Below are 57671 nucleotides of genomic sequence, written 5' to 3' on the forward strand. Positions count from 1 at the left end.
TTTCTTATCGTACTTCTTTTTATTGGCGCTTGCTTTGACATGTGTAGAATCAATAAAGGCAACAGAAGGGTCTACTAACCCTTTATTCATCGCTTCTTCTAAGATACGATAAAAAATCTGTTCAAATAAATCAGTACCTTGAAAGCGACGAACATAATTCTTGCCGAACGTTGAAAAATGAGGAATTTTCTCTGTGAAACCATATCCTAAGAACCATCGATACGCCACGTTGGTTTCAATTTCTTTGATCGTTTGACGCATGGACCGAATACCAAATAAATACTGCACAAAGACCATTTTAATGAGCACAACAGGATCAATACTAGGCCTTCCGTTATCTAGGCAATAGGTATCTTTGACAAGATCGTAAATAAAATCAAAGTCTATGGCTTGTTCAATCTTCCTTACCAAATGATCTTCTGGAACCAATTGATCAAGAGCCACCATTTCCAATTGATTTCGATTATTGACTGTACGCTTCGATAACATCCTAAATTTCCCCCGTTAACCAAGAATTCTATCCCTATTGTACAAAAAAAGCCTGTAGATTTAGCCCCTAGTTAGGGACTTAGTCTACAAGCTGAATCCATATCTTCGGTATGGATTATTGTTTTTATCCAATAAAAAAACCAAGAAAAAAATATCCAAAAAATTACACAGCAAAGATCAAAGAGGCAATAAAGTGAGGAATTAACAAAAAATTTACCGTGTTGAATTAAATATCTTCATACCTATGCTCCCTTATAAATTCGTTAAAAATAAAAACCTATTTTTTGTCATTTATAGAATGATCAACGAATTTTAATGATGTCATATGGAAATTAAATAGACTACGTAAATTAAAGAAATAGCGACAAGGGAAAAAAACATTTAATAGGAACAGAAGCCATTTCATTGTTTTTGAATGGTTTCTTTAGTCTATAAAAGCTATTTGCCATTTAAAAGGCTCTCCTTGTTTAAATTTAACAAAAATACTATGATCAATTTTGACGGGATTGGTGACGGGAAGATTCAGTTTTATTGCCACCCGTTTTTCTATCGGATGGAGATGATTATTAAAGCTGATATAAAAGTTATTTTCACAATTGAATAAGACTCCATCAGGTAAATTAGCAATGTTCATAGATAAATCATCAATTAAGTTGCCACTGGGTATTTGAGTTAATAAGTTGTCACTAACGATCACAATTTTATCCCATTGGAATTTAAAATCTGAAAATGCTTTTTCATTTTTAATAAGATGCTTTTTATTTCTTTGGGTATAATACACCGCAGGGTGATTAGGAGATTTAATAAGCCTTTGATCCGGGAAGAGGGCATAATTTAAAAAAACCTGATTGTCAACGGGTACTCCTTGATTGTATTTAAAAAGAAATGGATCCGGAATTGCTACAATTTTGTCTTCGTCATATTTTAACTTTTCAAAAACTTCCGGGTGTATTTTTCTTCGTTCTTGGTTGTTTATAATATAAATATCAGATGATGGACTTTTCACAAGAGTTCCGTTTGGAATAATTTTAGGCAAATGATTATAAAGTCGTTGAAAGGATTGAGTACCTTTTAATGCAATATCTAAAGTTTTCGGAATAGGATAAAAGGGTTTAAATTTAGTTAAACGATTCCAAAAAGCTGCATCTCCATTAAACCAATAAGCCGGATCATCATCCCAATAGTTTCCATATTCCTTATATATTTTATCTGCTATGCTTCTTGTATGCATAATTGAACAATGATCAACAAGCCCGATAGGATTTTTTAATACTCCATATGTTTTACGGACCGTTTCACGTTTCACTCTTCCATACTCATCAATTGTTCTTACTAATTGCTGGGAATAAACAATTTCTATATTAGGATTTTTGCTCAGAACTCTTGCCATTGTTTCTAATCGATCAGGCAAAAAAATATTGTCGTCTGTTAAATAAGTAATATATTTTCCTTTAGTCTTCGGTATAGCATTATTAATTAATGTTGCGTACCTTGTTGTTTTGTATCTCTCGCTGTCTTGGATGTTGCTGTTAAAATAAAAGATTTTCGGGTGGTTTAAATATCTTTGAATAATTTCAACGGTTCTTTGATTGGAATTATCGTCCATGATAAAAAGCTCCCAGTTATCAAAAAACTGTGCAAGTACACTTTCAATTGCAATATCAATTGTATCCGGCTTATTATAACTTGTTAGAATGATCGAAATTATTGGAGTCACGTCTATCCCCCGTATATAAATCTGTTTTGTTGAAAATTTTTAGATAAAATCTGTATGTTATTTCACTTTAAAGAGAGGAGAAATGACAAAAAATAACTAAATTTCCCCTATTCTATTGCTTTAAAGTTTTAGTTAGTCCTTCAATAAACGATTCAAGTTGTCTATTTTTTTGAAAAAGTATTCCTAACCCATTATTAGTGGGAATTTTGCAAAAACTTAAAGGGACAGAAGAACTTTTTATAAAATCCTCTATCGCTGTTAACACCCCGTTTTTTTCTCCGCCTTCAAACAAAGCGTTATTTAAGTGAGAATTGATCAATTTTTTTCCTAACTCTCTTTTTGGATCTTTCAATTCAGATTGACCTGCTATGATTCCTTTCTTTGCATATGGTTTTCTAAAATTTGACGGGATAGTTTCAGGTAGATAATACATATCTCTCCTAGCATAAGGCCACTCAGTATCATGTAAAAAAACAAGCGGAAACTTTTTATAAATTAAGGAATTTTTTTCAATTATTTTTAGTTCGTTAAATACTGTATACCAATTATGATCCCCGTCAATTAATACGGCATCAAAGTTCTTGATAGTAGGTAAAGCATTTAAGCTTAAATCCTTTATGCATCGAAAGAATTTATATTTTTCTTCCAATAAATTCACATTAATTACTGGTTTTGGATCTATAGAAATTAGCTTTCCCCCATTCATTAAACAGTAATCGATTAATTTGGTCGTATTTTTTCCTTTATCAATCCCAATTTCAATAATTGTCTTTATATTTTCTTTAATAAAGATAGGTTTAATAATATTATTCCAAAATCTATTCATTTTTATCTCCTTTAATTATTAGAATATAGTTAACTAACTGATCTCCACTTGGACAATACCTCAAGTATTAGTGTCTTATGATTAATTGAATTAAAATTTTTCAAAACATCTACATATGCATTTTCGCCGATATTAATACGACATTCTTCATTTTCAATTAAAAATTTTAAATAGTTATACCACTCATAGGTACTAGACGCAGTAAAACCAGTAATGCCTTGTCTTATTACTTTTTGAAATGGTTTTGTAGAACTAGCAACAATTGGTACACAAACTAATGAGGATTCAACATATTTTAATGGACTTTTTGAATTACAAAATAAGTTATTCTCAAGAGGAGCAATACTGATATCCAAATCAGCTAATAATTCAGGTAAAGACATCCAAGGTACATAAGGATGGGTGGTAATTCTATTTGAAAACTCTTTAAGTCCGTTAGGAATTTCAATTCTACCTAATAAATGAATCTCTACATTTAAATATTGACGAAGGATTTTTTTTAAGGCTGGAACTGCTATTTCTAAATCCCGCATATGAGTGTTACTTCCGCTGGGATATCCTATAATAATTTTCTCCCTTTGCTTTTTTATATTTTTTTTCTGTAAATATGCTGCTTTTGATTTTTTTAACAATTTTTCATGAAAAAAATTCGGTATAATTTCTACATTTTCTACACCAATGGAGTGGAGTGACTTTTTTAAATTATCTGTGGTACAAGTAGCATGGTTGAAAAGTTTTATTGTTGAACGAATATTATCAACATAATATTTGCCTTGACTGTAAGTAGCTTTTCCCAATCGTTCAAGAACATTAACAAACTCTTCAGTAAATATTAGATCATCAATATCATAAATAACAAGGATGTCTTTCTTCTTAGCTTTTTGAACAAATTCTTTCAAATGAGTCCCTATTCGATGAAATATAATTACATCGTAATTAGCGTTTAACAAGGAATTCATTCGTCTGTTATCTATTTCCTCTCCTCTAACTTTAGAAACATTAATGTTTCCATTTCGTAAGGCATCCACTGGATTGTCTACACGATAACGGTTTGTATCACCATCTACACCGCTAACATAAAGAATTTTCACACATAACCTTCTCCCTTTACTTCTTAAAATTTCCTTTTATTAAACTGCTTATAAATTTAGTATCATGGTTATCCGCATAATTGTACATTTTTAGCCAATTGTATATTTTTTGAAATGTTTCTGCTGTCCAATCAGGGGCTATTACTGCTATTTCTCTATGTTTTCTAAGCAACCTAGCAAAATTCTTTAATGATAATAAAGGTTTTATTGAATCAGGAATTGACGGAGCATGTGACTTATGGATACTTATAGCTCTTGGAGTAAAATAAATTTTGCCGCCTTTCTTAAAAATCCTAAACCCCATTTCAACATCTTCCCATCCAAAACCGCTCTCTGTGTCATTTTTATATGTGAAGATTTCATCAAACAAAGGTTCATTCATTTTTTTCAAGAAAGCTTTTGTTATTGAAAAATTACGTGTTACACAATTTAAAAAACAAGTCTTTTTTCTGGGGTATTGTAATCTCATCTCCTTATTTATAAGTGCATCATTCTTTATTAATTCTTTCCTCATCTTAAATATGTCACGCCCCCTACTCTCAATACCCATTGGGCCTATACATACATCAAAGTTTTTTTGATGGCCGATAACATGTTCTTCTAAAAAGAATTCATTTACGATACAATCAGCATCAATAACTACAAGTATTTCTCCTTCTGCTTTCTGTATGCCTCTGTTACGACTTGCACAATTTCCAATATTTTTTTCATTTTGTATAAATTTGATTTGAAAATTGTTTTTGTTGTATTTTTTCTGTAAATTTTTGATAATCATTGCACTATTGTCCGTTGATTTATCATCAACAAGAATAACTTCTATATCACCTTTATAGGTTTGTTCTGTCAACGCGAATATATAATCATCTAAAGAATGAGCTTTATTGTATACTGCTGAAATCACGGATATCTTGGGAAGTTTTCTATCCATTAGATCCACTCCTGACTTATTGTGAAATAATTGCATAATAACACCTAGCCATGTGAGCCATTTAGTCTTATTTTGAAATACGAGTCGTTTCTTAAAAAAGGATCTCCCGGCAAAATCCTATATTTCAAATTGTTTTTCCACGCGATATAATTAAAACTTAATTGATCTCTTTTACTGTGATTTAATATTTCTTTCCACCATTCTTCCATAGTTTTTATTACATTCTTGTCATCATGCTTCCTTAGAATTATTGATGCTCTAATTAAACCTTTATTTTTGGGAAATCCCATACTTCTATATTTATTTATTTGATCAATCATAATCTTTTCATCATCTTTTGTTAATTTTAAACATGCCTCCAGTTCATCATAAATACACTGTCTTTCTGGATGTTTGTAAAAAGCTAATACATCATGTGTTAAATATTTATTTATCAACTCTGTAACATCCCCAATGATGTCAACATTGCCATCTATCCAAATACTATATTCGTATTCTTGCAGAAATCTGTGTGGCAAGATTTTATATTGTTTTGCATTTCGATTATGATCATATATAAGATGTTCTATTTTTTTTATGGTCCAGTGCTTTGAATCTAAATTGGAGTTATCTGTAAAACATAAATAGTCACAGTTTTGCAATTTATAAGTGGGTTCTCTTAAAGTATCGTAATTATTAGTGATAGCTGTATAAATAACTATATTGTTCATTTTTGAATTAGAATCTTTGCTCTTTGGCTCAATTAGATTTGAAGAGTACAATAAATTTTTTTCATTTCTATTTAAATCTTTTTGCATATTTTCTCTGATCTGATCTGTAGTTCTAGCACAATTCCATATACGCAGTTGTTTTATCTGCCCAACAAAATTCCCGTATCTTCCTAATCCACCTATTATCCCCGAAGGAAATACATGTTTCTTTATACTCATTAATCCTTTTCTTACAAATTTTCCATTTATATATAGATAAGGAGTTTTCTTTAAAAAAACAATAGCAATATGTGTAAATTCAGTAATATTTATTTTGTAAACTAATGTGGCAGGTAAATAGTTATGTGAATGTTCAAACACGCAAATACCATTCCTACCTACAGATATGCCTGTTCCAGCGATATTAGAATTAATTCCACCATGTGCTGCTCCGATAACCCATTTTTGATCCCTTATTCCTGAAATTCCACTAGTTCTTTCTAATGGTATATTAATTTTTGCAAAAGGTTTTACCCAAAATTCATAAGTAAACGTATCCTTTGCATTTAAAAACAAATTTTTTATAGTAAATTGTTCTTGTCCATTAAAAATTGGCAAGTCTTCATTATTCAAATGATTTCCTCCTTCCTTTTTATTTACTAAAAAATTAGTCTTTCATATAAACTTGTTTTAAGTTAGCGATTTTTTGTTTTCCACTCAAAGCCGATTAATGGATCATCCCAATTAATTCGTTTTTCATCCGGATTTTCCCGATTATAAGACTCTGTAGTAAAATAAATAATTGTAGCAGGCCTTTCCCCAAGCACCCTATATCCATGAGCAACACCTTTGGGAATCAGCAACATGATCGGATTTTCCTCTCCCATATAATAAACATCGGTTTCTCCTTTTGTTGGCGAATCCTCCCTCAGATCATAAAGGACAATCTGAGCATTGCCAGAAGGGAAAAACCACAAATCATCTTGCTTTTCATGATAGTGAAAAGCTTTAATCACACCAGGGTAGCTCATCGACCATGAGGCCTGGCCAAATTTCGATAACAATTCGGGCTCATCATCACGGACGAGCTCTGCAAAAAAGCCGCGGTCATCACAATGTTTTACAAGTTTCTTCACCTTGACTCCTTCTATCATTGACTGGTCTCCTTTCGAATAAAATCCTTTAACGCTTCTTTCCAATACCTAGGTGGTTTAACATTCTCTCTAAGTAAAGCTTTATGTCCCAGAACTGAGTAACGTGGCCTTGGAGCAAGTGCCCCATATTCCTCGGTCGTTGTCGGCAATACGTATTTCGGATTGAATCCTGCTTCTTCGAAAATGGCTTTTGCGAATTCATACCAATTACATGAACCAGAATTGCTTACATGATAAATCCCATTTTTTTTATGGAATAAATGAATGATCGTTTCAGTGAAGTCGTGAGTATAAGTAGGAGTGCCTATCTGATCATTTACTACCTGAATAGTTTGATTTTTTTCGGCCAATGTTAACATTGTCTTTACAAAATTTTTTTCATCATGCCCATAGAGCCATGATGTACGGATAACCGTTCCATTATTAATTTTGAGTACTAACTTTTCACCCAGCCACTTGCTTAGTCCATAAATTGATTGCGGATTTGGTTCATCATTCTCTAGATAAGGAGATTGTTTTCTTCCATCAAATACATAATCAGAGCTAATATAAAACATCCGAGCATCAACTTTATTGGCTGCTTGCGCAACATAGCCAGCTCCAAGACCATTCACTTCAAATGCTTTTTTACGGTCTGTTTCACATTGATCGACTTCAGTAAAAGCAGCAGCATGAATGATCACTTGTGGTTTCATGTCCGAAATGATTTTTTCAACATCTTCTTTTGAAGTAATGTCTAACTCCTGTTTTCCAAGACTAACAACAGAATGCGTAATGCTCAACTGTCTCTCCAGTTCTTTTCCTAATTGGCCATGACCACCGGTAATTAAAATCTTCAAATTCTCACCTTCTCTCATGCTGCATTCGTTTATACCATTCTTTTGTTTTTTGAATGCCTTCTTGAAAAGATACAAGGGGTTTCCATCCCAACTCCCTTGATATTTTCGTTGAATTCATCGCATACCGGCGATCATGTCCTTTTCGGTCTTCTATATGCTTGATTAAATGTTCGTCTTTTCCTAATTGCTTTAAAATAAATCGAATAACTTCAAGATTCGTTTTTTCTTCAGCTCCTCCGATATTATAAACTTCGCCGAGAACTCCCTTCTCAAGCACCATATGGATGGCCCGGCAATGATCCTCTACATAAATCCAATCACGAATATTGAATCCGTCGCCATATAAGGGAATTTCTTTATTGTTTAGTGCATTCGTGATAATTTTCGGGATGAACTTCTCCGGATGCTGCATTGGTCCATAATTATTACTGCATCTTGTGATGATAAGCGGAAGTTGATGTGTTTTATGAAAAGATCTGACGAGTAAATCCGCACTTGCTTTACTGGCAGAATACGGATTATTTGGAGCAAGAGGGGTTTCTTCCGTAAATGGAGGATCTTGCGGCTTGAGAGAGCCATATACTTCGTCTGTTGAGATCTGGATCATCTTACGGGCTTTCCCGGATAATACAGCCTGTAAAAGGTTAAACGTACCAATTATATTTGTATGAATGAACGGGGCGGCATTCATGATACTGCGGTCCACATGTGATTCGGCAGCAAAGTTTATAATCGATTTATATTCTTGATCAAATACAGCTGCTAGCTCTTGTTCTTTCCCAATATCACATTTAAAAAAACGATATCGATTTGATTTTTCAAATGGCTTAATATTTTGATCGTTTCCGGCGTAGGTCAGGGAATCCACATTTGTGATAAAGTAATCTGAGTGATTTAGTAAATGGGATATGAAATTTGCACCGATAAAACCTGCTCCGCCTGTTATAAGGAGGTGTTTACTCACTTCGTATCCTCCTCCATTTTTTCGTAAACACATTGATTCGCCTTATAAAGGGATTCATGTGTTCCTGCATCAATCCACCATCCCTGAAGAATATCATACTGAAGTTGATTGTTTTTAATATATAAATTGTTGACATCTGTGATTTCTAACTCGTTTCGGTTTGATGGTTTGATCGCTTCTATAAATTGAAAAACGTTTTGATCATACAAATAAATTCCCGTCACACAATAAGAAGAAGGAGGAAACTTTGGCTTTTCAATGATGGAGATAATTTTTTTATTGGTTTTATCTAACCGCGGAACTCCATATCGTGTTGGATCTTTCACTTCCTTTAGTAATACTCTTGCGCCGGTGTCCTGTTGTTGAAATGATTGGATGTAAGGAATTAATGAATCTTCAAAAACATTATCGCCCAGTATTACGACAAACCTGTCTCTATTAATAAAATCTTTGGCACTCATGAGGGCGTCGGCAATCCCTCCGCCTTTATTTTTTTGTATTTTATATTGAAGCTTTACTTTTAATTCCTCCCCCAGCCCTAACAGCTCTATGAAGGAACTGAGGTGATGTTGATTTGTAATGATTAAAATCTCATGTATTCCAGCGTCCCTTAATTTTAAAATTGGCCAATAAATCATTGGATATGGTCCTACTGGCAAGAGATGCTTATTTAGAAATTTTGTTAATGGTTTTAAACGAGAACCTGTACCACCTGCAAGAATAACCCCTTTCATGAAATGAAATACCACCTTCACATAGTCATACTCAGAAGTTTTAAAATTATTACCTGAATTTTTACATTTATTTTTCTTTATACTATATGTGTGACTGCCTTTTTCGGAACGAAGTTTATACTAACTGAAACAATTTAATGAATATGCCTTTAGTCATATGTCCGCACTCACTTTTTATCTCAAATCATCACTAACATAAATGTTTCATCAAATGCGTTTAACAAGAGAAATGAACTTAAAAAATTTGGAAACTCATTAGAAGCGATGAATTAATTCAAGTGTTTATTAAATCAAACACCATACGGTCTACGCTCTTGTAGAATTTCTCTCGTTAATAAAAAAAGTCTGCCCATAAGTCAGTTATCTTGACAATTGAGACAGCACTTTCCTTTTCCGAATAGTAAGTCTTTTCCATCAGAGTCTAATCTGGCGAGAAATTTTTTTGATCATTTCAACTTTTTTCTATCAAAGCCTAATAGTTTCCTTTTGCGTGATTTATTATTCTATAATCGTAGTTTGATGCCTTGCTTTTAGTTATAAAATCCCTTACTTCACTAATGAAGTCATTCAGTCTCCGTTGGATATCTGCGATTTCCTTTGTTGTTTTCTCCAGTTCGTTTGAACCAATCTGATTTTCATTCTGTATCCTTGTCAACTCAAGTAAACACTGATTCCAATGTTTTTCGTGCTGTTCCATCGTTAAAGTAATTTGATCCAAAATGTTTTTATGGTCGTTTAGCAATTTTTCAGCCATGTCAATTCTTTGATTATATTGTACTGACCATTCTTCCTTGATTTCTTCCAATTCTTTTTTCATATTTTTATAGAAGTCAAGTAACTTTTTGTGATCAGATAATGACGTTGATAAGATTTCTTTTGCATACTCAACCTTCTCTTTTTCCTGTTGAATCAAAAAGTTCTTTTTTTCAAGGTCGCGATTGGTTTCGAGTAATTCCTCCTTTTCGGCTAGTAGTGAAGTATATTTTTTTTCTAAGGTGATAAAGGATTCTTCCCTCGACTCAAGTTTATCAAATAATTCTTTATTCTCGTTCAATAATTGCTGTTTTTCTTCGCTAACTAATGAAAACTGTTTTTCTAACTCAACAACTTTCACTGTTAACTTATTATTTTCATCCATGGCATTCTCATATTCAGACTTATTTAATTTAAAAGTCGTTTCATATTGTTGTACCTTCTCAGATAGTTCAGCAATTTGTTGCAAAAGGCTATCATTTTCACGTTTTAAATTTTCGTTCATTGTAGCAATAATTATTTTCTCTTGTTCCAGTTCGTCAAACCTTGAAACTTCAACACTGATTTGATTTTCAAGTATTGCTATATAATCAGTTTTTTGTTGGACCAATTCTAAATAAGAGTCCCTCTCTTCTTGAATTTGTTGTAAAAAATCTTCTTCCAACTCATCCAACATCTCATTTCTGTTTCTTTTTTTGTATATTGAGATCTTTTCTTTCTCTTGTTCATTAAATACAACATGCTTAAGTTTCATATACAAGATGCTGTAACTGCTAAATTATAATCAACAGTTTCCGCCAGATAGAAATGAACACTTTTTTACCAATATTTATTTCAGCTAAGCTATGATAGATTCATATCTTTAGTTTAGCTGGAGGGTACGAAAGGTGGAAAAATTACTATTGTTTGTTGAAATTCATCAATTAAAAAAACAAGGATTTAAAGTAGCAGCTATCGCAAGAAAATTAGAGATTTCCAGAAACACAGTTTATAAATATTTGGATATGACTTTAGAGGAGGCTTCGGAGTGGATTTTATCTTTAGGAAGCAGAAGCAAGAAGTTAGATCCCTATCGCGATCGGATTATCAGTTGGTTAAAGGAACATCCTGATCTGTCTTCTGCTCAGGTGGAAGATTGGCTAAAAGAACGATTTCCTGCACTAGATGTTGCAGGAAGTACAGTCCGAGCCTATGTAAGTGAAATAAGAGACATCTATCATATCCCTAAAGTAGTTCGTATACGAACACATGAAGCTGTGGAAGAATTACCAATGGGGCAACAGGTGCAGGTGGATTGGGGAGAAGCCACCGTGAAGAATCTTGAGAATAAAGAAGTCAAATTATATTTCATTACCTTTGTCCTCTCCCACTCTCGTTACAAATATGTGGAATGGTTAGATAGGCCTTTTACAACGAAAGATACAATTCGGTGTCACGAGAAGGCATTTCAATTCTTTGGAGGAATACCCGAGGAAATTGTTTATGACCAGGACCACTTGATCACCGTAAGTGAAAATGCAGGAGATATTATCTTAACTGGGGAATTTCAAGCTTATAAGCAAGACCGTGGATTTCGAATCTACTTATGTAGAAAGGCAGACCCTCAGAGCAAAGGAAAAGTGGAGAATGTAGTGAAATATGTAAAAATGAACTTTGCAAAAAATAGAGTATTTCCAAATTTAGAGGCCTGGAATGAGAAGTGTTTAGCTTGGTTAGAAAGGACGGGAAATTACAATATACATCATACAACTAAAAAGAGACCGGTAGAAGTGCACGCCCTGGAAAAGCAACACTTAAAGCCAGTCTCCACCCTGCTTTCTTTCGAAAGCAACCTTGGCTCTAGTATAACAAGGACTGTTCACAAGGACAATGTTATAAAATATAAATCCAATCGTTATTCCCTTCCAATTGGAACTTATCGTCCAAGGGGAGATAATACGGTATATGTAGAAATTCAAGGAGAAGAGCTCATTATCAGAACAGAACCGCTAGGAGAAGTATTGGCAAAACACCCTTTATGTCATGGGAAAGGAGAATTGATAAAGAATCGCCAACATACAAGAGATCGATCAAAAGGAATTCAAGCCTACAAAGAAACCATTATTCGTCAGTTTAAAGATCAAGAAAAGGCTGAGCAGTTTATACATGAGGTAGGATGCCGTTATCCGAGATATATACGTGACCAGCTTCAAGTCATTCAATACGCCATCAGCCATTTTCGATCAGAAATAGAGGAAGCCCTAGCTGTTTGTATCAAAGATCAGTTATGGAGTGCCAATGACCTTCGGGATATTGCACAACACTTAACTCGATTAAAACAAGCAAAAACCCCTAATTCTCCTTCGATTCAAGAATCAAGAAATGATAACCCCGCTTTAAAAGCCTCAGCAGCAACTAGGGAAATGGATGACTATATAAAAATATTAGGAGGCGTTTCATGATGACAAGCACTGTACATACTCTACAAGATCAATTCCACCATCTTCGGATGGTGGAAACGGCTAATAAGCTGCCAGAATTGCTTCGTAATGCCGAGAGATCATCATGGACCTATCAAGAGTTTTTGCAGGAACTCCTTATGTATGAATTAAAACGACGAGAAGAAAAAAATGTAGAAAAGAGGTTGAAATGGGCCAAGTTCCCTTATCTTAAGACATTAGATGAGTTTCATGTTGAAGAACAGAAATCCCTAAGTACTCGTCAATTAAACCAACTGAGAGAACTTAATTGGCTGGAGCAACAATATAATCTAATTCTATTAGGGCCTCCAGGAGCAGGGAAAACACATATAGGGATTGGACTAGGATTAGAGGCCATTCAAAAGGGTTTTAAAGTTACCTTCTCTACTATGGGTGAACTGGTGCACCTATTAAAAACTGAAGAGTATATTCGAAAGTCACAAATGCAGCTTAAAAGAATAAAAGAATCAGATTTGGTCATTATTGATGATTTAATGTATATGGCAATGGACCAAAGGGAAGCTAATCTGTTCTTTCACCTGATCAACCATTTATATGAAAGAAGTTCAATCATCTTGACTTCTAATAAAGGGCCTGAACAGTGGGGAGAATTGATGGGGGATCAAGGAATTACTACAGCTATTCTAGATCGATTACTTCATAGAGTAGAGGTTATCCAACTAAATGAAAATGACAGCTATAGGATTAAGCATCGAACTACCATTTTCGGAAAAGAAAGTGTTCAAAATTAATTAGCAAAAAGTGTTCAAAACTACTTGACGGTTACAGATGCACCTGCCTCTCTATATAATTACAATTTACCTTTGGGAATATGTTAATCGACTAGATATATATAATTATGTTAGCTTAGGCAATTTTGCTACAATTGTTGTATATGGACAAGCAGTGCGGGTCAGACCCTCAATGGTTTAACGCGTTAAAGCGGTGCGGGCCAGGCCCCGAAAGGAAATCCCATAATGTGCCTTGAATTTATTTAATTTTAATGTTAGTTCCATCAAACTTAGTCAACGAGAATCCTTTAAAATTTTCATTGTATGTTTTTGCGTAATCTTGAAGAATACTGATGGCAACTGCCTCTCCTAGCTTAATTCCTTCTATACCGTCGGATCGCCAATGAACTCCGGCAAAGTCCCGGCCGAGAGAGATATTTGTGGCAAGTTTATTTAATTCTCCCCCTATTGTTAAAGTCGGACCTGAGTATGGAAGTAGAGAGAGACCGTCTGAACTGGTAACGACTGGATTATGGATTGGAAAGGATTCGTTAAAAAACGCTTTTAGAACCGTAACTCCGGCCCCTGCAATGCATGCATGACCAGCAGGATAGGCAGGATGTGTCGGGCAGCCTTCAGGGTAAGCCATAGGCAGCAGGTATGTGCCATACTCCTTAAAGACTTCAGAAACCACTTGAGAATCAAGGAGCTCAGAGTTGATTGGGTAGCATGCGTCACCTGTCATATGATTTTGGAGACGCCCTCCAAATTCCTCTGGTCTAAGTCTGCGATGAACTAAGAATTTATGAAACCAAAAGGCCTCTAATGCTGCTCTCCCTACCATGGCAACCATATCGAGAATATGAGGCGCACCAAATGTAACAAATCGTCCTTGTGTTACTGAATTAATATAAGGGTTATCTGGATCAAGAGCTTCTTTGCCAAAGCTCTGTAGAATCAGACATGCTGAAAGAGGACCTTGATAACTGAAATCATAATGTACATATTCACCCAAATCACGGCCATTACGGATATAGCGTTGGATCTGTAGGATCGTATTTCGGAGAGGCCGGTAATAAACCATTTTGTATGTTCAACCACTCTTCGTACGTAGTCATATAGTCTGAACCTGAAACAGTAGTTCGATATCGTTGAGGAATTATGGTGGATCCATAAGGAATATCTTTCCAAAGAAATTGGGAGATATAAGGGCCTGTGAGGTCACCAGGTGTCCCTCCGCGGAATAAGGTACACGTGTAACGAGTCCATTGTCTTTCGGACCACGGAAATCCGAAAATTTCGATAGATCTGAAGCGGCATCAATTGTCGTTTGATTGGTTTCATACTCTTCAAAAGAGACATCACGCGCCAATGCATGCCAATAAACTTCAGCCATTTCACCAGCTTCCCAAGCGCTGCTAAAGGACGGTGGTTCTGGAATCCCCAATTGATGACAATCAGACCCTGCTATATCAAATACATAGGCTCCTTGAGGATTCGCGAGTTTTACTTTACCGCCGAGAGGAATGCCTTCAAAATCTTCGGGATCGCCCGTTTTAAGTGCCCTAATTAATTGGTTATAGGTATGGAGGTCTACCTCGCCAAGAGAATTATGTGGTAATCCTTTAGAAAAACTTCCTATTTTCGATTTGTATGAATTCTCATCGCTATTACAGGGATAATTAGTTAAAACGAGTTTTTAATTTGGCAATTGCTTCCTTGTAACGAACTTGAAATGCTTTCTCCTTGCGCTCCCGTGCATTTAAAGGTCCAATTACACACCCTTTTTTAATATTTTTTTCTTTTTTTTCATTATTGTTCCCCTCTTCTTTTTAGTTGCCCAATTAATTTCAATCGAGATAAGAAATAATATCTTCATTGAGACAACGATTTACCACAATATATTCATAAACCTTTTATAAGCATGGTTGCTCATCTAATAATAAAAGCCTATTATTTCTATTGCGGTACTCTGGATATAATTTCCTTCTCATTTTCTTGAGAAAGCAAACAATTAATGAAGAGGTGTAAAAAAATCATTCTACAAAGAGAATGTTTCAATTAATTTCGTTTGAACAAGAAAAAAGAATTGAACAAAGTGAATACTCATTAATAGCCGGAGAACTAATTCAAGTGTTTATTGAATCAAAAATAAATGCCCCAATTCAATTTTTCGAAATGAATTGAGGCTTATTTTAAATATTATATATGTTTGTCTCATTTTGACGACTTTTTGAATTGTTTCAATAATCTCTTTCTTTTTTTAAATAAAAGGAAAGATTGTTTTACTTCATCATCTATTAAGTCTTTCTTGTAGTTACCTGATGAGGAAATGAAACAAAAAAGAAGTTTGAACGTAACCGTAAAATAGTTCCCACCTATTAACCTAGATGACACTTTGAGATAATCTCCTCAAATCAATATTTGAGGAGCATTCCTGTAATGAAGAAATTTGAGGTTTGAAACAAAAAGAGCCCTCTTGGTATAGTACAGGGTGTCAATACATTGACCCCGAATTAATAAGTTGCCAAGGAGGACTCAATAATGAATTATACTCAAAATCGAAAAATCTCGCAAATCACACCATCAACATTAATAATCGGCATTGATATTGCCAAAGACAAACACGTGGCACGGGCACAAGACGATCGAGGAATTGAATTTGGAAAACGCTTGATCTTTGAAAATCGCATACATGGTTTCCAAATGCTTTTAGATTGGGTGAATCGACACCAAAAAGAAAATGATAAGAACCATGTGATTTTTGGGGTTGAACCAACCGGGCCTTACTGGTTAAATCTCGCTTATTTTCTTACCGCAAAGGGCTATGACTTTGTGCTAGTCAATCCGATGCATGTAAAGAAAAGCAAAGAGCTTGATGACAACTCTCCAACAAAAAACGATACAAAAGACGCCAGAGTGATTGCACAGCTGATTAAAGACGGCCGATACTCCGTACCAAATCTCTTAGACGGCATTTACGCGGAACTAAGAGAAGGCGTCAAAATAAGAGATCAGCTCACTCAACAGCTTGCCATCACAGAAGGACGTATTCAAAATTTGATTCAACGTTATTTTCCGGAGTTTTTCGATGTTTTCGGGGATTGGGAAGGAAAAGCAGCTCTTTGCACGCTAAAACTGTTTCCATTTCCTTCTCAAATTAAAGAAATGACACCTGAAGAGATTCTCTCAAAGTGGAAGCCATTTGTACAACGAGGAGTTGGAATGAAGCGAGCAACGAAACTAGTGGAAACGGCCAAAAAGAGCATTGGAATTCAAATCGGGATTCAGTTTGCCAAACGTGAAATGGAATATCTGATTGACCAATATGAGCTTTATCAAACGCAGTTGGAAGAGTTGGATCAGGAGCTAGAAGCTCTTGTAGAAACGATCCCAGGTGCTAAGCAAATGATGAATATTTCTGGGTTAGGTGTTACAACAGTCGCTCTATTCTTCGCTGAAGTGGGTGATCTCACAAAGTACAGTCACCCTCAGCAATTAGTTAATCTGGCAGGCCTTTCATTACGTGAGCATAGTTCTGGAAAATTTAAAGGACAAACCAGAATAACGAAACGGGGACGAAGCAGGCTGCGTAAAGCTCTGTACCTAGCGATTCGGCCACTCGTTGCCCATAATCCAACTTTTAAAGCTTTACATCAATACTATACAAAACGATCTGAAAGGCCTTTAAAAAAGCAACAGTCTCTCATCGCTTTGTGTTGTAAGCTATTACGTGTCTTATTTGTCATTGGTCAAAAACAGTGTGAATTTGATGGTTCAAAATTATTGCAAGGCTTGCCTCAAATTACATTACAAGTTGCTTAAACCGATTTATTAACCAATTTGTTAATCAAATTACTATCGAATACTTCAAGTATTTCTAAAGACAAACACCAATAGTGCCGAGTCGGAGTTTATTTTTACCATACGGGCTTATGACCCAGCTGAGGAGCTTATCCGACCTCCACCTCATGGATACGCAGGACGAAGGAATGTATGGATCCCAATCCGGTGATACATGGGAGGGTTAGCGACCGTGAGATGAGTGGAGATTTTGCGCACGGTCATAACTGTTATTACCAAACAATACCAGTTTGGTTGGTAGAATGGCCCCCCATCTGTAAGAAATTTAAATAAATTCAATTTATAACCATGATTTTCGGTGGATCAACTATTAGGTGTTAATGAAATTTAGAGAAAACGTGAGTATTCGGGAGAATTTTAAAGTATATAGAGGGAGGTTTTTTGATGTCAAAAGCAGAATTGCGAAAAGAATGGGAACTTCGGATCGCCGATTTTAGGAATAGTGGACAGACCCAATCCAAATGGTGTGCAGACAATAATGTGAAACTTCATCAATTAAAATATTGGCTTAGAAAAATTGAAAACACGAATCGGATCTCAACACCGTCATCTAAATGGGTTTCAGTCACAATGGATGAACAATATAGCGAATCAAAAAACACCATACAGATTACTATAGGGCAAGCATCCATAGAGGTGAAACCAGGCTTCGACCCATCTTTCCTTGCGGATGTCGTAAGGACGTTGAGGTCGCTATGTTAAACGAAACCATGATCACGAATGTTTATCTCGCTCGAGGGAGCACAGACTTGCGCAAATCCATTGATGGCCTGGCTGCGTTGGTGAAAGAGGGTTTCGATTTAGATCCCTTTTCGCCTAGCTACTTTGTCTTTTGCAATCGCAATCGGGATAAACTGAAAATCCTTCATTGGGAGCACAACGGCTTCTGGCTCTATTATAGACGTTTAGAACAAGGAAAATTTCAATGGCCAACGGAAGAAAGTGATGCACCGCTAAAAATAAGCCGCCGCCAGCTTCGTTGGTTGCTTGATGGGCTTCCGCTTGAACAGCGCCAGGCTCATCCTGAAGTCACCGCAAGGACAGTTATCTAAAAAACATATTCTTTAAAATTTTTTATTTGCACACTCATTTTTAAAAGGAATGAATCATCATTTGTCGAATAGATAAAGTATGAAAAAGACAACGAAAACACTCACCCAACCAACTGAATATTTTCAAAAGCGTTGTGAATCTCTTGAAAAGCAAGTGGCTGAACTTACTGCGAAACTGAAATGGTATGAGGAGCAGTTTCGCCTCAGCCAAAAAAGACGATTTGGCTCTTCAAGTGAAAAAACACATGCCGATCAATTAGAGCTTTCGCTCTTTAATGAAGCAGAGGTAGAAGCAGCCTCCGTTTTAGAGGAGCCTGCTTCTGAAACCATTACCTACCGTCGTCGTAAAAAACGTGGTCAACGTGAATCGATGCTGGAAGACCTGCCTACGGAAACGGTTGAATACCGTCTTTCCGCAGAAGAGCAGGTTTGTTCGTGTTGCGGTGGATCTTTACATGAAATGAGCACGGAAGTGCGTCAAGAAATCAAAGTCATTCCGGCTGAAGTAAAAGTGGTAAAGCATGTCCGTTATGTCTACGCCTGCCGCCGTTGTGAACATGAGGAGATCAATACCCCAATTGTGACAGCGTCTATGCCGGAGCCTGTCTATCCGGGCAGCTTAGCTTCCCCTTCAAGCATGGCGTATGTGATGTGCCAAAAATATGTGGAAGGGCTGCCTCTTTATCGACAAGAAAAGCAGTTTGAACGACTTGGGTTTACTTTATCCCGGCAGACAATGGCGAACTGGATGATCTATGGCGCAGATCAGTGGCTGCGTTTAATTTATGATCGGATGAAGGATCATTTACTCAAACAGGATATTCTCCATGCGGATGAAACCACTTTACAGGTGCTCCATGAACCGGGCCGAAAGGCCACATCCACTTCGTATATGTGGCTTTATCGCACAGGAAGAGAAGGTCCGCCGATTACTCTTTATGATTACCAACAGACACGGGGAAAGGAACATCCTCGCAAGTTTCTGAATGGTTTCAAGGGCTACCTTCATGTGGACGGCTACTCGGGTTATCAAGGGCTTCCTCATGTAACCCTGGTCGGTTGTTGGGCGCATGCAAGGCGCAAGTTTGATGAGGCCTTAAAGGCTCTGCCGGCTTCAAAGCAACCAGCTCCGGTAGCTGCCAAGGAAGGGCTCGATTTTTGTAACCGACTTTTTGCGATAGAGCGTGACTTAAAGGATTCAACCCCTGAAGAACGCTATCAAAGTCGTTTGGAACGCAGCCAGCCAGTGCTGGAGGCTTTTTCAGCATGGCTTAAAACTCAACAACCAAAAGTTCTCCCAAAAAGCGCCCTAGGCCAAGCAATCCAATATTGCCTGAACCAATGGGATAAATTAGTGGGCTTTTTAAAAGATGGCCGTTTAGAAATCGATAATAACCGCAGCGAACGTTCGATCAAGCCATTTGTCATTGGCCGGAAAAATTGGCTGTTTGCCAATACCACCCGAGGCGCTAGGGCCAGTGCGACAATATACAGTTTGATTGAGACAGCTAAAGAGAATAACTTAAATCCATTTACCTATCTCACTTATCTCTTTGAGAAATTACCAAACATGGATACCAAAGATAAAGATGCCTTGGATCAATTAATGCCTTGGTCATCAACCATCCCCTTAGTTTGTCGAGTGTTTAAAAAGAATACCTAAATCATAACGAAATCCCCATCTATTTTTTAGGTGGGGATTATTTGACGCTTACACCGAAACCGGATAAAAAATATATTATTTCAATCCACGCACTCATATAGAGTGCGACGGTTCAAACATGTTTTAAAAGTGCTGCTAGAAAAATTTCAATCCACGCACTCATATAGAGTGCGACACTCTATTCAAATTACAAAGATTAGAAATAAATCAATTTCAATCCACGCACTCATATAGAGTGCGACAGCTAGCTCCGTACCTAACTTCTACTTCTCTGGTAATTTCAATCCACGCACTCATATAGAGTGCGACACCAATAGGAATATGAAAATATAACTATTTAGAAGAATTTCAATCCACGCACTCATATAGAGTGCGACAGCAAAAACGGCAGCAGGCCGAGATCGCCTTACAATTTCAATCCACGCACTCATATAGAGTGCGACTTCACCATTTCAAATGGAATAGCAGCACATCTTGTATTTCAATCCACGCACTCATATAGAGTGCGACGGCCAAATTATCTCTGGAATGTCCAGGGATGATTACATTTCAATCCACGCACTCATATAGAGTGCGACGGGAGACGGTGATCCTGATATTCCTAATCGTGATCCATTTCAATCCACGCACTCATATAGAGTGCGACTGATTCTCCGTTTCAGACTGGTGACTTCGCAGATATTTCAATCCACGCACTCATATAGAGTGCGACTGCGGTGGCGTCACAATTGGAAGTATGGCGGGCTATTTCAATCCACGCACTCATATAGAGTGCGACATCTTGAAAAGGCAAATGAGAGTCTTGTAGAAACATTTCAATCCACGCACTCATATAGAGTGCGACTGCGATCTTTTGGGGGTTGGTCGAGAGCGTTTTAAATTTCAATCCACGCACTCATATAGAGTGCGACTGCGATCTTTTGGGGGTTGGTCGAGAGCGTTTTAAATTTCAATCCACGCACTCATATAGAGTGCGACGTTAGATCAAGATTCAAAGACGCAATAGAAATAAAATTTCAATCCACGCACTCATATAGAGTGCGACGACATCAGCAAATATACAAAGTCATGCGTTATTTGATTTCAATCCACGCACTCATATAGAGTGCGACCTTTATTCAGGACAGTGCAGGTGTATCTATCGATATTTCAATCCACGCACTCATATAGAGTGCGACATTAACTGTTGGCCAGCGTGTTCTGTTTGAGATTGAAATTTCAATCCACGCACTCATATAGAGTGCGACTAATCAGGTGCGCACCGTAATGGTCAGGAAAGGGATTTCAATCCACGCACTCATATAGAGTGCGACCACAATGACAGCGTCATTTATGCTGTGCAATCTTGTATTTCAATCCACGCACTCATATAGAGTGCGACTGAGTGCCACGTTCCTCTAAACAAGCGTAACTGTCTATTTCAATCCACGCACTCATATAGAGTGCGACATATTCTTTGTTTCCATCCTTCTTGACTACCACAAATTTCAATCCACGCACTCATATAGAGTGCGACTATTGTTTTAAAGTTACTTGATTTTTCAATATATATTTCAATCCACGCACTCATATAGAGTGCGACTTATACTCTTCAATACCGTGCAACTCACTTATTAATTTCAATCCACGCACTCATATAGAGTGCGACGCTGCATACCCATTTCAAACTCACTCTCAAATGAATTTCAATCCACGCACTCATATAGAGTGCGACCTTGGGCTTCTTCTACTGCTGCAGCAAGCGTAATTTCAATCCACGCACTCATATAGAGTGCGACATCAAATTGTTGAGGCAAAAATTGAAAGGCATAGATTTCAATCCACGCACTCATATAGAGTGCGACATGTTTATTGGGATAAAATGAATTTTGTAATAGACATTTCAATCCACGCACTCATATAGAGTGCGACACTTGCCATTTTTCCCGACTTGGCTTAACTCTCTATTTCAATCCACGCACTCATATAGAGTGCGACCAACGCTGCCTTTGATGCTCTTAAAGAGCTTAAGATTTCAATCCACGCACTCATATAGAGTGCGACGATTACCCTCGCGATCCTTCTTTACCGGCAGGAATTTCAATCCACGCACTCATATAGAGTGCGACGTTATTTGTGCATGAGTGTTACCTTTGTAATCTTGTATTTCAATCCACGCACTCATATAGAGTGCGACTCGGCTGTAGTAAACTGAAACTCGTAAACTTCTATTTCAATCCACGCACTCATATAGAGTGCGACTCGCGTGCTTAATCTGGTTTTTGCTTCAACCAGTATTTCAATCCACGCACTCATATAGAGTGCGACGATTTACCATTTTGAGGTGGTCGCTATGAGATGGATTTCAATCCACGCACTCATATAGAGTGCGACAAGGTTACTTACAAAATAATGTCTATCAACCTTTATTTCAATCCACGCACTCATATAGAGTGCGACCGGAGTAGACGGGAAAATTCAAACTCGATCTTATATTTCAATCCACGCACTCATATAGAGTGCGACTTACAGAAAGCTATATAGATCAGTTAGAAGAATTATTTCAATCCACGCACTCATATAGAGTGCGACGTCCGATTTTTAATCGGTATTTTATGTTCTTTAAATTTCAATCCACGCACTCATATAGAGTGCGACATGATTGCAGAGCGTGCTGCTCTTGATATCGAAATTTCAATCCACGCACTCATATAGAGTGCGACTTGTGAGCATTTTCTTTTTGGGTTTCCAAGTCTTATTTCAATCCACGCACTCATATAGAGTGCGACTTGACACAGCTACTTGGGGTCTAGCTCTATGGGAATTTCAATCCACGCACTCATATAGAGTGCGACATTTAGTTGCCTATTCTGTTTTTGATTCCGTAAAAATTTCAATCCACGCACTCATATAGAGTGCGACCACAAACAGTACAATGAAACATTTGATCGGTTAATTTCAATCCACGCACTCATATAGAGTGCGACGCCTTCCGTATCAAAATTCTTGAAGCCCATTTTCTTATTTCAATCCACGCACTCATATAGAGTGCGACTGTTTCGCTGATACAAGGTCTACTTCTGTAAACATTTCAATCCACGCACTCATATAGAGTGCGACGACATGCGATAACGCACATGATATAGTTAAATCAAATTTCAATCCACGCACTCATATAGAGTGCGACCCTATCCCGACTAGGATTGTCAAGGGGGAGTCTTATTTCAATCCACGCACTCATATAGAGTGCGACTTGCTGGGTACTTTGCCCATTAATACATATTATTATTTCAATCCACGCACTCATATAGAGTGCGACAGCGGTATTTGACCAAAATAACCGTAAATTCACGTCATTTTGATCAAAAATTCGCTATTTCTTTATTAACATAAAGAATTTTTGTAATTAAATACCAAATATTGTAATAATGAGGTAAAATTCAGGTGCGAATGAATCGGTGATTTTATGTGAGCTTTACATTCGCACTAAAAAATTAAAGGTCCCTCTAAATCAACTGATGGTTTTACACCAATATGTTCCACTTTCGACTTATAATTATTTCCTAACTGATAGAACCTTAGACTATCCTGTTCTTCATCAATAATTTCGGCAAGTTCTATTTTTAAAGCAGCAAATTGAGCGGCATCTACTACACATTCAAATACGGAATTTTGAACTCTCTGTCCATAGTTTTGACACACTTTTGCCACTTTCCTCAGCCTTTTTTGTCCTGAGCTGCCTGAAGTGCTTACATCATACGTAATTAACACTAACAAATATTACACCTACTTCCATAAGAAAGGTGGGTATTCATCCAGGTCATTGCGTAAATGGCGAGCTAAAAGCAATGCTTGTGCATGTGGTATTAATCCCCAAGAAATTTTTTCGCCGAGATACGGATGAGTAATTTTTTCTTGCTTTTTATTTTGCCAAGCCGCTAAAAATTTCTTTCGAGCCTCATCCGTCATGATAACAGCCCCATTTTCCTTTTTCAGAAAATCGTCTTTGTTTATGACTTTTTTATTGATTAATGATAAGACAAATCGATCGGCATAAACTCCCCGCAGCTCTTCCATAACATCCAAAGCTAAAGAAGCTCTACCGGGTCGATCCCGATGCAAAAATCCTACATATGCATCGAGCCCAACACCTTCTAACGCAGATGCCATATCATTGGCTAATAACGTATAAGCAAATGAAAGCATGGCATTCACGTTATCTAACGGAGGTCTCCGCGAACGGGTGTGAAAATAAAAATCATTTTTTTGCTGTAAAATCATCTGATTAAATAATTGATTGTAGCATGTGGCGGCTTGTCCTTCCAATCCTCTTAATCTTTCTAAATCCTCACATTTTCTTACTTCAAAAATAATGGATGATAAAGATTGTGACACTTCTTTAAATTGAGCCACATCAATTCGTAACGGATAATCTCTTGTCATCCTTTCAATCATCCATTTTTGATTGTAAATTTTACCGATAATAAAATTCCGGGCAATTCTTGCGGACATGACTTCATCATCAGAAATCCGATATTGTTTCTTTCTTAGAACGACATTCCCCTTACTTTTACCGATCACTCTTGCAAGAAATCGGCCATTCATTGTGAAAAAGACTAATGAAATATTTCTATCCGCACAATACCCCATTAGAGATGGACTTGCACCTGTATAACCGAAAGAAACGATCGATTCTAAATTATGAAGCGGCAGCCTGCCCAACTTTTGATCATCCTTCAAAAGGACGATATTATCTCCATCTAACGATAAATAAACGTCTGGTTGAGTGATAAATAATGTATTCAGAAGTTTTTTCATTCATTGATCTTTCCTTCAATGTAACTTTTTACAGATCTTTTTACCATTAATTTCGGTAAACATATATTTTGAAGGGAGCAGTTTTTACAAAAAGCACCTGTCTTTACTTTAGGTGTATATCTGCGCTTATAATAATCTTGCATTTCTTCGACAATTGACCTTACCTTGTTTTTATTATTTTCTGTCAGCGGTACTTCCACTCTATGTTTGATTTCGTTGTAAAATACATAACCTTTATCAATTTCACAGAGCAGCATTTCCTCTAAACACATTGCTTGCGCAGTTAATTGTAAAACGTCAGCATCATTTATTTTCGGTTTCCCCCGTTTATATTCAATAGGATAGGCTACATATTTTCCTTCCGCACCGTATATTTCAACACCGTTATCATCTTGAACAAACTCAACGACATCACAAATACCCGTTATTTTCAATTCTGTTGATTTTACAGGCATGGCGCGAACAATCAGTTTATTCCCGCGCTTTTCTCGCTTAAATGACTTGTCCGCATTTCGATGGAGATATTGTCCTTCAATGGTTCTGACGTTTTCTTCCCATTGTTGTTCAATATGGATAAGAGCCCATTGACGTTTACAAAATTGAAAGTGCTGAATACCCGACAGCATCAGATATTCAGTTTCGTCTTCATATCCCATCAATAACATCCACTTTTAAACCTTCCAATTCATCTAAAGTAATCGTATAATCGTTAATTGATTTTGGTTCTTCCACATTTCGTTTAATTTTTAATAATCGGTGTACTTTTGCGGAGGAATATTGACCCAATTTGGAATTATGCTCCCACCAGTAAACCTTATGAACCTCCATGCTTCCTTCAGGTCTGGCTGCCGATGAATCATTTTCGAACAATGTCACGAGTGCCTGTTTAATTTTTTCCGCATCTTCTTTTGTAAATCCCGTTTTTTCAGCCAACTGGGTATTGATGCTGCCGTAAAAAACATAAACCCCAAAGTCTACACGGTGTTTCATCCCCATCGTATCTGACCCTTTATCCTTACCAGGCTCTGAATTCACACTTTTCGTAATTTGCATACTGGTAATATCAATTGGATCCACACTTGTTGCTGTATGGATGGACACCGGTCCTCTTACGCCAGCGGAAACTCCTTTATTTCCTGAACCTTTGAAGGCGAAAACTTGGCCAAAACTGCGCACATCGATCCATTCTTTACAAGCAATTGCTGCAAAATCATCGCTAGATCTATCTTTCGATTTTAATATTTTTTCAAGTTTAGGATTAGCCTCAGCCCTCTCCCTTAAACTATTATATGAATCTATTTTCCTGTCATTGGATTGAACAAAAATAGCTTCCCCCATATCTTGCAAGCGATTTCTTATTTTACGTTTTATTGCTACATCTGAAATTTCACCATGTCCATCATAATTTTGTCTCGGACGATTTCCATTTAAGGGATCCCCATTTGGATTGGCTTTTGTAACCGATAATACAACAGCGAAATCAATTTTATGATCTAAAATGGTCATATTCATTACCCCTTTCTAATTGGAGGCTTCCTCCATCGCATCATTTTTTTCTTTCTTTTGATATAATTCATGACGTTGACTGTAAAAGCCTAACAAATATTTTCCGGATAATGGTTTATTATTGAAATCATCAAATTTTATTTTTGAAGCGACTTCATCTATTAATTTGGACAAAAATAATCCTTTTGTTCCGAGTCTTGCTTGGTAAGGCTGAAGACTAGCTTGAATCGTTTTCCATGTTCTTGCGGGATGTCTAGAAAAAGAATTCATATATCGAATGGCGTTAGTGGATCTTGTTTCATCAGGTCCTAAAGCACGTCTTTCCAACACATCCGCAATGGCCAGCAACCGTCCGAATAAATAATCGCGGTCGTTATTTTCCGTGTCTAATGCCACATCATATCCCTCCTGTTTATTGATTAATGCACAAGCTATGCTCAACGTTTTTTCCCATTCCCACCTTTCCAACGCAACGGGATTGGATGCACGATAAAATGCACTTTTAACAATGTCGAATGGGATTTTTTGTTCATCCACTATGCATGGAAGGATTCGTTCCATCAGTCCTTTTACCACTTTGTCGCTCGCATTCGGTCCGTAAGCGGCGTAAGCAATATCTTTCGTCGCCGGAGCACCAAAAAATGTAACATATTGTTGATTTTCATCTTTGCGGTAACGATGTCTCCAAACACAAGTCGAGTGCCATTTTACGAGTCGATCTAAATAAAGTTCTTTATCCATATTCCGATAGTAAAGGACTGCTAATCGACCTGTAGTGGCCGAATCAAGGATCATAATATTAATCTTTGCATCAGTAGATAAATGGTTCCGATAACCGTCGAGAGCTTTGGAAAATTCATGAGCAAATTCCTGATTGGTATAGGGTTTTCTTTCTATTTTCTCCATGTACGTTTGATCAATTGAAAAAAGATCGTAGGTATCTTCGGTCGGATCAGGGGCTTCTATGCCTTCATTTTCCCAGACAAGGAACACGCGTTGATCCACGATTTTCCCTTGACGATTAATAAGCCACTTCAAGGCATTATGAGCTTTTTGAGATACATCATAGCTAATGCTGGCGACTTCATGACTGTTATGAAATCGTCCTCTAAACGTGAAACCGCTAGTATCATTCGCTGAAATTAATTTTGCCTTATCTGCAGCGTTTCTTATTTTGTTTGCATGTTTATCTGTGAATGGCAATCTTTTTCCCGTCACATAGCAAAGATCTTCATCGCTTAGTAGATTTTTATAATATTGGATAAAAGATTCATATATGTCAGGATCTTTCCATACTTTCGTCAACATTTTGTTCGGTGAATAAACATTAAATCGAACAAATGCGCTTTCTTGGCAGCCATTTATCACCGAAAAAAGTGGCGGTTTATTCCCATACATGTCCTCAGCCTTTTTATCCCATTTGTCTAATAAATGACCGCCAGCATCCAACCATATAATGTTGGCTTCCACTAAATCTTGAATTAATCGTTTTTTTCTTAAATAAGTATAAATACTTTTAACCTTCGCATGGGCATATGGTGATTTTGCCCAATCTTCCAGTTGCTTGATATAATATGTAAACGGTTCTTCATTTTTGATTTTCCCGCCGAATGAGACAAAATCACCTGCCACATAGATTAACTTATCATGAAGAGGATAAGGTGCTATTTTTGAGCTTGTTCGATTGGCCGAATCTTCTGTACATGGAATTAATGTACTGGAGTCATTTTTATCAATGACGGCCGCTGAATGAAATTCACCATCTTCCGTGACATTCACTTCGATGTGAGCAGTTTGCGTTGTATGGGAAATAGGTAAAAGGGTATATTCTTGACCGTTATGCTTTTTTTCAATTTCTCCAACTCGATCAAGGTTAGATTCATAAGTTTCATATAAATTCATTAACCAACTCATTTTTTTCACCCCCCTTTTTCAATTTTACTGAACAGTTCATCTGCGGATTCAACATTGGCACGATCGAAATGTTTCGGTTCCATTTCTTTGATTTTTCGGATTAAGGTGCATTGATCGGGCCGAATGAATTGAATCACACCATTCTTCATCACCGGATTCCATAAACGAACTTCCATTTCATTTCTGCCCGTTTCATCCGGATAATTTATCCCATGAACCATGGTGCCGAAATGAATTTCCTCATATTGGTCATAAAATCCTTCGCCTTCCCCAAATACACACGGTTCTACATAAGCTTGGCATTCTCGGGTGCCCAGAAAAATATCTCTTCTGCCGCCAGCTTTAAGGGAACGTTTAAGAATGTTATGATGCTTATGTTCGTTTCGGTCAAAAGCCAAATCCCGGCGATGAGGGTTAAAAATAAAATGAGCCCTTACTTGGTAACGGACATCTTTTAAATAAGTATAATGAGCAAGGGTATTGCCGCCGCCATACTCAATTGGACGTATTCCTTTTGATTCCATACGGATCGGATTCATCACACGGACTGCGTCCACAATCATAAGCAGTGTGGGTTTCCAGTAAATGGATTCCACAATTCCCTTTAATGCTTGATAAGTAGGCACTTGGTAGGATAATTTTTCCCCGCCCATCTTCGTCAAAGGATCCGTAAATAGAGCATATTTACCGTATACTTCAAATTCAATGGCGTTCCTCATATATAGCACCCCCTTTATTAGAAATTTTTTTACAATTAAATGGTACCTTTTTCCTGTATTTCTTTCAATAGTAAAACTCGCGATTTTATGATTTAAAAATTATCTCAGCTGCTTATATAAATCTTAATTCAATTCTATACTCTCTCTATTAAAAACTCCCTTTTATAGAAAGGTTATTAAAACATATTAAGAGCAAATGGACTGTCATTTTCGAGATTGAGACCAAATTCTTTATCATAGGCACCTTCTTTTAAGGCGAGGATTTTTCCATCTAAATAACTTACTAATCCGTCATGTTTTTCTAATTGTTCTTGTTCATAGGAGTAGAGGTTGATCGTATACTGCTGGGCTTTTCTTAATAGTCTAGTCAAATCATCGATCGACTTGTTGCTATTTAACTCCGCAATAATCTCTTTCCCCTCTTCATATGGCACTATGACAGATGTGGTCATATCTTCGATAACTTGAAAATGTTCAGCTGCTGTATGATAACTGTTCGATAGAAATAGAGGGAGGTTTTTTTTCTTGTTATGACGATATGCCAGATGATATCCGGACTTAGCTTTCATTTCCGTCAATAATTCCGTCATATTCTTTTTTAATGTAGGAATAAAATAATTCAAATCCGCTGAAAATTCCGTATAAAACTCTTTAAAGTATCTTTCCAAAGCTTGTGTGGATAACAGATCACCACCATGATTCGACGGATCCTTCCGAATATCAATCAATATTTTTTTTGACACTTGTTTTCCCACTTTGATTTCTTTTAAATGGTTCAGATTTTCTTCCTCATGATCAATAATATAAACATATTGTTTATCCTTTTCCCCGTGGCGATTGCATCGGCCGGCCGCTTGGGCTATAGAATCCAATCCTGCTAAGGAACGAATGACACAATCAAAACTTACATCCACCCCCGCTTCAATCAATTGAGTGCTGACGCAAATGATTGGTTCACCCTCACGAAGATGTTTCCTTACTTCCTTTAAAATATTGCTCCTATGGGCAGCGCACATCGAAGTGCTTAAATGGTAAATAGGAATGCCATTTTCTTTCTCTTTCAACAATTCATACAATTTTTTGACGACTGATTTCGTATTTAAAATCACTAAAATACTGTGAGCTTCTTTTATTTTTTCTTCAATAAACTGAGCAAGTTTTTCATTGTTAAAAGTAGCGTTTGTTGCCTGATCAATGATTTCCACTCGTTTAAATGCTGTGATCACTTGATTCAAGTTCTCAATCATTTCTGCATCTTTATTGATGTCCAATTTATGCTCCACAAAGTCCAATGCAGGCTGTGTGGCGGTACAAAGAACGATACAGCAATGACAATAGGTTTTTAAAAAGTTGACCGCCAAATTAAATAAAGATACGCATGAAGTGGGAACTTTTTGCACTTCATCAAAAATAATGACCGACTCGCTTAAGTTATGAAGTCTTCTAATATTTCTGCTTCCTTTTGCATAAAATACATTTAAAAACTGGACCATCGTGGTAAAAATAATCGGAGAATCCCAATTATCTTTTGCCAATTTTAATTTTTGCTTTACGTTCATCAAACCATCTTGATTTTCATCATCCTCATTCACATCTTCAATTACGTTTGAATGATGTTCTAATATATGGGCATCATCCTTTAATATTTTTCGGACTTCTTCAGCATTTTGTTCAATAATGGTTGTATACGGTACAACGTAAAAAATTCTTTTTTTGTTATACAGTTTGGCGTGTTTCAGTGCATATCTTAAACTAGCTAAAGTTTTTCCGCCGCCGGTTGGTATCGATAACGTGTATATTCCGGATGGTTTCTCGGCAAATTCTTCGCACTGTTCAGACATTTTGGATCTCAGTAGGTTAATAGGAGAATTAGCGTCTGGCCGTTCTTTAAAAGAACAGATTTTGGACATCAGTCTTTCATAATAAGTATCAAATAGCTCTTTATGATTAAAAGTAGAATCATAGGTTTTATTTTCTTCAAATAATCTTGTATTCGTTCGGTCGGCATCAATCAAAGCGCTGAAGATAAATTTCGTTAAAAACATCAGTTTTTCTGCATAATTTTTTGAATTCTCTTTCGTTAAAAAATCCTTTAGTTCTTCTGCCGCCTTGTCCACATAATCATGGAAGTCTGTTTCGCTTATTACTTTTTCAAAAAAGTTCTGTTTCGCCATTTCAAATTCATCTAAATCCTTATCACGAACTCTATTTAAATATTTTGATTCAAGATTTGGACCTAAAAAATCTTGCAGATACGAATGATGAGAGATAATTGCATTTCCCACAATTTCAGCTACTAATCCTTCATAAGGGTTGGCATTGCCCTCTGTATGGAAAAGTTCATATAACAGTTTTCCCCCAGCAGTGGAATGATCCACGCTCCCTTTTTTCGGCGGAGAGCCAGGATTACTTGCAGCTTCTAAAATATATTCTCTAAACTCATTCGTATATTTCCCTAGATCATGGAGCATTCCGGCAAGACCTGTTAAATGTTTTACACCTATTTTGTCTCCAATATCTTCTGCCAACCTCTTTACCTCTAATAAATGTTCTTCGACCGTTTGTATTTGTTGATCGCTTTCACGGATATGAGCGATATAATTCATTTTATCCCCTTCTATTCAATCATAATGCTGGTTATGATTCGAAGATCCTTTATGAAACTTATTAAACCAAAATTTCTTATCATTACAACGATTACAACGATCACAACTTTTTACTAAATGCAACTTACTAATCCAATGATCCTAAATAGTCTTGTCCTCAAAACCTATACACAGGAAAATTATACCATAATGATATTAGTTCTTTAAAGGTATCAAATAAGAGTAGCAGGATCTATTTGCTACTCTCAAAATAAAACTTAACACAAAAAAGTTATTATTAATCAACTACAAAATTGATAATCCTATCTTATTGAACTAAGCTGTCCTTATAGTTCTAGATTAAGAAAGCTGCTGCCAATATGACAGCTTTGACTTTTTGATAACGTATCCGTTAGTTTATGAAGACTGTCGAAACTTATAGTGGCTGACAATTGCAATCCTTTATTATCTGGGATATATTTAAATATCTTGCAAATTTCAAACTTCCTTCTTCACAAGCCTCAAATTTAATAAAATTTTGTTGTGCCTTTCTTAATGATACTCCGTTAATTATGACTTATTTAAAAACATAATAATTTCAGCTTTTCTTTTACTGTCCTCGATATTTCTTAAATCAAATGCAATTTTTTGCCCTTTCATAGAGGCTATCATCGCTTCTTTTTTGGCTCTATGAAGACTAATTTCATTTTCATTAACAACAATTATTTTATGGTCCATGCAAATCCCCCATTTATATTGAAATGACCCTTGATATCTGCCGTTTCCGACTGTTATTAATTTGATGGATTACTCTGTTTAATTCTCTCGCTTGTTGAAACACCCCAATTAACAACTCTACCGTGTGGTAACATGCTTCGGTATCAAGTGTTTCCGCTGTTGTATGTTCGTTTTGGTATCCAACTGATAGGTTTACACTTTGGATACGATGTGAAGCCCAAATTCTTGTGTCGCTGCTTCCCCCATTTGTGCACTTCCATCCTTCTAAGCCTTGGCTTTTAGCGACTTCTTCAATAAAAGTCCCGAATCTTTCATCGCAAAATGGTTCATATCCGCCGCATGATGTGACGATGTCACCGGTACCACGTCGGTCTACGACAAACGCAGCGTCTACATCCCATAGAAAATAGTCATCTATGTTTCTAGCTCCGACTAAGCCAATTTCCTCTTCCACAATGAAAATAAATTTAACTTTACCGTTAAAATGTAATGTGTGGAGACGCTGGGCAAGTTCTAGCAATATAGCCACACCAGCTCGGTCATCTGCACCTAATATGCCTTTACTGCTTGACCAAATCGATCCCTCTTTTACAATTTCTCTGTCTTCCTCAATGACATCGACTGTATCTAAATGGGCATTTAACAAAATCGTAGGGCCATGGCCAGTTCCACAAACTTTTTGGGCAAGGATATTCCCAGTTCGGTCAACAGATAGGAAATCTACATGGGGACGTAAATTTTCAATCACAAATTGGCGAATACCTTCTTCATTTCCGCTTTCTCCATTAATCGATAAACACTGTTCGAGCTGATGAAGGAATACTTGTTTTCTGATAAAATCTAACTCTTCGTTCAGCCATTCTTTTTGAATCTTGTTAAGCTTTTCGGTGATGTCGAGAAGCTTTTGGCGTGGTACTGACATTCTTACCGCACGATTTCTTGTGTAAAATTTTGATACCCCCGCCGCATGTAAAACTTTACTCACACAATCCATATCTACCCATTCAGCAAAACCGATCGTTGGCTTTTGTCGTTCATGTCCATCGCAGCAGTAAATTGTGTGAAGCCCAAGTCTGTTCAGCTGCCGTACCATTCCTGATATATATGTGTCAAGTTCTTTAACCTTTGGTTCTTCTTTCCCTGGACGAAACCAAAGTCCTTCCCTACCTCTAAATTTAAAATCCAAACAATTTAACCAATTATCTTCTGAGACTACAGGACTTAATATTGTTAATATTCCTTGTTCAAACAAATATGAAATTGAAAGTTTATCCAGGCTTTCTAACAAAAATGTCAAATTCTCTTCTGTTTCCTTCCAACAATTAAATACATTCGGACTTTCCTCTTGCGCCATAAACCCGTGACGAATGAATAAACGATTCCAATTCATCGTATCATCTCCCTTTTGTTTATGGCTTTATTATCTCAAATATGCGATGACACCCCTGTCATCGGATGTTTATGATAAATATTCTATTTCTTCATCTACGCGGTACATCACAATATATGGCATTGTCCGATCAAAGTAATAAGCTGTTTCACCCCTGTAGTTGGTTGTTTGAATGATTGGAGGAATTTCGCAGCTTCTCAATTTATTTCTTAGTCTGCTAATCGCTTTTTTAAAAGTATCTTCATTAACTACTCCCTTAACATGAGAATCGAGGAAAAAATTGTGAAAAGTGATTCGTGTAGCTGGTGAATCAACAGAACTTTTCGTCAGCAAATATCGGAGCATATCCCCTTGATATTGGCTAATGTTTACTTCGTTTTCATTATATATAAGTTTTATATTTCGATCATTAAAGTAAAGAACAATCGTATCCGAAGATCCTTCGGTGATTAGTTTTTCACACTCTTCTTTTGAACATGTTGTCGTCTCTTCTTGAGAAATCTTATAGAATGCATGCATTTCCAAGTATTTTTCATTTTCTGTTAAACTCTGATAAAGTGAGGAAAATTCATAATTCGGTAGTTCCTGATAACTTTTATATGGTAATCCAATCATTCTATCATACGAATTCTTTGCGATGTGCAAGGCACTGTTCGTTAAGTATAGGTGAGCGTTCACTATCTGTTTTTCATTGAGGCGATAATCTGTTTGATCATAAAATTTTTGATGATCTATTGACATCTGAAAATTATGTAAGGCACTCTCATAATCCTTATGTTTGTAGGATAAAAAACCAAGTCTATACGCTGCAATTGGGTTTCTGCTATCATAATTTAAGGCCTTTTTCAGACAATGGATTGCAGTTTCGTCGTCTTTTTCATACTGCATTTTAAGATACGTTCCATAATGGATTAAATTAAAAACAAGCATCTTGGTGACATTTTCAAGATAACTCTTATCCTCTTTTTTCTCTCTTACTAGTTTTCTGAGTCTGTTATACATTTCTTCATAAACTTTTATTTTACGATAGTATAAGGAATAGTCACTTTCCTCTTCCTGATCATGAAGCTCTTGTTCCAGTTCCTCCAGTTCTTCCAATGTCATATTTTTTAAACTCACTTTATGCTCCCCCTCTAGCCGGTCATAAGTGTTCGGCTGCCCTTGATATAATGCGTCATACACCAACTGTATTGCCTCTAGCGGTAGTATTTTCCTTCGACATATTTAGGCTCTATAATATTTGTTGGGGTTTAAACACACTTTCGTTTGCATAAAAAATACACGCAAACATCCAATTCCTTTATACTTGAATTGTCCAGAAACAAGTTTAAAGAATGGAGTTGCGTGTATATGAATCTTATCATGAATATTCCTGGTTTAAAAGAGGTTGTCCTGACCAAAGTGGAACAAGTTGGGGAAGTTGTACAGTTTCATGTGGAGATGGAACGAAAGATGCATCGTTGCCCCCGTTGTAACAGAAGGACAAGCCGTGTTCATGATTACCGGATCCAGAAAATCCAGCATTTGAAATGGTTTGAGCGAAAGACCCAGATTTTTTATAGACGCCGGAGATATGTATGCAGCTGCGGGAAACGTTTCTCTGAGAAAAACTCCATAGTCGAGCGCTACCAACGCACTTCCATTGAGTGGAACCAGGCCGTATCCATCCGGGCCATCAAAGGAAAGACCTTCAAGGAAACCGCTGAGAACTATGGCACTTCTGCGTCGACGGTAGTCCGTCGGTTTGACCGCTTGGCGAGCAGTGAAATCCGTGCGGTTGAGGAATTGCCGAAAATCATTGCCATTGACGAATACAAAGGCGATACGAAGGAAGGCAAATACCAATTAATCATAGCCGACGGGGTGACAAAAAAGCCATTGGATATCCTCCCCAATCGGTATAAAAAAACCATTAAGCAATACCTTCAAAAGCATGGAAGCCAGGTCCAAGTGGTCATTATGGATATGAACCAATCGTTTAAAGCAGCCGTCCAGGCAGCACTAGGCCGTCCGGTTATTATCGCAGATCGATTTCACTTCTGCCGATATATCTACTGGGCGCTTGATGCGGTGAGAAGGCGAGTCCAACAGGATTTTCACGACTATGACCGTAAAAAGTGCAAGCGAATGAAACATGTCTTCCACAAGGCCAGTGACCGCCTTACAGAAGAGGAACGCTGGTATTTAGAGCGTTATCTGGATATGTCCGAGGAGCTCAGGAAGGCATACGAACTCAAAGAGGCCTATCGAGAATGGTTTACACGTGCCAAAGAGATTGGCAGGGATCAAATTGCCGTGGTGAAAGAGGAGTTAAAAGCGTTTTACCGATTGGTTGAAGCTTCGGAAATCCCTGAGATGGAGAAAGCCATAAAGACCTTTCAAAACTGGCAGACAGAAATCCTTAACAGTTTTGTTTATGACTGTTCCAACGGATTTTTGGAAGGGATCAATAATTTAACCAAAGTACTAAAACGGAATGCCTTTGGCTTCAGAAGCTTCGAACGCTTCAGGGCTAAAATTTTATTATTACATCAGTATAAAGGAATTGGGGTTCACATTGGATAAGGGTGAGGACATAAAGTCATCACCCCAACATTTGACGGAGAACCCATATTTAACATAAGACCATCAATAGGCTTAACACCTGACTTCATAGCATAATAACTTCCAAATGATTTAGGAAGTTGAAACACAACGTCCATCCTTAATATTTACTTAGTACATCATTAGACAATATCACCCAGGTAAATGGGAACGGGTTTTTCATTTAGATAGTCTATAATATACCTTATCATCGCTTTTGGATAAAAATTGTATTGCACTAGGTTATTTAACGGAAGCCATTCTACTCCGATTTGTCCTTCATCCGGATTTATTCCGGTTTTTATTTCTTGTTGAGGGTTTTTAATATTACACAAAAATACATATTCAACCTGATGAATCATATTATCATATTGAGCAAAATCATGATTTTTTCCAATATACTCGCGTACAAAGAGCATGTCTCCTACTTCAATTTCTACTCCTAGTTCCTCCAAACATTCACGCTGAACAGTATCCCGAAGATTTTCCCCGTACTCTTGACCCCCACCTGGCAAGAAATAACACTCCCCATAAGGTTCCTTTACTTTAACGACCAATACATTATTATTTTGAATAAGTACAGCTCTTGCAGAGTTTCTAACTAACATTTTCCTCTCCCCTTATTAAGTCTATAAAATCACTGTGATTTAGTTGCATATATTAAAAATCTAGTTTACATAATGTTTCAGAACAGGATATGAAAACTATTGGAGCTGTAGTGGAGTTAATTGGAAAAGAAATTCTTCGAAATGTATGATTAATTCACACTCATTAGATAGTATTAAAGATTTTTCAATTCCCTTGCCAATTTTGAACTTCGAAGTCCTCGTTGACGAATAAAATCTTTTATTTCATCTATGCTTTGATAGGAAAGTCGAATGTGGTAGTAGTTGATATATTCAATTATTGCAAAAACATAAAGAAATACAAACCAATAAAAATCAATTGCATTAATTTTATATTGATATATCATTAACAGCAATCCTATTGCAATTAGGAAAAGGTTGAACCTTTTAAAGAAAACAAAAAGACGAAGTTGTCGATAAGGTAAATAAGAGTAACATTCTCGTTGAACTTGTCTATATTTAAGAAACCAATAAAAACTGCCTTGAAGCAAGATAAATTCCAATAAAACAAACGCATATAAAGACGGAAATGTAGTTAAGTAGGGTTCTGTCCACTCAAAAAGTTGTATATACATAATCCACAACATTGCAAAAGTAACAGCAGCAAATAATTCTCCTGTAAATAAACTTAATAACTTTCTCTTAACCTTTATTTTCATTTAACTGCCCCCCTTTTTTATAGTTTAATAATTAACATTCACAGAGTAGCGAAGAATACTTATTAAATTTCAAAAGCAATAGACTTTATTTAATTGGGGAGATTATTTTGTAATCAAATCGAAAACGCCCATTGGATTAAAGATCAGATAAATACCTAAAAAAGTTATAATAAAAATTAAAATGATTATTACTTTATTTTTCATGAGAGCCTCCGGACGATAACTAATATTTATTCTTCTATTTCTAATTAAATTTCTTTGGGAAAACATGAAATATATTTCCTGCAACTTTAATGTCTAATTAACAAATGTATCCCCTTGAAAATTGCCACCCATACAGGAAATGGTAAATCCAACTTATTATGAATATTAACTTTGTAGTCATATAAACTCAGAAGGGTTTTAAATATCGAGGAGATTTTATGAGCTGTGAATATTATTTCCTCGCCTTTACTCATAGTTATAGTATTAAATGCAAAAGTAGACTTTATATGATAGCTGTTCTGTTCATAAACTAAATTAAGTTCATTAAAAATAGATTCTTTCTTTAGGAGTGAAACATCTTTAACTCGTAATAATTCTTTTCCGTCTTGATTGTACACAATAAAGGCGTTATGAATAAAATTCTCTTTTGTAGATATTGCCTTGTATTTTTGTTTTCCAGAAAAAAATAAATATTTTCCAATCGGAAAACTCCACTTAGGCTGAAGTAATACTTCTTCGTTTGTTTGTGTTTCTCGAATATGAGTTTTAGTCAAATCCATAAATGAATCTTTAAAAATAAATTCATAAGTCATATCGTCTTCCAATCCCCTTAAACCCCATTGTTAATTTCTAATTTACTAGTAATCCGATGATCTGGAAAAAGAATCTTAAATTTCTTCACACTCCGCATTACGGAAGCTGTAACTAATTCTTCGAGCCTACATTCCTTACATATACATTTTCTTCCTTCGATACAGATAGAAAAAGACTTGCATTGAACACCAGTGATTCCTCTTCTTAGTTGGTCATAATTAAATGATGGCAACTGTTGATAAGGAGATTCAGTAATATGTAAGAAAGAAGTTTATCCGCCAGCTTCTTTGCCATATTGAAATTAAATTCCCTTAAGAAAACCAAAAATCCTCCACCGTGGGAGGATTTTTAAGCAGTTATGAGACATTGACCTATGACTCCGAAAGGAAGGGTAAAAAACTGCAGGCGGCAATCATTAAATAGTTTGTTTATGAGATTCGGAATTTGTCTTTCTTATGATAAATCGTCTGTCAATATAGAAAGCTGTCAACACTGCCACTAAACAAAGCAGCAACGGTATACCAAAAGCTTCAAGGGAAAACGGGCTGCCTTCAAGGGTTACATGGTTGGCACGGTACTCAAGTCGTTTTGCTCCATATTTAGCGGTTAGAATGTCCTCTTGTTTGGCTAAATCTTCAAGCGGCGCTTCAAATACAAATCTATCTGACGAATCACTGTGCAAGAACAGAAGCTCTTTCGCCTTGCCCTGCTCGTTCCATTGTTTTATGTCCTCCGCAGCTAAAGTTTTTGCCTGCGTTCCCGGAACGAACATTTTATCAACCTTCGGGGCATTCGACATTTGATATCTGGCGATCAGGTTAAGGTGATGTTTAGTAACAATGGGCTGTTCCGAGCTTGAAATAGTAAAGACCTTTGTCGTTCCGGAAGCAGAATACGTATCAAATATCGAAGCCAATGCCCCCTCCTCAATACCGTTATACAGCAAAACACCTGTATTTTTCTTTTTCCATTGAAATGCTAGATTTGCTATATAAACTGCTTCGCTCCGATCGATATAATAAGGGTCGATCTTTGGATTTTTGACGAAGTGGTAGGAAGGATAATGCATTTCTTTTGCAATTTTTTTTGCCATAGGTTCGCCTAATTTTTGTGAGATCACATAGAGGACGGCATCGATTCCTGATGTTAGGCCAGCCGAAGCCACGATGTTACCGTCATGGACATACCGTAGATCCCTTTTCCAGTCAGTATCAAGATATTTCTTTTTCGTCTTATCGAAATACTGCCAGTGTATGGTTGCAGATTTCCCTTTCAATAAACCGGTGTCGGCAAGATTCGCTGCCCCGCCACAAATACTTAACAAAGTGGTATCTTTATGTTTTTGTATCCATTCCCGAACAGGTTGATATTTCTTTTTGTCAATCATAGGCATGTAAGGGATCACGATAATGTCGGGACTTTTTTCTAATAAACGATCCATTTCTTTAAAGGAGTAGTGCGGTAATAAGTCGAGACCTCCAGTTATTGACTTCACCTTATTGTCCGGAGCAACCGCAAATACATTAAACGCACCTGTCATAGCGAACATTTCGTACGGAACCATAAAATCAAATACTTCCGTGGTTGGATTTGATAACAGGACAGCCACTGTAGGTTTATTCGGGTCATAATCGGGTATTTCCACTTTTTGCAAAGAGGGAACGGGCTGATCGCGAACGGAGAACCAATAATCCCTCTGAGAACGGCCGAATCCGATTAATCCGATTCCCCCTACAAATAAAACTAAAATACCTGCATAAACAACGACACGCAACAATAACCTTTTCATTCTTCATTCCTCCTAAAAAAATTTGTGATTTTCCTTGCCACATGTATACTATAAATCTGCTTTATGAACTCAATATGAACGGAATAGATAATTTAAAAAAATAAAAAAAACCGCCAGTGGCGGAATTTAAGTTCTTTATTTTGCATGCTTCCATCACTTTGGCAGTTTAACAGTAAAAGTTGCACCTTCCCCCAGTCGTCCGGAAACTTGGATAGTGCCATTATGAATTTCTACAATTTTTTTGACGATCGATAAACCGAGTCCATTTCCCTTCACAATACTGTTGCGAGATTTGTCAACTTTATAAAATGGCGTAAAAATATCTTCCTGTTCCTCTTCCGGTATCCCGGGACCATTATCTGTTATGGAAACGACATTCTGATCTTCTTTCACCGCTGCTTCTATATAAATCTTACCGTGCTCCGGAGTGAATTTTATGCTATTACTTAGTAAATTGATCCATACCTGATAGAGCTGGTCTTCATCCGCTTGAATAGTCATTGCCTCAAGCTTAAGGTCAATTTCTATTTCTTTCGCTGCCCATTGAGGCTCCAACGCAATGACAACTTTCCGCAATTGTTCATCCAATCGATAACTGCTAACCTTCAACGGATGTGTCTCTTGTTGTAAAAAGGATAGCCGCAGCAAATTTCCACTTAACCGCGATAACCTCTCGCTCTCTTCCTCAATGATGGTTAAATAATGGAGGCGGCTTTCCTCACTCATTTTTTTCTGTTTTAACGCCTTCGTAAATCCTGAAATGGAGGTTAAAGGTGATTGAATTTCATGAGAGACGTTAGAAACGAAATCTTGCCGCATCCGATCCAGCTTAGCCAGCTCTTTCGCCATCTCGTTAAAGCTAACGGTTAAAAGACCAATTTCATCCTTTCGTTTTGTATGAAGATCAAAATCGAATTTTCCTTTCGCCATACTCTTGGTTGCATCCGTCAATCGAAGAATCGGTTTTACGAAATAGCGTGCAGCAACTAAAATCAGCAAACTGCCGAAAAACAAAATAATGACGTACATGACATGAATGGAGTTCATGATTTCTTCCTCGACACTATTTTTCTCCACCGTAAGAAATAAAGCGTAAGGCTCCCCGTCTACATGAAATGGAAGTCCGACTATAGGAGGGTAAGCCTCCCTTTTATCAATATCTCGAGCGATTTCACCGGAAAGCACGGTCTTTATAGTAATAGGATCAACCTGTATTTCCCCATTCTTATCATCAAGGAGAGGCTTACCATCCTTATCATAAAGTTGGAGAAGGTTACCGGAAAGGCCGGAGAAGTTTTGCATAAACGGTATCAAATTAGCTGAAGGTGGAGACTCATAGGTTTGGATGAATTTTTTACCATTCGAAATTAGAATTTCTTCTACCAAATTTGTAATTCTTTCTTGATACAACAGGGAAGTAAGTATAAATGAAGTGAACAGACTCAACATGACGATGCCAACGAATATTAATACAACACGGGTATATAGTGACTTAATCCCGATACACCTCCAATCGGTAACCGAGGCCGCGGATAGTTACAATCCGGAAGTCAGACTCAAATTCAGCAAACCGTTCTCTAAGCCGTTTGATATGAACATCGACGGTCCTCTCGTCTCCTTCATAATCTATGCCCCATATTTGTTCAATTAGATTGTCCCGGGTAAACAACTGTCCGGCGTAGCTGCCCAGTTTGAAAAGTAATTCGAATTCTTTCATCGGGATCGTGATCGTTTTACCGTCTTTATATACAACCTGATAACTTTTGCGATCTAATGAAATGTCTCCAAGCTTAATCACATTGGAAGCAGCAATTCGATACCGCTTTAGTAAAGCTTTTACCCTTAGAACCAGTTCAACCGGGTCGAACGGCTTCACCAAATAATCATCCGTTCCTAGCTTAAATCCTTTAATTCGATCGCCTGTCTCCCCCTTCGCGGTTATCATTAAAATTGGAATGTCTCCAAGTTCGCGGAGCTTCTTATATAAAACCCAGCCATCCAATTTCGGCATCATAATGTCCAAAATGACGAGATCAACTCTGTCATTCTCCACATAATCCAGCGCATCCGCTCCATTGGATTTCTCGACAACATCCAAACCTTCATCTTCCAAATACAAACGAACCAGCTCACGGATGTGAGCTTCATCATCTACCACTAGTATCTTTGGCAAACTGAATTCTCCCCTTTTACTTATGGTCGAACACAATCTAATTATTACATAACTTTTCCAATACTTTAATCTGATTATTAAAAATATATAATATTAATCTTATATCCTGTGGTTACTATAAATTAGCTTTGTGAACTCAGTATGAATTGAATCGATTTTAAAAAAAGAAAAACCATTAAGAGGAAACAATTATCCGATTGTTCTTGTGTTAATTAAACAATTCTGTCTCGTTACCCAACCAGAAATTCACAATGCTTGAAAATAAGCTGTATACTTATAGAATTTAAATCTTTGTTTATTTTCTTGGTACCCAAAATAAAAAAAGACATGCCATTTTCTTGGACATGTCGTTCAAAGCTTATATAGCCGTTCTAATTGAATTTATTCAATCCAGTGTATGTCATGTTTTTTACACCAATCAATTGCTATTTCTTTGTACCGTCCTTCACGAAAGACATACCACTTTTCTTCAAATCCTAAACGATAAATATGCTCCTTAAACCTTCTAAAGGCACCTCTGCCTTGAATAGCGTTTAATAATATTTTCTTATTTCTCTCATCATTAATTGTAAAGCAAAAATCCACCATCATATCATATTCATTGATATCATATTTTGTGGGGAGTCGTTTGTAATCTTCATAGTTTTCAATGACATCTATAGCAACTTTCATAGCCTCTTGATGCCATTCCGGCAAATGTTCAAAAGAATCATCATCCTCAGCAGCCCGAAGGTCTTCCTCGGATACTGAAACTATTTCTCCAGTCTTTACATTTAAGTATGTATTCATACCGTCGAAATGCATTTCCATGCCATCCATTATTTCTTGTAGTTTAACTTTTTTCGCCATGCTTATTTACCCTTTCTAATTCGCCATTTTAATAAAATTGGTAAGTAAGGCATTCTTCATAAGAAAACACAAATACTTGCCAAGAATAAAGGGGAACCAAAAAAACCTATTATGCCTGGCAGTTGACATAATAGGTCAAATATTTATTATTTGAAAATAGCCTGCCTTTAATCAGGGAACTTGTCCAATCAAACGCAATGCCTTTGGATGCGCTCATATTTGTAAAAATACTTTTTTCGATTGCTTTTTGTGACTGAGTTTAATTCTATACACTTTATTCAACTTTCAAAACCCAGCCAAATGGATCAGGCTGTGTTCCATTTTGTATACCGGTTAATGAATCGTACAATTTTTTAGATAATGGACCAGTTTCACCGTTATTAATGACAAGCTTTTCGTTTCTCCAGAAGAATTCACCAATCGGTGAAATGACGGCAGCTGTTCCTGTCCCAAAGGCTTCCTCTAACAACCCGTCATTATAAGCTTGATGAATTTCATAAATTGATATTTTACGTTCCACAACTGGTACATTCCAATATTTTAAAAGTTGAATGACTGAATTTCTTGTAACACCTTCTAAAATACTTCCATTTAATGCCGGAGTAATGACTTCTCCATTTATTTTAAAGAAGATATTCATACTGCCTACTTCTTCAATGTACGTATTTTCTTTCCCGTCCAACCATAAAACTTGAGAATAACCAGCTTTGCTGGATTCTTCTTGTGCTTTTAGACTGGCAGCATAATTACCGGCCGTTTTGGCATTCCCCGTTCCACCTGCTACGGCACGTACATATTGACTTTCTACAGCAATTTTAACAGGATTCATTCCTTCTTTATAATAAGCACCTACCGGCGATAAAATAATCATGAATTGATATCTCTTTGAGGGTGCAACACCAAGGTATGGTTCGGTTGCAATGATGAACGGACGAATATAAAGGGAAGTGCCCTCTAATGTGGGAATCCAATCCCTGTCAATGGTAATCAATTGTTTTAGAGCATATAAAGCTAAATCTTCATCGATTTGCGGGATACATAACCTGGCATTTGAACGATTTAACCTTTTCATATTTTGATCTGGTCTAAATAATAGAATTTCTTCATCTTTTGTAAGATAAGCTTTTAACCCCTCAAAAACAGTTTGACCATAATGAAAGACCATGGCAGCAGGATCTAAGGTGATTGGTTGATAAGGAACGATCCGGGGGTCATGCCAGCCTTTTCCTTCCGTATAATCCATAATAAACATATGATCTGTAAAATTCTTTCCAAACTCAAGACGGTCAAATGGAGGTATTGGCTTTCTTTTTGTTGTTAGGTTAATTTCAATTTTATAATCTTTCATGATTCTTTCTCCCTGTCTATCAATAATTTTTCTTATAAAATTTATTATCTACCTATAAAAAATAGATAAATCTTTTTAAATATTATAAAAATAAATGATAGACATAACAACCATATTATTCAAAAATAATTAATTTTTATTTTAGTGCGAAAATATATTATACAGTTAGAGTAAAAAATCCCGAAACACGGCAAAGTGTTACGGGATGATAGATTATCTTTTATAATAGGTTAGCCTTATAATTATTCATGAAGACAATCCTTGCATTTTAATATCAAACCGGACATGGAATGAACCAAGTATCCTTGAAATATAAGAAAAAACAAACTGAACTCAAAATATACGTTTGCATATATAAACAATTTATTGTATATTTATAAAAAATATTGGTTACGAGGAGATAATGATGCAAATCTATAATGCAGTTACAAGCGATGTTAAAGATATCCACGATTTAATTCAACTATATTCTAATAAAGGATTAGTTTTACCTCGTTCGTTCTTATCAATATATCAGCATTTACAGTGTATGTATGTTGTAAAAGATCAAAATAAAATCGTTGGAGTTGCTGGATTACATGTTTTGGGCCATGATCTTGCAGAGGTACGTTCATTAGTTGTATCACCGGAACATGTGGGTCGAGGCATTGGTCGCATGCTAGTAAACCATATAATAAATGAAGCATCCAGACTTGGAGTTAAAAGATTAATATCTTTTACTTATCAAGTTAAATTTTTTGAAAAATGTGGATTTGAAATTGTTGAAAAAGAAACTTTACCTGAAAAAGTATGGGTTGATTGTATGCATTGCCCCAAATTTGATTGTTGTGATGAAACCGCAATGGTTAAATATATTGATTAGATCCAGATTATCTTCACTATGCCATAGATAAAAATAAAGAACTCAAGACAAGTAAAAATGCACCATTAAAAGCAAAAAACTTATACTCACTCTAGTAAACATTTTATCCAACACACCCTTTTCTTCTTCGTTACACTCTAAAAGTAGCATAAATTTATTAAACGATTGATAATGGTTTATAAATATTGAGTTAATAAATCTTTTTAAAGAAGTTAAGAAAGCATTTCTAATAAATACCATACTCTAATTAGTTATGCAGTATATTATGTAAACTAAAAACAAAAGAAAACATAACTCTCTTTCTCCCCTCAAGTTCGCATGGCAACACATATCTGGAAGAACTTATTTTCGCAAGTTCCTTATAAAAGTCAGCCGCTAAGAAATAAGAAAGTTATACAAAAGATCAGAGCCGCCTACATCTATCGTAGACAGCTCATTTATTACGGGCCTATTCTGTTATTCAATTGGAAAATCACGTTGGAAATGAACTTTGCCGTTTTCATCACGAATTTCGACTGTCATTTGTTTTCGACCCGGATCAATCTTGATTACACCAAAGTTAAAGAACCCACCTTCAGCATACAGTCGCTCCGGCCCAAATGTAGGATCAAGTGTCGACGGCTGACCCATACCTGCCCCAATCGGTCCGCTTACCAGTTCGCGATAATCAACCGTACCGTTATGGTCAGGATCATACTGGATAATATCAGCAAAATGAACATCAGCAGTGACAAAATTCACGTTCTTAATTTTATTCTCCGTAATGAATGTTGAAATCTTCGCAAATTCATGTTCATACCCTGTTTTATCGATCGGATTGATGTTGTCGCCATTCGCCCATCCATCTCGTGCATTCGGCTTCCCTGTCGGAATGGAAATCGGTACCGAAGAAGCAACAAGTTTCACTTGGGCATCTGAATTCAAAAGTTCTTTTTTCAACCATTCAAGCTGCTTTTGACCAAGCATGGTTTTGTCCTGCCCATCTGGTTTCGTATTTGGATCACGGTAACTACGATTATTTAAAATGAATAAATCAAGTGTTTCGCCCCATGAAAACTTATGATAAAGCTTTCCGGAAGAACTCCGCTCTTTCAACATTGGCCAATAATCCGTAAAAGCTTGAAACCCTGTTGAGGTAAGCGGCTCAAATGGTCCGGAAAAGTCATTCATTACCTCATGGTCATCCCAGATCGCATATATACTTGTCGATTGAAGTAACTTTCTTAAGTCTGGGTCGGTGCGATTTTCTTTATATTTTGCCCAGAAATCTTCAATGGTTTTCGATGGCGGATTTGGTACAGCAGGAGTAGCATTATCAGCGTAAATCGTATCCCCGCTAAATAAGAAGAAATCCGGTTTCAAATCGGCCATCGCAGAAAAAGCTTTGAATGGCGGAATTTTGCCTTGGCCGCCTGTGTCGCCGCCCCAAACAATCGTTAACGGCTTCATTTCATTTTCAGCCGGAGCTGTTTTAAAGCTTCCGTACACCTGATGGGATCCCGGAAGAGCGTGAACACGGTAGTAATAAATCGTATTCGGTTTCAATCCAGTAACTTTTACTTGTGCGGTCAAATCATGTTTGGAAGTTGCTTTTTCGGTTTTCATGATGGCTTTTTTAAACGAAGCATCTTCGGAAACTTCAAATCGTACATTTGCGGACTGGCTTGTCCTGGCCCATAATACAGCGGATGTATCCGTTACTTCGCCGCTGGCCGCCCCGTGAGAAATGTACGGTTTCTTGTTCAACTCTACCAATCGATCAGGATAATTCGTAAACATCCCATCAACACCAAGAGATAATTGCTCGACCATTTCATCCTGTGTATTCACGGTATACGGATGAACGATCATATGACGTTCATGGGCCTCCTGCATAAATGCCGGGGAGACGAGCGATTTATCCGGTCCTACACCTTCCGCATATTCCGCAGCCCGGTTAAAGACATCATCAAGATTTAGACCTTGAATCATCTTTGGAGTATAAAGCTGGATAAGTGAAATATCCTCAGGAACGATGGCCTGCAATTTTCGTAAGCTCGCTTCACTGAATGATTGGAAAATGACTTTGTCTTTTTTCAAGTAACCGTTCTTCTTCAAAATTTCAACAAGTTTTTCTTCCATGCCCGGGTAAACATCAGGTGCCTTCGTTTCTATGTAAAGAGCAGCTTTTTTATCTTTCTTTTTGATAAAATCGATCGCTTCCTGAAGGGTTGGAATTTTCTCTGCGGCATATTGTTTTTTCGCATATTCTGGGTAAGTAGTGTTAAACCAAGAACCGGCATCCAACTTCTTAATTTCGGCAAGAGTGAAGTCTTTTACCCGCCAAGGGGCACTGTCGGGAAATACTTCTTCCACATTCGTCGTTCTTGCAAGCGTGGAATCGTGAATGGCAATTAACTCACCATCTTTTGTCATATGCAAATCCAGTTCGACATAATCTGCTTTCATTTGGATTGCCTTTTCATATGCTGCCAGCGTATGTTCAGGTGCATAACCTGAAGCACCGCGGTGGGCGATGACATCAACATGATCAACAATCGGTTTCAGCATAGATTGCTGTTTAACCTGTTTATCATCTGCCAATGCTTCCGGAGCGAAACTTACGAGTAATCCTAACGAAAGTGAAAGGGATAAACCAATCATTCCTGTCTTTTTCACAGCGATCTCACTCTCCTCCAAATTTTGGTGATTTCTTTCCCCTTCATCGTAAAAAATAGATTTGAAGAGAATATTAAAAATGATTTGAAAATTGGTTAAAAAAAATAGGAAAAATAGAGGATCGCAATTTGTAGGACGATATGAGGAGATGTTAAATTTATCTATTTAGTAGGAAACCGCCAAATCATCATGATTAGGCGGTTTTTCTTGACATTACAAGATATCTTTTATGATTTCCTTTTTCCATTTAAGAACGAAGATTACTGCACTACCTGCTAAAATAAACACTAACATAATGGGCAGAAAATGTTTTGGCAGAAATAGATTGGTTATATCCTGTACCAAATAACTTATTCCTATTCCAAATAGGACAAATGCCAACGGAATTTGCACCCCAATATTGGACATGTAATTTGGCGCTAAGCTTGAAATGAATGCAACAAGGAAAAGTAATGCAATTCCAAGCACATACATGCTGATTACCGTTAAAATGATATATTGCAAAAACGTCAAATCGTACCACGATATAAACTCATTAAATAAGGAGCTAATTTCTATTGGTAAGAATATAGCCGTTTCATTTCCTCGATAAAGGCAGAAAAAACATGCCAACTGAACCGTGATTACGGCTATTACCGCGATAAGAGCTGCGATAAATTTTTTAAAGAAAAGATTTCGCCCGATCTTCGAGCTATATTGTAAAAGAATCATATTGTTTTTGCGGTCTGTCAAATACAAAGGAGTGGCAATGATCATCACACTAAAAACACTAAAATTGCTACACGTCCTGCTAAATTATTATAGTTTTCGTAGACCAGCCAGGGAAGAATAGCCGTTGCAGATCCGCTTTCCAGTAATTCGTTAACACGTTTTAACTCTCCGTCGTATAACGGCCTCATACTAATAGCATGTCCAATTCGCTCGGGATGTTCGTAGTTTTCAATAAAAGTTTCTCTAGCTTGTAATTCCCAAAAAACATCAACTCCATCCTCAAAGATCACTTTACTATGTAGACGATTAAGCTTTTTATCATCCAGATCTGCATTTCGAAACTTTTCATACGTATCCAATCCAGCTTTTACTAAATCCTCATTAGATTGCAAATACGCTGTTGCTTCTACTACTTTTTGATCGTAAGTTTTTTTAAAATGCTCGAATTCTTCTTCATCCAGAAATTTTCCATACTCTTTAATCATCTCTTGTGCAACTAAAAATTCATCATTTGCAGGCCTTCCATTAGGAAAATGCTTAAAATCAAAAATGATGAACAGCTGATAAAAGACAACACTGACAATTAAAAGAAGTACAATGACTTTCAGCGTAAGAATTTTCTTTAATTCGTTCCAGATGATTTTCATTTTATCGCTTCCTAACTATAGATTTTGATGATAAAAACGTTTTATGCAAAGAAATGTAGTCAACATGAAAAGAGGCAGCCATATCCCTAATGTTATGAGTTCATAGTACTGAAAAGTGGTAAATGCACCGCTTTCCATCCACCATTTCTTTGACCCTAACATCAGTACAAATGGAGTAAAATGAGCGTAAAAAATCGTGTTGCTGTCTAATGGCATTTTTCCTGGAAGCAAAATTCCCGCTCCCAATAAGACACCAAAAATAATAAACACAACATAGCTGTTGCGAATCCACATGGAAAGTACAAAAGTTATGAGTGTGAATAAGATTTGGCAAATGAGTAATAACAGACAGCCTAATAAAAAGTATTCAATAAAGGTAAAATTCCACCAGCTAATAAACGGAGCGTTATTTGGCTCTATTAGAAATCCCGTACTAATTGGTACCTTCCACAAGCGCGAATAATCAAAGACGAGAAAATATACAACAAATGTACCAAAGAGTAAGAATGCGGTAACCATAACTGAAGCAAATAAGGATGCAGCTAACTTGTCCCACATCAGCTTTCTTCCCCGTTTGGTGGAGTAGGTTAATAGGTATGTGTGTTGATCATATTCATAGTTCACCAGAAATGCTGTAAACAATACAACGAGAAGCATTGCTTGAAAGATAATATAACGAAATAGTGTTTTGAACAAAAAGGAATGCGTTTCGAACATCTTACCAAGAAAGAAGAGGTGAAGATGCTCCTTATTCTTTTTTATTTCCTCGAGCCGCGGTTCTAATGATTTATATTGCTCTCTCACAGTTTCAGCAGCTTCTCCACTTAGTCCATACATCTTAATTTGGGCTTCTGCAGCTTCCAAAAGGTCCATGTTTTCATACTGCTTTACGATATCCTCAGCAGTTAATAAGTAAGACTCTTTCACCATTAAATCAACGATACGTTCTAGCTCTGCTTCGGTAAAAACACCTGATTCTATTGCAGGATAATAATTTTCCGGCTCAAAAAATTCAGAAGCTGATTCATAAGTTTTGCCTGTTTTCTTTTCTGCAAGCCTGTTCCAGCTTGCCAGCTCCTTCTCATAAGAATTTTTTAAATTCTTTCGCCCCTTCTCATCCATTAAGGTCCCATTATCATCGATAATCCGATTGATGCGGCTCATATCTTCTCTCATTGGGGCATGCTGATAGATAATAAAAATATTAAAAGCTGTAAATAAGATCAATAGAGTTATAACAATGGGAGAAGTAATTATCTTTTTTAACTCTAGTCGCTTTATCATGTTCGCTTACTCCTGTTTTAGTGCTTCATCTTGATAGACATATAGAAAAACATCTTCTAAATTAGGATGAACGGGTCTCCACTCCGGTTTTGCAGCATCTTTCGTTAAGAACCGCACGTGCATCTTCCCGTTTTCTTGCTTCTCAGATAGGGAAAGATAATTTTTTCTAAACGTTGCTGCATCATGAAACTCCACTTCCGTTTCGTATACGAACCCTTCTATCTTTTTACAAATGTTCGAAACTGTATCTTTGTATAGTACTTTTTTGTCTTTAATCATAACAATTTCATTCGCGATGGACTCTACATCTGAGACGATATGGGTGGATAAAATAACGATTCTGTCTCTCGCTAAATCGGATATCAAGTTACGAAAACGAACTCTTTCCTTCGGATCAAGGCCTGCGGTTGGCTCATCTAAAATGAGTATTTTCGGATCATTTAACATTGCTTGAGCGATCCCTACACGCTGAATCATTCCGCCTGAGAATTTTTTCATTTTTTTGTTCGCAACATGCTCTAACCCAACCAGCTTTAACATCTCTTGCACCCTGTCTAGAGCTACTTTTCGGTCCATCCCCTTAAGAGCAGCAAGATATAGTAAATATGAGGTCGGGCTGTAATTTTTGTAGTAGCCGAACTCTTGGGGAAGATAACCTAGAATTTCACGATACTTTTCGTCCAGCTTGATAATATCCATTCCCTCATACAAAATGGTGCCGCTCGTCGGAAACAACAAGGTCGTTAACATCTTAATGAGTGTAGTTTTCCCTGCCCCATTCGGTGCGAGCAATCCATATACACCATGATGAAATTCTAGATTAATGTCTTTAAGCGCAACAAATTTACCATAATTTTTCGTAACATTTTGAACGGTTAACATTTACAGGACTCCTTCTATATTTCGAAATGTAATGAATTTTTTTAAGCGAAATAAATACACAAACAAGCAGCCAAGTGATACTACAACATATAAATAAATGGGAATCTGACTTAATACGAATGTGTAAAACTCTAAGCTATATACAGCTGGAATAAAGTTAATCAACAACCATCCTGCAATCATGACATAGCTTGCAAATCTCGATTTAAACTTTTGCAACACATATAAATAGATAGTTGCAAAAACACTTAAAGAACTAATGGAAATTAATAAAGCTTCAAATAATTTAAAAGAATGAATAATCATGGACAGGAAAATGATCAAACAGATATTTATAAGTACTGACACGATACTAAAAACAAGCATGCGAAAAGCAGCCAATTGGAAAACATGATATTTACACGTCATTTCTACTTCAAAGGTACTTTTTCTGCTTACATTTACTAGAAATAGTGTCGCTATCAGGATGTAAAGGATTGGCGAAAGAATAAAAATAAAAGAATACATTTTACTTACTTGCATCTCATTTTCAATCGCTTGAAACGACCCAAATAGAAAGACACTTACAGCCAGCAGCACTACAAATATCAATTCTGTCGCATCACGAAAAAGATAGCGGAACCCCAGTTGTTGATACATTTCTCTTAAATACTCTGGAAACGACTTCGGTTTTGTCACCCCCTTTGAAATAATCAATTCTATCTGTGATTTAATCGTTTGTTCATCAGGATAGTCGATGGTCAATTTTTCTTTTTTCATCCCATTCCGCCTCCATTTTAAGCTTCAACTTTTTGATTGTGGCATAATACTTCGTTTTCACAGAGGACTCTGGTAAATCCAACGTTTTGGCAATTTCCGAAAACGTATTTTCGGTAAAAAGTTTTAATCGAACGATCTGCTTCTATAACCTCCAACTCTTCTATGGAATCCGAGATTCGGTCATACTTGTAGTATTTGGAGCGATAGTAATCTACCACGCGATAGGTCGCAATTTTATAGAGCCAAGTCTTAAATGATGATTTTTTTCATCAAAATTCTGGATGGATTGCAGCATACTGATGAAAATTTCCTGCGTTAAATCCATCGATAATTCTTTATTTAGGGTTTGTTTATATACAAAGGCGTAAATAGATTGATAGTAAAAGGAAACAAGCTCATTGACTGCCTTTTCGTCTGATTTCTTTTGGATCAACTTGATCCATTTTTTCTCTTTATTCATCTTTTTTGTCCACTTCCAGCCTGGAATCATTGCTTTCATTATTATATTCGTAAGAAAAGGGTGAATAGTTTTAAAAAAAGCAAACTTTTTTTAAATAGAAAAGAGACAAGTTTATTTGCTTTGTCTCTCCTTTGGAAACTGTATAACAAATTTTAAAAATGGTGAACGGGAGTAAAAGAACTTTAAAAGGGAGTAAATGAACATTGAACGAGAGTAAATGTCTTCTGAACGAGAGTAAAGGCAGCTTGAACGGGAGTAAACATCTTCCCTACGGGAGTAAATGAACGTTGATCGGGAGTAAAATTCTTCTAAACGGGAGTAAAGGCAGCTTGAACGGGAGTAAACTCCATCCGAACGAGAGTAAATGAACGTTGAATGAGAGTAAACATCTTCTGAACGAGAGCAAGTGTTATCTGAACATGAGAAAATGCAACTTGAATGAGATCCGAAGAAAAAATAGTCCAATTGGGAACTTATTGGTGTACGCTATAAAATAGAGTTGACATTTGGTTTGATGGTTAACCACAAAAGAGACTCCTTATGAGTCTCTTTTGCGGTTTCTCATGCTTCACATTTATTGTTCTAGTTAGGCTTTTGTGATACACAAATATTTCATTTTGAAAAATCGTTAACTCCTCGGCTTCCACGAGGAAAGATTATGTTAATTCCACTCTTTTTGTTTCTTTTCCCATGAACAAAACTGCTCCTGCTCCGATTAAGATGGATACGCAGAAAATTGTAAAAATCTCATAAATTGAAAAACCTCTGGCGGTAAGATATGGCACCAATAAAGGACCCAGTATTCCGCCTATGCGCCCAAAAGAAGCAGCCATCCCTGCCCCTGTGCTCCGGATTTTTGTAGGATATTGTTCGGGTGTATAGGCATATAAAGCTCCCCATGCTCCGAGGTTAAAAAACGAAAGGAAAGCGCCCGCTGTAACTAGTAGAGCTACTGATTCTGCAGTACCGAAGAAATAAGCACTTAGCGCGGTGCCAATCAGGTAGACAACGAGAACAAATTTTCTTCCGATTTTTTCAATAAGCCATGCGGCGGTAAAATACCCCGGCAATTGGGCAAGTGTCATAATCAGCACATACTCAAAGCTTTTAATTAAGCTAAAGCCTTTTATCATCATGACACTCGGCAGCCAAAGAAAAATTCCATAATAGGAAAAGACGACGCAAAACCAGAGGATCCACAACATCGTGGTTTCTCGGAGATACTCTTTTGACCAGACAGCCGTAATGTTTGATAGCACCGAATTCCTTTCTGTTTGTTTCACGGAAAGGAATTTTGGTGAATCAGGCAAATTCCAACGTAAATAAAGGGCATAAAGAGCTGGAATCGCACTCAATATCAAGGCAACCTGCCAGCCAAATTTAGGGATGATAAAGTAAGAAATGACCGCTGCAATCAACCAGCCGACCGCCCAAAAGCTTTCTAATAACACAACGATTCTGCCGCGTTTTTCTGCCGGCACACTTTCCGATACGAGTGTGGAGGCAACTGGCAGCTCTCCGCCAAGCCCCATTCCGATCAGAAATCTTAACACTAAAAAGGCACTCAAGGAAGTCACAAATGCCGAAGCACCGCTGCCCAGTGAAAATAACAATAATGTAAGAATAAAGACATTTTTCCGGCCTATTCGGTCAGCAAGCAGTCCGAAAAACAAAGCCCCGACGGCCATTCCGATTGAGTTAATGCTGCCAATCCAGCCCATTTGCTTGGCCGATAAGCTCCAATCAATTTTTAATGCAGCAATAATAAATGAAAGCATTCCAACATCCATCGCATCAAACATCCAGCCGATACCGGTAATCCCGAGCAGCTTCCTGTTTGAAATATCATTTTGTCTGTTCATGTATGTCCTCCTGATTTCAAAATCACTGGCATATTTTGCCCCATTCAATTTTTTTTAGTAAAGTAACAGTAAGCCTGCCATATTAAATATTAACACATGTCTTGATACTTAACATACTATTGTCCGTTCAAAAAACGAGCATGAGTATTAAACTCCCAACCCTAACATGGAAATAGCTTTCTTTATAAAACAGAATCAACAAATAAGGCGGTGTGAGCGAAGCAAAGCTCTAAATATTTACAAAGCTAAACTAGTAACTTTCTAAAGATAAATTGCTATTTCTATCTTTGTTAGCTTAGCTCCGCCCCTTTTCCAAAGAAAAAAGAAGGTGAATGTATTCAGTTGTTACATTTACCTTCTTTTCATTTGTATTTTATTGTTTTTTATTCTTAACGATCAAATGGAAGTTTCACTTTATTGCCGACTCTTACATTGACCATATGCAAGATATTAATAAAGGTTATTTTGTAAGTTTCAACTCTCTATTTGAGAATGTATTTAATCCTAAAATACGGTTGCGTATCTGGCTAATCGTAGATGCAAAGATAGGATGATCCCGTTGACGGGGGTAAGGTAAATTAATTGGAAAGTTCATAACAATTTCTCCATCTTCGATCAATATCACTCGATTGGCGAGAGCTACGGCTTCTTCCACATCATGTGTCACCAAAACAGCAGTAAACTGTTTTTCCTTCCATAAATCTTCAATGAGCTGATGCATTTCTATACGTGTCAGCGCATCTAAAGCACCAAGTGGTTCATCTAACAATAAGATATCCGGTTCGTGTACAAGTGCCCTTGCAAGTGCTACTCTTTGCTTCTGTCCCCCGGATAGTACAGATGGCAAATCATCTGCTCGGCCTGCTAATCCAACTTGTTCTAATAATTTATCAACCTGCTTTTCCCGGTCTGCTTTTAATCCTAAGCCTACATTTTGACGAATCTTTTTCCACGGAAGAAGACGGCCATCTTGGAACATGATTTTTGCTAATTGATTCCTTCCCTTCAGTCGTTCGCCCTTAATAAGAATGTTTCCGCCGCTCGCCGGCTCAAGGCCTGCTATCAACCGTAATAACGTACTTTTTCCGCACCCGCTTTTCCCTACAATTGCAATGAATTCTCCTTTATAAACTTTTAAATCAATGTTTTGAAGTACTTTATGAACACCAAAGGATTTATGTACGCCGGAAAGTTCTAATATAGCTTCTTTTTCTTTATTCCAAACCATAGATAACCCTCCTTCCTATTTTTGATAAGTTTGATGCCATTTTAAAAATCTTCTCTCTGCTAATTTTGCTATTATGTCTGACAGTTTTCCAAGAAGTGCATAAAGGATAATACTTAATACAACTACATCCAGTTGCATAAATTCTCTGGCATTCATGGCCATATAACCAATTCCGGAGTTAGATGCAATCGTCTCAGCTACAATAAGCGTAACCCATGTAATACCCAGAGCAAAACGAACTCCGACTAGAATGGAAGGAAGTGCACCTGGTAAAATAATATGCCAAAAGAGAGCAAAACCCTTTAGATCATATACATTTCCCATTTCAATAAGTGCTTTGTCTACAGACCTTATTCCATGGAATGTATTTAAGTAAATGGGAAAAAAAGTACCCAAAGCAACAAGAAACAGCTTTGCTTCTTCTTCAATACCAAACCACAAAATGACGATTGGAATCAAAGCAAGGTGAGGTATGTTTCGAATCATTTGTAAAGTAGTATCCAACAGGTTTTCTGCAATTCTAGAAAGACCGTTTATTAATCCTAACGCAAAACCAATTCCTCCTCCTAGAAGAAATCCGACAAATGCTCGCTTAGTGCTTGCACCAATGTATTCAAAAAGTAGACCTGATCGACTTAACTCAATAGCTGATTTGAGGACATCTACTGGGTTAGGTAAAACCCTGGAAGATAAGATTCCAATTTGAGATAGCAACTGCCAAGATACAAGCAATAAAATAGGTACAATCCAAGGAACAATCTTTTTTTTATTCATATTCATCACCTATTTGCTATTTGGTTTTTAGGGAATTCATTGTTTGCGACAATCTCTCCAAATGGACTTATTAAATTAGTAGAATCCGGAACGGTAAAATCATGTTCTAAAGGAAGATGCGGAAACAATAATTCTGAAACACGATAAGCTTCTTCTAAGTGTGGATATCCAGAAAGAATGAATGTTTCGATTCCAAGGTCAGCATATTCCTTCATTCTTTGAGCTACGGTTTCAGGGTCTCCTACCAAGGCTGTTCCCGCCCCTCCTCTAACAAGACCAATACCGGCCCATAAATTCGGACTGATTTCTAATTGATCCTTCCGTCCATTATGTAATTCCGTCATTCTCCTTTGGCCTACTGAATCAAAACGCGAGAAAATCTTTTGAGATGAAGCAATTAATTCATCATCTACATATTTAATTATATTATCAGCTGCGGCCCAAGCTTCTTGTTCCGTTTCTCTTACAATGACATGTAATCGAATGCCAAAACGAACGGTTCTACCTTTTTCTTTAGCTAATTGTTTCACTTTTGCGATTTTCTCAGCTACTTTTTTAGGTGGTTCGCCCCATGTTAAGTATACATCCACAAGGCTTGCGGCAATTTCCTGCCCAATTTCAGAAGATCCGCCGAAATAAAGTGGCGGATAAGGTTTTTGAATAGGAGGGTATAATAATTTGCCTTTATCTATTTTTAAATATTCTCCGGAAAAGTCTGCTTCCCCCTTAGCTAACAAATCCCGCCAAATCGTGAGAAACTCATGAGTTAGTTTATAACGCTCAGTATGGTTTAAATGCAAACCATCACCGACGAGCTCAACCGGATCTCCTCCCGTTACAACATTGATTAATAAACGTCCATTTGACAGACGATCAAAAGTGGCTGCCATTCGCGCCGCTTGAGATGGTGAAATAAGACCGGGGCGTACAGCGACAAGAAATTTCATCCGGGAAGTCACAGGGATTAAAGATGAGGCCACTACCCACGAATCTTCGCAAGATCTTCCTGTAGGAAGTAAAGCACCTGCAAATCCAAGATGATCGACCGCCTGAGCAATTTGTTTTAAGTAAGGGAAACTAACTGCTCTTCCACCTGTCGTTACTCCTAAATATCGTG

The 57671-nt window shown here is 36.9% G+C and carries 50 protein-coding genes and 1 CRISPR repeat array (2 of these 51 running past the window's edge); of the genes, 8 read left to right on the top strand and 42 right to left on the bottom strand.

Annotated elements, in window-relative coordinates:
• The 11 genes from C0966_RS05340 to C0966_RS05390 all read right to left on the bottom strand — a co-directional run.
• On the bottom strand, positions 1–489 hold the beginning of the coding sequence (locus C0966_RS05340; RefSeq protein WP_274853653.1) for an IS1182 family transposase. Its footprint begins 867 nt before the window's first position; 489 of the gene's 1356 nt are visible here — the first part of the coding sequence; its start codon is at positions 487–489; its stop codon lies off the left edge, out of view.
• A 424-nt stretch (positions 490–913) separates the two neighbouring features.
• Complete coding sequence (locus tag C0966_RS05345) at positions 914–2206, bottom strand: glycosyltransferase family A protein (RefSeq protein WP_274854146.1); 1293 nt, start codon at positions 2204–2206, stop codon at positions 914–916.
• Between the two features lie 112 nt (positions 2207–2318).
• On the bottom strand, positions 2319–3032 hold the full coding sequence (locus C0966_RS05350) for a class I SAM-dependent methyltransferase (RefSeq protein WP_274854147.1): 714 nt from the start codon (positions 3030–3032) through the stop codon (positions 2319–2321).
• A gap of 29 nt (positions 3033–3061) precedes the next feature.
• Positions 3062–4123, bottom strand: coding sequence for a glycosyltransferase (locus C0966_RS05355; protein WP_274854148.1), 1062 nt, complete (start codon positions 4121–4123; stop codon positions 3062–3064).
• 16 nt (positions 4124–4139) lie between these two features.
• On the bottom strand, positions 4140–5051 hold the full coding sequence (locus C0966_RS05360; protein WP_274854149.1) for a glycosyltransferase family 2 protein: 912 nt from the start codon (positions 5049–5051) through the stop codon (positions 4140–4142).
• Positions 5052–5095: 44 nt separating this feature from the next.
• Positions 5096–6373, bottom strand: a complete 1278-nt coding sequence (locus C0966_RS05365; protein ID WP_274854150.1) for a glycosyltransferase domain-containing protein — start codon at positions 6371–6373, stop codon at positions 5096–5098.
• 62 nt (positions 6374–6435) lie between these two features.
• On the bottom strand, positions 6436–6894 hold the full coding sequence (locus tag C0966_RS05370; protein WP_274854151.1) for a dTDP-4-dehydrorhamnose 3,5-epimerase family protein: 459 nt from the start codon (positions 6892–6894) through the stop codon (positions 6436–6438).
• Positions 6891–7733, bottom strand: coding sequence for a dTDP-4-dehydrorhamnose reductase (rfbD, locus tag C0966_RS05375; protein WP_274854152.1), 843 nt, complete (start codon positions 7731–7733; stop codon positions 6891–6893). The genes C0966_RS05370 and rfbD overlap by 4 nt, the downstream gene beginning before the upstream one ends.
• A 4-nt stretch (positions 7734–7737) precedes the next feature.
• On the bottom strand, positions 7738–8697 hold the full coding sequence (rfbB, locus tag C0966_RS05380; RefSeq protein WP_274854153.1) for a dTDP-glucose 4,6-dehydratase: 960 nt from the start codon (positions 8695–8697) through the stop codon (positions 7738–7740).
• Positions 8694–9431 (bottom strand): sugar phosphate nucleotidyltransferase, encoded by a 738-nt coding sequence (locus tag C0966_RS05385; RefSeq protein WP_274854154.1) that lies wholly within the window; start codon positions 9429–9431, stop codon positions 8694–8696. Before C0966_RS05385 ends, rfbB begins: the two co-directional genes overlap by 4 nt.
• A 472-nt stretch (positions 9432–9903) precedes the next feature.
• Positions 9904–10848, bottom strand: coding sequence for a hypothetical protein (locus C0966_RS05390; protein ID WP_274854156.1), 945 nt, complete (start codon positions 10846–10848; stop codon positions 9904–9906).
• 223 nt (positions 10849–11071) lie between these two features.
• On the opposite strand from C0966_RS05390, the gene istA reads away from it, so the two are divergent.
• Entirely contained in the window at positions 11072–12625 is a 1554-nt protein-coding gene (istA, locus tag C0966_RS05395; protein WP_274854157.1) for an IS21 family transposase, read from the top strand.
• The gene (gene istB, locus C0966_RS05400; RefSeq protein ID WP_274855718.1) at positions 12625–13395 is read left to right on the top strand and encodes an IS21-like element helper ATPase IstB; all 771 of its coding nucleotides are present in this window, start codon (positions 12625–12627) and stop codon (positions 13393–13395) included. The genes istA and istB overlap by 1 nt, the downstream gene beginning before the upstream one ends.
• 238 nt (positions 13396–13633) lie before the next feature.
• Here the strand turns inward: istB and C0966_RS05405 are convergent, their stop codons facing one another.
• Positions 13634–14458, bottom strand: coding sequence for a vanadium-dependent haloperoxidase (locus C0966_RS05405; RefSeq protein WP_274854158.1), 825 nt, complete (start codon positions 14456–14458; stop codon positions 13634–13636).
• Positions 14459–14533: 75 nt separating this feature from the next.
• Positions 14534–14770, bottom strand: a complete 237-nt coding sequence (locus C0966_RS05410) for a hypothetical protein (protein ID WP_274854159.1) — start codon at positions 14768–14770, stop codon at positions 14534–14536.
• Positions 14771–15918: 1148 nt separating this feature from the next.
• Here C0966_RS05410 and C0966_RS05415 point away from each other — a divergent pair.
• The 4 genes from C0966_RS05415 (at position 15919) to tnpC (ending at position 19953) form a co-directional block, all read left to right on the top strand.
• Entirely contained in the window at positions 15919–17199 is a 1281-nt protein-coding gene (locus C0966_RS05415; RefSeq protein WP_274854009.1) for an IS110 family transposase, read from the top strand.
• Positions 17200–17622: 423 nt separating this feature from the next.
• On the top strand, positions 17623–17940 hold the full coding sequence (tnpA, locus tag C0966_RS05420; RefSeq protein ID WP_274854035.1) for an IS66 family insertion sequence element accessory protein TnpA: 318 nt from the start codon (positions 17623–17625) through the stop codon (positions 17938–17940).
• Complete coding sequence (tnpB, locus tag C0966_RS05425) at positions 17934–18290, top strand: IS66 family insertion sequence element accessory protein TnpB (protein WP_274854034.1); 357 nt, start codon at positions 17934–17936, stop codon at positions 18288–18290. The genes tnpA and tnpB overlap by 7 nt, the downstream gene beginning before the upstream one ends.
• 79 nt (positions 18291–18369) lie before the next feature.
• A complete protein-coding gene (gene tnpC, locus C0966_RS05430; RefSeq protein WP_274854033.1) occupies positions 18370–19953 on the top strand; it encodes an IS66 family transposase in 1584 nt (527 codons plus the stop codon).
• A 77-nt stretch (positions 19954–20030) separates the two neighbouring features.
• Positions 20031–23251: direct repeats of the CRISPR family, unit length 32 nt; unit sequence ATTTCAATCCACGCACTCATATAGAGTGCGAC.
• 167 nt (positions 23252–23418) lie between these two features.
• On the opposite strand, the gene cas2 is transcribed toward tnpC, so the two are convergent.
• The 10 genes from cas2 to C0966_RS05480 all read right to left on the bottom strand — a co-directional run bounded on the left by cas2 (position 23419) and on the right by C0966_RS05480 (position 34721).
• Positions 23419–23709 carry a CRISPR-associated endonuclease Cas2 gene (cas2, locus tag C0966_RS05435; RefSeq protein WP_274854160.1) on the bottom strand — a complete coding sequence of 97 codons (291 nt, stop codon included), beginning with the start codon at positions 23707–23709 and terminating at the stop codon, positions 23419–23421.
• Positions 23710–23718: 9 nt separating this feature from the next.
• Positions 23719–24750: a type I-C CRISPR-associated endonuclease Cas1c gene (gene cas1c / locus C0966_RS05440; protein WP_274854161.1), complete on the bottom strand. Its 1032-nt coding sequence runs from the start codon at positions 24748–24750 to the stop codon at positions 23719–23721.
• Positions 24747–25406 (bottom strand): CRISPR-associated protein Cas4, encoded by a 660-nt coding sequence (cas4, locus tag C0966_RS05445; protein ID WP_274854162.1) that lies wholly within the window; start codon positions 25404–25406, stop codon positions 24747–24749. The genes cas1c and cas4 overlap by 4 nt, the downstream gene beginning before the upstream one ends.
• Positions 25396–26256: a type I-C CRISPR-associated protein Cas7/Csd2 gene (gene cas7c, locus C0966_RS05450; RefSeq protein ID WP_274854163.1), complete on the bottom strand. Its 861-nt coding sequence runs from the start codon at positions 26254–26256 to the stop codon at positions 25396–25398. The genes cas4 and cas7c overlap by 11 nt, the downstream gene beginning before the upstream one ends.
• A gap of 15 nt (positions 26257–26271) precedes the next feature.
• Complete coding sequence (gene cas8c, locus C0966_RS05455; protein ID WP_274854164.1) at positions 26272–28170, bottom strand: type I-C CRISPR-associated protein Cas8c/Csd1; 1899 nt, start codon at positions 28168–28170, stop codon at positions 26272–26274.
• A 5-nt stretch (positions 28171–28175) separates the two neighbouring features.
• Positions 28176–28889: a type I-C CRISPR-associated protein Cas5c gene (cas5c, locus tag C0966_RS05460; protein ID WP_274854165.1), complete on the bottom strand. Its 714-nt coding sequence runs from the start codon at positions 28887–28889 to the stop codon at positions 28176–28178.
• 176 nt (positions 28890–29065) lie between these two features.
• A complete protein-coding gene (gene cas3 / locus C0966_RS05465; protein WP_274854166.1) occupies positions 29066–31495 on the bottom strand; it encodes a CRISPR-associated helicase Cas3' in 2430 nt (809 codons plus the stop codon).
• A 549-nt stretch (positions 31496–32044) separates the two neighbouring features.
• Positions 32045–32212 carry a hypothetical protein gene (locus C0966_RS05470; protein ID WP_274854168.1) on the bottom strand — a complete coding sequence of 56 codons (168 nt, stop codon included), beginning with the start codon at positions 32210–32212 and terminating at the stop codon, positions 32045–32047.
• A gap of 13 nt (positions 32213–32225) precedes the next feature.
• Positions 32226–33602 (bottom strand): M20/M25/M40 family metallo-hydrolase, encoded by a 1377-nt coding sequence (locus C0966_RS05475; protein ID WP_274854169.1) that lies wholly within the window; start codon positions 33600–33602, stop codon positions 32226–32228.
• Between the two features lie 69 nt (positions 33603–33671).
• Positions 33672–34721 carry a tetratricopeptide repeat protein gene (locus C0966_RS05480; RefSeq protein WP_274854171.1) on the bottom strand — a complete coding sequence of 350 codons (1050 nt, stop codon included), beginning with the start codon at positions 34719–34721 and terminating at the stop codon, positions 33672–33674.
• Between the two features lie 231 nt (positions 34722–34952).
• Between C0966_RS05480 and C0966_RS05485 the strand changes: the two genes are divergently transcribed.
• Entirely contained in the window at positions 34953–36167 is a 1215-nt protein-coding gene (locus C0966_RS05485) for an ISL3 family transposase (RefSeq protein WP_425535919.1), read from the top strand.
• Positions 36168–36328: 161 nt separating this feature from the next.
• Here the strand turns inward: C0966_RS05485 and C0966_RS05490 are convergent, their stop codons facing one another.
• From C0966_RS05490 to C0966_RS05525, 8 genes are all read right to left on the bottom strand, one after another.
• Positions 36329–36793 carry an NUDIX domain-containing protein gene (locus C0966_RS05490; RefSeq protein ID WP_274854173.1) on the bottom strand — a complete coding sequence of 155 codons (465 nt, stop codon included), beginning with the start codon at positions 36791–36793 and terminating at the stop codon, positions 36329–36331.
• Positions 36794–36966: 173 nt separating this feature from the next.
• Positions 36967–37470 carry a hypothetical protein gene (locus C0966_RS05495; RefSeq protein WP_274854175.1) on the bottom strand — a complete coding sequence of 168 codons (504 nt, stop codon included), beginning with the start codon at positions 37468–37470 and terminating at the stop codon, positions 36967–36969.
• A gap of 290 nt (positions 37471–37760) precedes the next feature.
• On the bottom strand, positions 37761–38279 hold the full coding sequence (locus C0966_RS05500) for a hypothetical protein (RefSeq protein ID WP_274854176.1): 519 nt from the start codon (positions 38277–38279) through the stop codon (positions 37761–37763).
• Positions 38280–38683: 404 nt separating this feature from the next.
• Positions 38684–40057: a DJ-1/PfpI family protein gene (locus C0966_RS05505; protein WP_274854177.1), complete on the bottom strand. Its 1374-nt coding sequence runs from the start codon at positions 40055–40057 to the stop codon at positions 38684–38686.
• A gap of 153 nt (positions 40058–40210) precedes the next feature.
• A complete protein-coding gene (locus tag C0966_RS05510) occupies positions 40211–41443 on the bottom strand; it encodes a sensor histidine kinase (protein ID WP_274854178.1) in 1233 nt (410 codons plus the stop codon).
• A gap of 106 nt (positions 41444–41549) precedes the next feature.
• Positions 41550–42230 (bottom strand): response regulator transcription factor, encoded by a 681-nt coding sequence (locus tag C0966_RS05515; RefSeq protein WP_274854179.1) that lies wholly within the window; start codon positions 42228–42230, stop codon positions 41550–41552.
• A 381-nt stretch (positions 42231–42611) separates the two neighbouring features.
• Positions 42612–43079 carry a UPF0158 family protein gene (locus C0966_RS05520; RefSeq protein WP_274854180.1) on the bottom strand — a complete coding sequence of 156 codons (468 nt, stop codon included), beginning with the start codon at positions 43077–43079 and terminating at the stop codon, positions 42612–42614.
• Between the two features lie 274 nt (positions 43080–43353).
• Complete coding sequence (locus tag C0966_RS05525) at positions 43354–44427, bottom strand: branched-chain amino acid aminotransferase (RefSeq protein WP_274854181.1); 1074 nt, start codon at positions 44425–44427, stop codon at positions 43354–43356.
• A 406-nt stretch (positions 44428–44833) separates the two neighbouring features.
• On the opposite strand from C0966_RS05525, the gene C0966_RS05530 reads away from it, so the two are divergent.
• A complete protein-coding gene (locus C0966_RS05530) occupies positions 44834–45289 on the top strand; it encodes an N-acetyltransferase (protein WP_274854183.1) in 456 nt (151 codons plus the stop codon).
• Between the two features lie 456 nt (positions 45290–45745).
• On the opposite strand, the gene C0966_RS05535 is transcribed toward C0966_RS05530, so the two are convergent.
• The 11 genes from C0966_RS05535 to ssuD all read right to left on the bottom strand — a co-directional run.
• A complete protein-coding gene (locus tag C0966_RS05535) occupies positions 45746–47947 on the bottom strand; it encodes an alkaline phosphatase D family protein (protein ID WP_274854184.1) in 2202 nt (733 codons plus the stop codon).
• 213 nt (positions 47948–48160) lie between these two features.
• Positions 48161–48706, bottom strand: a complete 546-nt coding sequence (locus tag C0966_RS05540; RefSeq protein WP_274854185.1) for a hypothetical protein — start codon at positions 48704–48706, stop codon at positions 48161–48163.
• On the bottom strand, positions 48703–49305 hold the full coding sequence (locus tag C0966_RS05545) for a hypothetical protein (RefSeq protein WP_274854186.1): 603 nt from the start codon (positions 49303–49305) through the stop codon (positions 48703–48705). Before C0966_RS05545 ends, C0966_RS05540 begins: the two co-directional genes overlap by 4 nt.
• A gap of 15 nt (positions 49306–49320) precedes the next feature.
• Positions 49321–50589, bottom strand: a complete 1269-nt coding sequence (locus tag C0966_RS05550; RefSeq protein ID WP_274854187.1) for a hypothetical protein — start codon at positions 50587–50589, stop codon at positions 49321–49323.
• 6 nt (positions 50590–50595) lie between these two features.
• Positions 50596–51471 carry an ABC transporter ATP-binding protein gene (locus tag C0966_RS05555; RefSeq protein WP_274854188.1) on the bottom strand — a complete coding sequence of 292 codons (876 nt, stop codon included), beginning with the start codon at positions 51469–51471 and terminating at the stop codon, positions 50596–50598.
• Positions 51472–52230 (bottom strand): hypothetical protein, encoded by a 759-nt coding sequence (locus tag C0966_RS05560; protein WP_274854189.1) that lies wholly within the window; start codon positions 52228–52230, stop codon positions 51472–51474.
• A gap of 211 nt (positions 52231–52441) precedes the next feature.
• A complete protein-coding gene (locus tag C0966_RS05565; protein ID WP_274854191.1) occupies positions 52442–52690 on the bottom strand; it encodes an RNA polymerase sigma factor in 249 nt (82 codons plus the stop codon).
• A gap of 656 nt (positions 52691–53346) precedes the next feature.
• Entirely contained in the window at positions 53347–54552 is a 1206-nt protein-coding gene (locus C0966_RS05570) for an MFS transporter (protein ID WP_274854192.1), read from the bottom strand.
• A gap of 460 nt (positions 54553–55012) precedes the next feature.
• Entirely contained in the window at positions 55013–55780 is a 768-nt protein-coding gene (locus C0966_RS05575) for an ABC transporter ATP-binding protein (protein ID WP_274854193.1), read from the bottom strand.
• A gap of 15 nt (positions 55781–55795) precedes the next feature.
• Positions 55796–56554, bottom strand: coding sequence for an aliphatic sulfonate ABC transporter permease SsuC (ssuC, locus tag C0966_RS05580; RefSeq protein ID WP_274854195.1), 759 nt, complete (start codon positions 56552–56554; stop codon positions 55796–55798).
• A 5-nt stretch (positions 56555–56559) separates the two neighbouring features.
• Positions 56560–57671: the 3' portion of an FMNH2-dependent alkanesulfonate monooxygenase gene (gene ssuD / locus C0966_RS05585; protein WP_274854197.1), read on the bottom strand. Its footprint extends 37 nt past the window's final position; the window shows 1112 of its 1149 coding nt (coding positions 38–1149); its start codon lies beyond the right edge, outside the window; its stop codon occupies positions 56560–56562.

The organism is Bacillus methanolicus (assembly GCF_028888695.1).
Classification (GTDB): domain Bacteria; phylum Bacillota; class Bacilli; order Bacillales; family Cytobacillaceae; genus Bacillus_Z; species Bacillus_Z methanolicus_B.

What these genes read in the sequence shown, in the direction of transcription:
- cas8c (WP_274854164.1), bottom strand. Translation starts at nt 28,170, where the DNA reads ATGAGTTGGTTAATGAATTTATATGAAACTTATGAATCTAACCTTGAT.
- C0966_RS05495 (WP_274854175.1), bottom strand. Translation starts at nt 37,470, where the DNA reads ATGAAAATAAAGGTTAAGAGAAAGTTATTAAGTTTATTTACAGGAGAA.
- C0966_RS05520 (WP_274854180.1), bottom strand. Translation starts at nt 43,079, where the DNA reads ATGGCGAAAAAAGTTAAACTACAAGAAATAATGGATGGCATGGAAATG.
- C0966_RS05575 (WP_274854193.1), bottom strand. Translation starts at nt 55,780, where the DNA reads ATGGTTTGGAATAAAGAAAAAGAAGCTATATTAGAACTTTCCGGCGTA.
- tnpC (WP_274854033.1), top strand. Translation starts at nt 18,370, where the DNA reads ATGAAAAAGACAACGAAAACACTCACCCAACCAACTGAATATTTTCAA.
- tnpB (WP_274854034.1), top strand. Translation starts at nt 17,934, where the DNA reads ATGTTAAACGAAACCATGATCACGAATGTTTATCTCGCTCGAGGGAGC.
- C0966_RS05490 (WP_274854173.1), bottom strand. Translation starts at nt 36,793, where the DNA reads ATGTTAGTTAGAAACTCTGCAAGAGCTGTACTTATTCAAAATAATAAT.
- C0966_RS05555 (WP_274854188.1), bottom strand. Translation starts at nt 51,471, where the DNA reads ATGTTAACCGTTCAAAATGTTACGAAAAATTATGGTAAATTTGTTGCG.
- C0966_RS05565 (WP_274854191.1), bottom strand. Translation starts at nt 52,690, where the DNA reads ATGAATAAAGAGAAAAAATGGATCAAGTTGATCCAAAAGAAATCAGAC.
- C0966_RS05350 (WP_274854147.1), bottom strand. Translation starts at nt 3,032, where the DNA reads ATGAATAGATTTTGGAATAATATTATTAAACCTATCTTTATTAAAGAA.
- C0966_RS05475 (WP_274854169.1), bottom strand. Translation starts at nt 33,602, where the DNA reads ATGAATTGGAATCGTTTATTCATTCGTCACGGGTTTATGGCGCAAGAG.
- C0966_RS05505 (WP_274854177.1), bottom strand. Translation starts at nt 40,057, where the DNA reads ATGAAAAGGTTATTGTTGCGTGTCGTTGTTTATGCAGGTATTTTAGTT.
- C0966_RS05570 (WP_274854192.1), bottom strand. Translation starts at nt 54,552, where the DNA reads ATGAACAGACAAAATGATATTTCAAACAGGAAGCTGCTCGGGATTACC.
- cas7c (WP_274854163.1), bottom strand. Translation starts at nt 26,256, where the DNA reads ATGACCATTTTAGATCATAAAATTGATTTCGCTGTTGTATTATCGGTT.
- C0966_RS05560 (WP_274854189.1), bottom strand. Translation starts at nt 52,230, where the DNA reads ATGAAAAAAGAAAAATTGACCATCGACTATCCTGATGAACAAACGATT.
- C0966_RS05370 (WP_274854151.1), bottom strand. Translation starts at nt 6,894, where the DNA reads ATGATAGAAGGAGTCAAGGTGAAGAAACTTGTAAAACATTGTGATGAC.
- C0966_RS05530 (WP_274854183.1), top strand. Translation starts at nt 44,834, where the DNA reads ATGCAAATCTATAATGCAGTTACAAGCGATGTTAAAGATATCCACGAT.
- C0966_RS05405 (WP_274854158.1), bottom strand. Translation starts at nt 14,458, where the DNA reads ATGGTTTATTACCGGCCTCTCCGAAATACGATCCTACAGATCCAACGC.
- C0966_RS05385 (WP_274854154.1), bottom strand. Translation starts at nt 9,431, where the DNA reads ATGAAAGGGGTTATTCTTGCAGGTGGTACAGGTTCTCGTTTAAAACCA.
- C0966_RS05360 (WP_274854149.1), bottom strand. Translation starts at nt 5,051, where the DNA reads ATGGATAGAAAACTTCCCAAGATATCCGTGATTTCAGCAGTATACAAT.
- C0966_RS05410 (WP_274854159.1), bottom strand. Translation starts at nt 14,770, where the DNA reads ATGGCTGAAGTTTATTGGCATGCATTGGCGCGTGATGTCTCTTTTGAA.
- tnpA (WP_274854035.1), top strand. Translation starts at nt 17,623, where the DNA reads ATGTCAAAAGCAGAATTGCGAAAAGAATGGGAACTTCGGATCGCCGAT.
- C0966_RS05525 (WP_274854181.1), bottom strand. Translation starts at nt 44,427, where the DNA reads ATGAAAGATTATAAAATTGAAATTAACCTAACAACAAAAAGAAAGCCA.
- C0966_RS05470 (WP_274854168.1), bottom strand. Translation starts at nt 32,212, where the DNA reads ATGGACCATAAAATAATTGTTGTTAATGAAAATGAAATTAGTCTTCAT.
- C0966_RS05550 (WP_274854187.1), bottom strand. Translation starts at nt 50,589, where the DNA reads ATGATAAAGCGACTAGAGTTAAAAAAGATAATTACTTCTCCCATTGTT.
- cas4 (WP_274854162.1), bottom strand. Translation starts at nt 25,406, where the DNA reads ATGGGATATGAAGACGAAACTGAATATCTGATGCTGTCGGGTATTCAG.
- istB (WP_274855718.1), top strand. Translation starts at nt 12,625, where the DNA reads ATGACAAGCACTGTACATACTCTACAAGATCAATTCCACCATCTTCGG.
- cas1c (WP_274854161.1), bottom strand. Translation starts at nt 24,750, where the DNA reads ATGAAAAAACTTCTGAATACATTATTTATCACTCAACCAGACGTTTAT.
- cas5c (WP_274854165.1), bottom strand. Translation starts at nt 28,889, where the DNA reads ATGAGGAACGCCATTGAATTTGAAGTATACGGTAAATATGCTCTATTT.
- C0966_RS05545 (WP_274854186.1), bottom strand. Translation starts at nt 49,305, where the DNA reads ATGAAAATCATCTGGAACGAATTAAAGAAAATTCTTACGCTGAAAGTC.
- C0966_RS05415 (WP_274854009.1), top strand. Translation starts at nt 15,919, where the DNA reads ATGAATTATACTCAAAATCGAAAAATCTCGCAAATCACACCATCAACA.
- C0966_RS05485 (WP_425535919.1), top strand. Translation starts at nt 34,953, where the DNA reads ATGAATCTTATCATGAATATTCCTGGTTTAAAAGAGGTTGTCCTGACC.
- cas3 (WP_274854166.1), bottom strand. Translation starts at nt 31,495, where the DNA reads ATGAATTATATCGCTCATATCCGTGAAAGCGATCAACAAATACAAACG.
- ssuC (WP_274854195.1), bottom strand. Translation starts at nt 56,554, where the DNA reads ATGAATAAAAAAAAGATTGTTCCTTGGATTGTACCTATTTTATTGCTT.